Here is a 57,671-nt window from a genome sequence, read left to right as displayed (position 1 = left end):
GTTTGGTCAACCTGGCTACTTGTTTTAACAGTTATGAATGTAAAGGCCGTCACAGGAAACATAGAAAGACAGATCGCCAGAAAAATATTGGAAAGCCAAAAATTAAACTTCCGTTTATGCGCCGGAACGTTGTTTTTATCTCTGGCAACCAACCAGATGACGATGCCCGAAATAATAACTATACACCCTGTAATTCCCAGAACAAAGTTTACGATTTTAATAAAGTAGCCTCCATAATCACCAAAATGTAATCGATAAATAAGGCTCTTCAATACGCTGATGTAACTCGACCCGTCGTAAGGTGATTTTTGTTGTATTATTTTATTGGTCTGTACATGATAAATTATTTTTCCTATTCCTGAGAAGCTATGCTTATGGTCTGCCTCTGCCTCAATGAGCAGCTGCATGTTTTCGTCCCCATAATTTTTGATGGTAACCCATTTTAAGAATGCATCTGGCCACATTTGATAAGTGCGGTTAATGAGTGCTTGGATGTCGGGTTTGTCAGCTAAGGGTGTATTCGTGAATTCGGCTTCGACCGCATTGGTAGCATATTCCAGGTCTTCAAATATTTTTTCGCTGTTACCGTTGTAGAGCAAATGGCTAAAAGGGGTAATATAAACGGTGTTTACGATGAGTATAATACCTGTTACAGCAAAAACAAATTGAAATGGAAAACCTATTACTCCTAAAACAGTGTGAAGATCTGTCCATACCGTTTTCAATTTAGACCATGGACGGAATAAGAAAAAGTTAGATACCAGCTTATCCCAATGTAATAGAAGGCCGGTTATGAGAGCAAATAAAAATAAAAAGGATACCAAACCCGCAACGATATATCCGAAAGGATATCCTATTGGAAAGGGGAACGCTTGATTCAATTGAGCAAGAAAATGTAAACGATAAAGAAACTCGCCAAGATCGTATGCTTGATTATAGGTTTTTTCTTCTTTATTGACAAAATCGTAGCTAAAATTAGCACGTTCTTGGGCCCGCTGGTTGTTAACAGTATCTTTTGAGTCTGTTACCGTTATATAACTTTTTGTGGTATTTTGATAATGAAATAAGGTGATATCTCTACCTGAAAGGTCGTATTTTTTGTCTAAAGAATCCAGTAGAAGATGATAAGGAAATGTATGTTCGTTATGTTTTACATAGGATGTGTTACTTTGCCAGGCACTGATCTCGTCTTTAAAAAAAGAGAATGAACCAGCAAAAAATATAACGTATAATAATGCACAAATGATAATACCACTTATCGTGTGTGTGTGAAAATAGATATTATAATTTCTGTTGTTCATAACGGCTAACGATTAAGGAGATGTGGTAATGAGAAAAGTAAAATGAGCACGATGTATATTGCCCAAATCTTCCAACCTGATTTTGAAAGGAAAGCCACGAGCAATAACACGGCCCACAAGATATATCCCATAATTACTCCTGTCATCAATACATTTTTTTTGTCGAAAATGTAGGTCAAGAAAAGGAAAAAGGATATCATTACGCCATAACCTCCGAAGAATCCTGCAGTTATCTTTAAACATCGCTGTAATATGGAAGTCGTTAGGTATTTTTTGTTAGCAGGCATGACTTAATAAATAAAGGTTTCGAGAACAATGAACAAAAAATAGATGCCCAATATATGACTTAACTTAAGGTAACGGAAGGGCACTAGGGTAACCACTAAGCAGCCGGCACTCATTAATATCACAAAAAAACTGAATATACCTGAACCTATACCCAACTGCTGGATAAGTAAGATGCATGCGGATAACATAAAAGTTAAGCTAAGTGCTCGCGACAGCGGTTTGCGACGTTGTAGGTAGATCAAATAAGTTTTTGCACGGGGCATTTTTACCCGCTTGGAAATGTTGTACAAAAGATAAAACGAAGCAACTAAGAAAAGAAATGTTGTACTGTACATAAATAACCTAAAATAACTGTGTAACGGGCAGTCTTTTAATTTTTGTTTAGACTTATTACAAACAAAGGCAAAAGTATCAAAAAATCTCAAATTAACGAATTGGAGATAAAAAATACGATCGCTGAAAAAAAGAGCTAGGAATTGTTATAGGATGCAGAGTACCTTGTTTGAGCGGTAGATACTATTGGACAGAGGAAAGAAGATTACTTTATTATAGATTAAGGTGCAAAAGAATTTATATCAATTAGATCCGAAGCCTTATACAATAAACCATCTTTCAATGATTTTTTTCAATAGAAGAATGCTGATTTTCGAAATGACTGATAGGCCAGATGCTATAGTCGTGTAATTATACGTGGTTAAATATAGCCTTATTTAAGGCTATATTTATAACTCCTGCCATGCTTTGTTGCTTGTATGAAATCATTTTTCAAGAGATATGATAAACGTACAGCAACCGCTTTTTCAACTTTATAAGGATCCGCCTCGGGCTGGGCTTTATTTAATACTTCTAAAATGTCATCTTTATATCCTGTTCCTATTTGTGTAAGGGCATAGCTTATTTTTTGATCCAGTTTACTGTTAGGGTTAAAAGATTCTTGAGGAACAAGAGATTTTACATTCTTTTTTTTAGGTTTTAAACTAACAGAACCGTCTATATCCATTTGAAACCGGTCGTTGGAACTGGCCGATTTCGTTTGCGCAATCGCATTAATAGTTACCTCGATACTTTTAAGCTCATCGAGGAGCTGCTGCTGCCGCTGTTTTAAAAAACTAACTACTTGCTTTTCCGTTATATTTTCTGCTTTCATTATATTATATTTTTATTACTGATCCTTTAACAAAAATATAACTTAATTTTAATATTTAAAAATGTTTAAATTGTTATGTGCCAGCGAGTAACGGATGCATTTTGTTGACAGATAGATGTATTGTCTTTTTTATCTGTTTATAAAGGATTTTTATATGAGTTATAATAAAAATGGTTGGGAAGAATGTTTTTTCGCTTTGAACAAAAAACGTGTCTTTACTTGAGTTATATTTAATGCGCGTAGTTTTCTTAGTGTACTAATTCAGCAGTAGTTCTTTCTTAGTATTAAGAAATAGATCGTCGTTTTTTTGATTATTCAGTTGAATAGCGATGATCGCAAATTCCAATCTTCGAATTTCATTTTTAATATATTCTCTTTTCTTTATCAAAAAATCGAGATCGTGGTTGTTTGGCGATTCTGGCATACTACGTATATGAACATGTGTGCTACCATAAGTGATATATGGTCAAATTATCCTTAGTAAATAGCCAAGCTAACAAAAGCCATATTAAGTGACAAGAAATTTACACAGACAGTTGTTTTCTCGTGACGAATAGCTGATTTTCTTACACGAATTTTTTTTGATATTTTATTTTATACAAACTGATGGTGACTCCCGTGGTAAATTGGATACTTTGAAAAAAGTAATGGCAGATACTAATCAGCTTCCTTTATTTAGGAATTAGAATAAGATTAGCAATTTGCTTTTTATAATCAACGCTTACATTATTTGCTGAATTGACTGTGTAATCTCGATGGAAAACCTTTACAGAAATCCAATTTAACTTAATTAACTTAGATATCATCATATGGTGATATAAATATATAAAATCCACTGATGCTAAACGTGCACCATACAAGTAATATTAAATTAGAAAAGGGGGATATCTTAATTCAGGGGCAGACCGTAACCTACACTTAAGGTGAAGATTCGATTTTTACCTTCCGGACCTATTACCGTTGTACCAGGGACACCGGTTTCGTTTATGTTTTGAATCTCCCTTGATTTATATAATGTTTTGAAACCCCAAGCAAAGCGGGCATCAACAACTATGAAACCGTCGTTAAACGGAAACTCTACACCTCCACCAATAACTGCAGCCCAATTGATGCGGTTAAAACGATTATCAAAATCTGCTGATCGGTTATAACTTTCGATATTGGGAAGGGTACTTTCCAGTTTTTCTTTACCTCCAACCGCATAAGCAAAGGACGGACCTAGATTAAAATAGTAGCGCGTGTTTATGCCGAAGTCAAAACGCGCCAATACTGGAATTTCTAAGTAATGCAGCATACTTTTCTCTCTTAAGCTTCCTGCGCTAGCGGAAGGATTCTGAGAAGATGGGTCGACAAGAATATGATCAATAAGGCTATTGCGCATACTATAGTTAATTTCTGGCTGTATAATAAAGGTCCTTAACTCGTCAAGCGCAATGTTAAAACCTACACCAGCCGATAGTCCGGGCCTTAAGGTTTGGTTGCTGGAACTTGAATGAGTTTCTCGAAAATCATACGTGTTTATATTGAAGCCAACTTGAGGAATCACATAAACTTCTTGCGCGTGGGCGGAAATACTAATCAGTAAGAGTAGAGATAAAAGTAACTTGTTGAATATCGTCATATATGTGCTTTAATTTAGTTAACAATGTAATAATTTTTTTGTTTTTCTATCTATACTGAATAAATTTGCTTGCCTCTTTTAAAAATTACGTATCTTGCGCCGTCTATGCAATTCGGTCTAATAGGAAAATTGAAAATAGTTTTTTTGTTGATAATAAGTTGTTTGGTTACTTTTCTTTCCTGTTCTGACTCTTCAGAGAAAAATACGGAAGAGAAGGAATTCAACAGTAATCGTCCGTCTTTTACCCCCATTACCGGAATAGACTTTTTTGAAGTCAGAAGATCTTTTGACAACGGTTTGGCTTTTGATACGTTAGGCTTTGAACAAGAGCCAATTTGGCATGTGAATTTTATTAGTAATGACTCTGTGAAGATATTCAGTCCTGATAGCAACAAAATGCTTCACTATTCTATTTATCACGACCGTGATTCATTCTTTCATTTTGGAAGAGAATGGTTTAGGGTAAGAAGTCTCGCAAAAGATAGTTTGTTGTTACAGCGTTTGACAGTTGTAAATAAGCATGTTAAAGAAGCGCGATCAAATGTTTACATGAAACTCTATTCTGCAAGTTACCTTAGAGACAGTTTGCGGACATCTATTGATGAGTTACGTAAGCCACGTCCTAACGATACAGCCTTTATTAAATGGCGTGCAGGTGTAGCGAATGCAAACCCAACGGTAATAGACAGCGCATTTGCTGCCAGAAAACCTGTTGAATTGGTGCCGAAAAATCCAAATATAAAAGTGAAACGGAGGACGTTCAGTGAATCGGAACGGTTGGAACAGAGTGCAGCATACGAATATATGTATCCAGAATACGATATTGTTATTAACAAAGCGTATAAAGATTTTTATTATCCATTTTCCGTGCTCGTCGATGGAAATGGAGATGTGCATTTAGGTAAATTTGTGACCAGCGAAGAGTTTGTAGAATCAAGACAGCGGGTGTTGAACGGCATTATTGATGTCTACCTGAAAAAGCTGCTTACAATAAAGCCGGGCACTACATTGGGTATTCCTCATACGAGCTTGATCATGCTCAGAGTAAGAGGGGTAGAGTAAAACAACTAATATGCGTTTTTTCCGTTTTGCTATCACTCCACTAGAATGGTTATATGTGGTTAAATGTATTGTAGGTGTACTTATCTGTTATGGTTTTTACATTTCATTCCCCGCTTACCCATTTCATTGGAGTATAATATCATCTGTGCTTGTTTTCACACCTGATAACGATCAGTCTTTGGCGTTTGATAGAATTAAGGCTAATTTTTTGGGGTCCTCTGTCGGTTTACTAGTCTATTTTATCCCATTAATGGGTATATTTTTATTTTGCATAGGTGTGGTTTTGACTATTTTGCTAGGACTTATCCTGCGTTTGGAAAATACAATCCGGCCTGCTTTGGCCGCTGTGATTATTGTATTGGTGCAAGAAAACGAGCATAAAGAGTGGATAGTGGCGCTCGAAAGAGGTGGCTGTGTGTTACTGGGATGTTTTGTTTCCCTATGCGTCACCTTGGTTTTTACCAAGGTGGCATGGGCTAAATTCTACTATAAATTGGATAGGTGGTTCAGGAGGAAATAAGATCGACAAAATCAGACACACCGGTATTTGAAAGTTGATCTATATCCATTGAGACTGCTAGTATAGTTTGCTGTTCATCTTTAGAAAATATTCTTGCTAGATTTTTCTTGTATTTCTCGAGCAATAGAGGGATACCATCCTTCCTCCGCCTTTTATGGCCGATTGGATATTCAACGACAATTTCATCAAGCGAGGAGCCGTCAGTAAAAGTTACGGTTAACGCGTTGGCTATCGACCTCTTGCTCGGATCGTGGTAATCTTCAGTGAATTGCGGGTCTTCTATTGTGCTCATTTTATCCCGAAGAATGTCTATCCGTACGTCGGTGGCAATATTATCTTCGTAATCTGCAGCAGTTAGTCTCCCAAACAGCACAGGTACAGCAACCATGTATTGGATACAATGATCTCTGTCTGCAGGGTTATGTAGGGGACCCTTTTTGTCAATAATTCGGATTGCGGCTTCGTGTGTCCGTATTTTGATATGTTGAATTTGGTCGGCCGTTTTTCCGAGTTCTTTCAATTTTTGGTGAACTTGTATGGCGCCCTCAACAGCTGTTTGCGCATGAAACTCAGCAGGATAAGATATTTTAAAAAGTATATTTTCCATTACATATGTGCCGTAGTCGCGTTGAAATTTGAAGTCTTTACCTTTAAATAATACGTCGTAAAAGCCCCAGGTTTTTGCAGTGAGCACCGAAGGATAACCCATTTCACCCGATTTTGCGATAAGCGCTAAACGTACAGCTCTTGAGGTAGCATCGCCCGCGGCCCAAGATTTACGGCTACCCGTGTTCGGGGCATGTCTATAGGTGCGTAGGGGGTGTCCATCAACAAAAGCTAAAGATAACGCGTTCGCTAATTCATTTTTTGAAAGCCCGATGAGCTGTCCCACTACTGCTGTTGAAGCAAGTTTTACTAATAATACATGATCTAGGCCGACTTGGTTGAATGAGTTCTCAAGGGCTATTACCCCTTGAATTTCATGCGCTTTTATCATGCTGTAAAGAACATCTCGAATTTTTAAGGATGATTTCCCATTGGCGATTGCACGCCTGCTTAACCAATCGGCCGTAGCTAGTATCCCGCCTAAGTTATCAGAAGGGTGCCCCCACTCGGCCGCTAACCAAGTATCATTAAAATCCAACCAGCGAATGATGGTGCCAATGTTAAATGCGGCCTGTACTGGATCTAATTGATAAGATGTACCAGGAACTTTTGCGCCGTTTGGCACTACGGTACCTTCAACGATCGGACCTAAAAGCTTTGTACAGGCAGGATAGGTTAGGGCTTCAAACCCACAGCCTAGGGTGTCGAGAAAGCAATAGTGGGCCGTCTCAATGGCCAGCTCGCTGTTAATCTCATAATCACATACGTAATTTACAATATCTGTGATGACTTGGTCAACAGATGGCCTTTTGTTTGAAATATAAGATGACATGTTTGTTTAAAAGAATAAATGAAATTTGTCGATAAATAGCAAAGAAGTTATGTACAAAATTAGCGTTCGCTTAACGGTACAAACACCCTGTTTTCCGGTCCAACATAGTTGGCACTTGGACGTATGATCTTACCATCTTGGCGTTGTTCAATAATATGTGCACTCCACCCACTTACCCTAGATATAACGAATAAAGGGGTGAAAAATAGTGTAGGAATTCCCATGATATGATACGACACGGCCGAAAACCAGTCGAGATTTGGAAACATTTTTTTTCTATCCAACAGCAAACTTTCAATTCTTTCGGCGATACTATAAAGCTTTAAATCACCGACTTCTTCCGATAAATCTTTCGCCACTTTCTTTATCACGATGTTTCTTGGATCTGAAATGGTGTATACTGGATGCCCAAAACCTATAATCACTTCTTTTTTTTCCAGCCGCTGTTGGATATCAGCAGCGGCCTCATCAGGATTGGCATAGCGGCTTTGGATGTCATAAGCTACCTCATTAGCCCCACCATGTTTCTGCCCACGTAAGGCACCAATGCTGCCGGTGATGGCAGAATAAATATCAGAACCGGTGCCGGTGATCACTCTCCCTGTAAAGGTGGAAGCATTAAACTCGTGCTCAGCATAAAGATTTAACGATATTTGCATCGCTCTTATCCAAGAATTTTCCGGTTTTCTACCGTGTAGCAGGTGTAAAAAATGGGCACCAATACTATCATCATCTGTTTCCACCTCAATGCGCTTACCATTATGCGAATAATGATACCAATAGAGCAAGGCAGAAGAGTAGGATGCCATTAACTTATCCGCAATGTCGCGCGCCCCAGCTGTGTTATGGTCGTTCTTTTCTGGCGAAATTGTGCCTAGCAACGAAGTATAGGTTCTTAAAATATCCATCGGATGGGCAGCAGCGGGGATTTGTTCCAGCACATTCTTAGCAATGATGGGAAGCCCACGTAACGTGCTTAACTTTATCTTATAAGCCTTTAGCTCCGCAACATTTGGAAGTTTTTCATGTATCAGCAAATAGGCAACTTCTTCAAATGATGCTCCCTCGGCCAGATCCAAAATATCATACCCCCTATAGTGTAAATCATTGCCACTTGTTCCTACAGTACATAAAGCGGTGTTTCCTGCCAATACTCCAGATAATGCCACTGATTTTTTTGGTTTAAAATTTACCTGCTGTTTTTCGGTATTCATAATTGTTGGTTTTTGTATATAAAATGATAAACCTATGTTTTAGCGACGCTGATAAAGCGTATCTAATTTTTCTTCATAAGCATAATAACCTATACTTTGATAAAGTTCTTCACGTGTTTGCATATTACCTACAACCGCTTGCTGAGAGCCGTCTTTCAATAAATGTTGGTATACATTCAAAGCAGCTTTGTTTGCTGCTCTGAAAGCAGATAGGGGATATAATACTAGGCTGACATCAACGCTGGCGAGCTCTTCTATATTCCATAATGGGGTCAATCCAAATTCTGTAATGTTGGCAAGAATAGGACAGTCGATATGCGCCGCGAAAACCTTATACGTCTGTAGGTCCTGTACAGCTTCTACGAAGATAAAGTCAGCTCCGGCATCCTGATAAGCCCGTGCTCTATCCAATGTTTGCTCCAGGCTTTCTACCGCTAAAGCATCCGTTCTAGCACCTATTACGAAGTACTGATCTTGACGGGCATCTACTGCAGCCTTGATACGATCAGTCATCTCTTGGCTACCTACCACTTCTTTTCCTGGTCGATGTCCACATCTTTTTGCTCCAACCTGATCTTCTAGATGTAGCGCTGCAGCCCCGGCTTTTATCAGTGACTTGACTGTGCGGGCGACGTTGAAAGCCGAGGGGCCAAAACCTGTATCGATATCAACAAGCAATGGTGTATCAGTCACGTTTGTAATTCGATCAACATCAATTAACACGTCGTTTAGATTTGTAATGCCCAGATCCGGAATACCCAAAGAACCTGCAGCAACTCCGCCTCCCGATAAATATATTGCCTGAAAGCCTGCTTGGCTTGCCAACAAGGCATGGTTGGCATTAATAGCGCCTGCTATTTGCAGTGGTTTGTTGCGTTGCATGGCTTCTCTGAAACGCGCTCCTGCTGAAATATTTGTATCAATCATGGTTTTATTTTTAACCAAACGAGCCACAATATCTCCATAGATAATGTGGCTCGAAATAGCATCAGATAAATGCTGTTAAATGGCGTAATCCAATGTTTTTATAATTGTTTAATTTTTATATTTCGATACGCTACCACATCTCCATGGTCTTGCAGGGCTATCTTACCTTTGTCGTATTTTGCAAAACCTTCCCAGTCATGGAACTTGCTGTTAGCAATGAGCTGGTTCCACTCTTCGCTGCCCTTTTTTACCTCAGCAGTTTTCACACCATTTAACCATAAGGTAATTTGGCCACCGCTGTAAAGAATACGCGCTTGGTTCCATTCGCCTACAGCTTTCGGTTTGGATACCTCTGCACTGCCGATCAGATCATACAAAGAGCCTGCTAGGTGATTAGGTGTATGTCTGTCATCAGCATTGATATTATCCAGTACCTGCATCTCTATTCCTGTTTCATAGGTAGCACCATATTGCGCATCTTCTTTCACGCCGAAGATAACTCCACTATTACCGCCATCACTGATTTTCCATTCATAGGTGAGATCGTAATTTTCATATTCTTTGTCGGTCACGAGATCTCCTCTTTCTGATTTATCAGCGGCGGGGTTAAATACTAGTGCGCCGTCTTGTACAGACCAAGCGTTGGATGCCTTGTCTGTATGATATGTATGCCATCCATCTGTAGACTTGCCGTCAAATAAAAGCTCCCAGCCGTCTTTTTTCTCTTTAGATGTTAATGTGTTCAACTTTTGCGCAAATGCCACAGTTGTTAATAAAATACAACTGCAAATGCTTAAAGAAATAGTTTTCATTGTTTTGTGATTGTGATATTGTTAGTTAATGTTATTATAGCTGCTATCTATCAGTGCAGCGGTGAATAATAAAATGTTAGTTGGCACAATATAGAAATTTATAATGTAATTATTGGGTATTTTCTTCCAATTTAAGGTAATATTAATAGTACATTTTTGCTATGTCTCAGGCAATGACAACCATATACATGCCAACCAGTTCAGAAAGTGGAAATTGGATTTTTTTGCAGTTTTATGGCATTAGTGTCATTATTAACTAAACAAAAATATCTAAGTTTGAAAGCAGTATTACAATCAGCTATATTTTACTTTGAAACCAACTTTTTTTTTATGTATGGCTATTTGTGTTGCCACTTTCTTCAGAAGTGAGGCTCAGGGGGTATATGTAAGGGAAATTAGTGTGCATAGTGATAATGATGCCTATTTGTTTCTAAATCAGGATCAATATTATACAAACGGGGTGGCTTTTAACTATCGCAGACTAAAGGAAGATATTTCCTTGCCTTCACGCCAAAAAAAACAAATTTGGGAAGTTTCTCTTGGACATAAATTATTTAACGCCTATAATGGTTTTAGTGAGTTGGAGTATATGGATCGTCCATTTACGGCATTTCTATACTTACGGGGGCAGCATACTTGGTTTTATAGCACAGAATCTATTTTTAGTGTCTCAAGTGAAATGGGTTTTTTTGGTAAAGCCGCTAAGGGCGAGGAAATACAAAAGGCATTTCATAATCTTTTTGGTTTTTACGATATTAATGGGTGGGACTATCAATTGAGGAGTAATTTTACCGTCGATATTAGGGCCAGCTACAGTGCTAAGTTGTGGCGGAATACGGCAAAAACCGTTGACGTACAGGCTGGTTCGAAAATATCAATTGGCTTAAATCAAAGCCATATCGGGGTAGGACCAACATTACGAATCGGTAACATGAATGCATTATACGAATCAGCGCTTACGGGTAGCCGTTTGGGACTGTCAAATCGTCGGGTAAATAAAGAACGTTACTTTTATTATCGACCGATTCTCTATTATCGGTTTTACGATGCGAGCATCCAGGGAGGAATGTTTTTACAAGATAAAGGTCCCGTAACTTTTGGTATCCAATCATGGGTACTTAGTCAACAGATTGGGTTTATTTATGCTAAAAATCACTTGTCATTAGATGCCCGTTTTCAATTTAATACAAAAGAGGTTAAGAGTAGGGCTAGCCCCCACCAGTATGGGTCTATTACGCTGGGTTATGCTTTTTAGCTAAAAGTAATTTAGCTAAGTTTAGTTATAGATTGTGGAGTCTATTTGTTAAAATTGTAAACTGTAAGGGTAAAATTTTCTTTGCAAGATGCTATTTTAATAACATACCAAGCAATTCAACCATTTTGAGATCTTTCGTTTTATTTATATTATTTACCTTTTGTTTCAGTCATTTTGTTTTCAGTCAACAGGTAACCGTAAGGGGCACGATAAGGGATGCTTCAAGCGGCGAAACGTTAATCGGCGCCAACGTAAAGATAAAAGAGCTGGTAAATGTAGGGGTGAGTGCTAATAGCTACGGCTTTTATTCACTTGCTATTCCAAAAGGAAAATATACCATTGAGGTGTCATCCGTTGGTTACGCTTCCCAGTCGAAGGAAATCAATTTTAGCACCGATTTACGTATGGATTTTAAGCTGGAGGTGGCCAATCAGTTAGATGTGGTAGAGATTAATGCCAGTTCTTCACGGGAAAATATTAACAACCCCCAAATGGGGGTAAGTAAATTAGATATTAAAGAAATTAACAACATACCCGTACTGTTCGGCGAACGCGACGTATTAAAAACTATTCAATTATTACCGGGGGTGTTGGCCGCTGGAGAAGGAAACAGTGGTTTTTTTGTGAGAGGAGGTTCGGTGGATCAAAACTTAGTGCTCTTAGATGAAGCTATGGTTTATAATGCATCTCATCTGCTCGGTTTCTTTTCGACCTTTAATTCTGACGCTATAAAAGATGTAAACCTATATAAAGGGGGGATGCCCGCACAATATGGTGGACGCTTGGCTTCCGTATTGGATGTAAATATGTTGGATGGAAATAATCAAGAATTTGGTGTAGACGGTGGGGTTGGGCTGATCGCATCTAGACTAAAACTAGAAGGACCGATAGAAAAAGATAAGGGCTCATTTATGCTCAGTGGAAGACGCACTTATGCCGATATGTTCTTAAAAATTTCTTCAGACAGTACGGTCAATAAAAGTGTACTTTACTTTTATGATCTCAACCTAAAAGCGAATTACCAGATTAACGATAATAACACATTATATCTCTCCGGTTATTTTGGTAAGGATGTTTTAGGCTACGCAGATAACTTCGGTTTTGACTGGGGTAACGCAACGGGTACTTTTCGTTGGAATCACGTATTCAATAGTAAACTTTTCTCCAATACGTCACTCATATATAGCGATTTTAAGTATAACGTTGACGTTTTTAATGATAATAATGACTTTAAAATTGCCTCAAGGATACAAAATGTAAATGTGAAACAGGATTTTCATTACTTTGCAAGTAATCAAAGCAATTTTCGGTTTGGCCTTAACATACTGAGACAGGAAATATCACCGGCAGGTATTGACGCCTCAGAAGATTCGGATATCAATTCAATGAACATAGAAAATCGGCAAGGGGTGGAATTAGCTGCATATATTTCCCACGAGTGGAAGCCCCATAATAGGTGGAACTTTCTATATGGACTTCGATTGAATACGTTTTTATCATTAGGTCCTGGTGAGTTTAGAACCTACGATGAAATAGGCGATGTTATAGATGCCAAAGTATATGGTAGGGGACAGGTTGCAAAAGGTTACTTCAACGCTGAGCCTCGTGTATCAATCAATTATTTAATGAATGAAAATAGTAGTTTTAAAGCATCATATAATCGAAACACACAAAACTTGCATCAGTTAACTAATTCAACCTCTACATTGCCTACAGATGCTTGGGTATTGAGCAGTAACAACATTAGACCCCAGGTTGCCGATCAGGGGGCTATTGGCTACTATCGAAATTTTAGTGACGACAAATACGAGTTTTCTGCCGAAGCGTACTATAAAGACATGCAAAACCAAATTGATTACAAAAATGCGGCAGATTTACAAGCCAACGAAAATGTGGAGTCGGAATTGGTTTATGGAAGAGGGAAAGCATACGGAATAGAGCTTTACTTAAAAAAAAGAACTGGACGGTTGAACGGGTGGGTAAGTTATACCTTATCCCGTAGCAAAAGAAAATTTGAAGAGATAAACAATGGCAACTGGTTTGCTGCCAGGCAAGATCGCATACATGATATTGCTATTGTTGGTATGTACCAGTTCTCAGAAAGGTGGAGCTTCTCGGGTACGTTTGTATATAATACGGGTAATGCCGTAACTTTTCCTAGTGGAAAATATAACATAGGAGGTAAATCTACCTGGTATTATACCGAACGTAATGGATACCGGATGCCAGATTATCACCGACTTGACCTAGGTGCGACCTTAGCATCAAAACCGGATAAAAAATTCAAATCGAGCTGGACTTTTGGTATTTATAATGCTTACAACAGAAAAAACGCATATATTATTGATTTTAGGGAAAATGAAAACGATCCTAATGTCACAGAGGCATATCAGGTAGCGTTATTTGGAATTATCCCGTCTATAACTTGGAATTTTAAGTTTTAAGGCCGTATGAAACACACTAAAGTAAACAATGCGAGGATTATGAGCTGCCTTTTGCTATTGGTTTGTATGGTAGTGCTGCTGAGTTGTGAGAAGGTGGTTGACATTAATCTCAATGACGCGGATCCAGCATTGGTAATAGAGGGCAATATTTCAGATCTTTCTACAACGCATTATGTTAGCATATCGAAAACGGTACCATTTTCTGCAAATAGTACCGACAATCCTGTGACCGGGGCTGTTGTGCAGGTGTTGGAAGAAGCAACAAACGATTCAAGTACGGGCTTTAACGCACCTGCAAAAGGTGTTCGTTCGTTTACAGAGGTTTCGCCAGGATTATATAGCATCAGAAACTATCGGGCTTATCCAGGAATGAAATATACATTGACAGTTGTGGTTGAAGAAGAAACTTACCTTGCAGAAGCTATAATGCCCCGACCGATTGCAATTGATTCTATAGGAACGGTAACAGATAATATATTTGGGGAAGAGGAGAAGATGGTAGGTGTTGTTTATCAAGATCCTCCCAATGAACAAAATTATTATCGATATATCCTAACTATAAATGGTGCGGTATCATCTAGCATTTTTGTATATAACGATAAGTTTAACGATGGGAAGAAAGTACAGCGAAACTTATATGATGAAGATTTAGAGGTTTTTACCAGGGATTCGGTTATGGTAGAACAGCAAAGCATCACGCAAGCGGTGTATACTTACTTTAATGGCATTCGCTCTAATAATCCGGGATCGGCGGCGCCTGCAAATCCACAATCAAACTTTAGTAATGGTGCTTTGGGTTATTTCAGCGCACATGGTGTGCGTCAAGCATCCACTATTATTGAATAACACACTTGTTTCACGTGTCTGATTTTCCTTCCAGCACCTTAAAGCTGTACCCTTGCCTTTGCCAGTATTCAATCGCTTTCGGTAGTGCATATAACAGTCTAGGTACTGCTTTTAGATTGTCATGGAAAACTACTATAGAACCATTTCTACTGTATTTGATAGCGTTTGTATAGCAATCGTCTGGAGAGAGCCCGGTATCAAAATCATAGGTAATCACGTCCCACATAATAATCTCATACTTCTTTTTTAGTTGCTTTATTTGTGCAAGTGTACATCGGCCATAAGGTGGTCTGAATAGGTTTGTTTGGGTGTATGATTGGCATTTTTCGATATTTTTTAAGTATATAGATATTGGCGTTTTCCACCCTTTTAGATGGTTATAGGTATGATTGCCAATCTGGTGTCCATCTTGCTTTACTTGGTTAAAAATTTCCGGGTGTTTAATAATGTTCTCACCAACGCAAAAAAAGGTTGCTTTAATACCATACTTTTTTAAGATATTTAACACTTTTGGTGTAACATCAGGTATAGGTCCGTCGTCAAAGGTCAAGTAAATAACTTTTTCCTTTCGGCTACCGTGCCAGGTAAGTTGGGGTAGCAGGATGCGTAACCATAAAGGAGATTTAACAATATTCATATGTGGCCAAGATCATTTTTAAGACGCAAGGCCTAAATATAGAAAATATAGCAAATTAAATAGTTATAAATTTTAATAGATGGTAAAACATAGCCTCCTTATGAAATATTCTTGTTTAACACTATCGTTCGCTTTTATGGTGTTTTCTTCCGCCGCACAGCAGGCGATCACCTTAAAAGATGCAGTAGAATGGGCGTTAAAAAACAATCTCCAGGTAAAACAGGCAGCATTTCAATCGTCATTATCCGAACAAGATGTTAAGCAAGCAAAAATGAACCTCTATCCTTCTTTAGAGGGAAATGTAGGCGGCAATGTTAGACGAGGCCTTTTCTTTGACCAGACTGCGGGTACACTCCTTCTCCGCCAAAACGTGACCACGGCCGATGCCGGCGTTACGGCTAATACGATACTCTTTGGTGGGTTTCAGCGCATCAATCAGATCAAAGCCAATAAAATGCAATTAGAGGCCGATAGGAGTAATTTAGATAAAGTAAAGAACGATTTGGTGCTCGATGTGGTAACGAAATATCTAGAAGCGTTAACAAATTTGGATATTGCCACAGCAAGTCAACAGCAGTTAAAGTTGTCGCAAGAGCAATTAGAGGTGGAAGATGCAAACTTTAATGTGGGAAATAAAACATTAGCAGATATTGCGCAGGCGAAAAGTCAAGTGGCAACAGATGAGTTAAATGCCACGACGGCCGAAAATGCTTATCAATTATCTATTCTCGACTTAAAACAATTGATGGAGATGAATCCGGAAACAAACATTGTACTGGAAAAGCCCGTGCTTCCTGATGTGGAAAAATTAGTGGCTGAGCAAGGAGCAAGTGAGGTATACAAAGAAGCTGTAAAAACTTACCCAGATATCAAACAAGCCGAATTCAGAACTGCCTTAGCCCGTAAAAATATTGATATCGCTAAGGGAGGGTATTATCCAGAACTGAGTTTGATAGCCGCCGCGAATACCAGTTATTCTTCTGCTGCTAGAGATTTCACTGGCCAGCTTATATCCTTCTCTGATCAATTAGATCGTAACTCGATGCAGTTTGTTGGGGCGTCGTTGAGAATACCCATTTTCACTAATTTGACCACTCGAATTGGTGTTAAAAAGGCACAAATATCTTATCAGAATAGTTTAAATGATGAAATGTTGGCCAAGAACAATCTGAATAAAATTATCCATCAGGCTGTACTCGACTTGAAGGCTGCCGAGCGTAAGTATTATTCTACAGGTTCTGCATTTGAGTCCAGCAAAGAGGCTTTTGAAGTGATCAGGCAGCGTTATGAAGTTGGCTTAGCCAATGCTGTGGAACAAAGTACCTCCCAAACGAATATGAACAAAGCCGAATTTGATTACATACAGGCCAGATATGATCTCATTTTCAGAAGTAAGGTCATTGATTTTTACTTGGGTAGATCGATTGTATTTAACTAAACTGAACAACCACCATTTTACATTAATAAACCATGGCTAAGAAGAAAAAAAATACATTTAAATATATAATTATAGGAGCAGTTGTTTTGCTTGTGTTGGTGGTGATCGCCAACAAGATGGGGTGGATAGGTGGCCCAAATGCCTTACAGGTAGCTGCCGATAAGGTGGAGAAAAGAACCGTACAGGAAATGGTTTCGGCGAGTGGTAAAGTACAGCCAGAGAAAGAGGTGAAGTTAAGCTCGGAAGTTTCCGGGGAAATCGTTGAACTGAATGTAAAGGAAGGTGAGGTTGTTAAAAAGGGACAGGTACTCTGTAGAATAAAGCCAGATATCTTGCAGTCCGGTTATGATCAGGCAGTAGCTTCCCTAAATGCCCAACGTGCGGCTTTAGCATCTGCTGAGCAGCAATTAAAGCAAGCTGAAGCTTCTTTAAATATTATGGAAGCTACTTTTAAGCGTACAGAAGAACTATATAATAGAAAGGTTATTTCTGCTTCCGAATACGATAAAGCGAGAACAGACTTTGAAGGAGCAAAGGCAAATGTAGAAGCACAACGGCAGAATGCGTTGGGATCCAAGTACGGCATTGAGCAATCGCAGGCAGCCGTTAAAGAAGCAGGAGATAATTTGGCCAGAACAACCATTTATGCACCTGTAGATGGTGTAGTTTCTATGTTAAAAGTTGAAGAAGGCGAGCGTGTGGTAGGTACTGCACAAATGGAGGGAACGGAGATTATGCGTATAGCCAACTTAATTTCCATGGAAGTAAATGTCGATGTGAATGAAAGCGATATCAATCGAGTTAGTTTAAACAATGGGGCGGATATTGAAATTGATGCCTTCCGCGGCCGTAAATTTAAGGGTGTGGTTACAGAAATTGCCAGTTCATCTTCGGCGAATAGTACAGCGGCATCAGGCACCACAAATGCATCATCCAATACAGATCAGGTAACCAATTTTACAGTTAAGGTACGTATCTTACCAGAATCGTACGACGATTTACTTAAGCCGGATCAACCCAACCCATCACCTTTCCGGCCAGGTCTCTCCGCAACAGTAGATATACATACCGAGAAAGACACTGGGCTAGCGGTGCCTATACAGGCCGTGACTACCCGTGAGGATCTGTCTAAAAGTGATTCTTTACAAGTTAAGGAAGAAGGGGAGGAAGGAGATAGTACGCAGAAAGCAAATGTTAAAGAATATGTGTTTGTCTTAGAAACAGATAAAGTAAAACAGGTCGAAGTAACAACAGGTATTCAGGATGATTCTTACATCCGTATATTGAGCGGATTGGAAGAAGGACAGGAAGTCGTAACACGTCCGTTTAACGCTATTAGTAGAACGCTTAAAGATGGCGATTTGGTAGAAAAGGTGGCTAAGGATAAGGTATATTAAGAAAGAAAATTTTTATCGTAGCGTTATGGATGGTAGCTTAAAACGTTCTAAATACATATAAATTTAAACGGGCTCTCAGGTTCAATGCACTGTTTAGCGGTAATTAATAATTGGTGCATTGACTCTATAAATTCTAGCTTAACGTATGCGTAAGCCTAGCGCTGCGCGCTGCATACATGATAAGGCCCGCAATTTTCTCTCCAGTAAAATAGCTGTAAACCGGCGTAAAAAATACTGACTTTCAGGGATTGTATAGCATTCGGGTAATACCTAAGTTTATCCCAAAAAATGATCATGAAATGTTATCTTTTTCTCGTTAGCCTTATTTTTGCAGGCTATGTTTCTGCTCAAGAACCGACTTTTTCGGCTGGGAGTAAAGTTTTTGTGGAAAACACCTCAAAAAATGAAAATGTTATAAATACTGTGCAAGAACTACTTAAAAGGCTGAATGAGTGGGATCATTGGCAGGTTGTTCCAACAGCAGAGGAGGCTGATTTTAAGATCAGTATTGATGTAACAGCTTCGAAAGGTATTACCTTAACCTCTTGGGGCGGTACTTCTTATGTAATGGTTGCGAAACTCATAGATAAAAAAAACGAAGTATTATGGGAATCAAACGCCTATAAGTCGAGCCCTAATGGCACTAATGGTTTCAATTCTGGTAGGGCAGTGGTAAAAAAATTGATGCGCGATCTAAAGCGAAAATTTACGTAAAATATTCTCCGACTAAATGTGTCGATCCTTAGCTGAACTAATGTGGCTGAGGATCGACACATTTTAACTACCTAATACACACCTAATTTTTTACTCAACCATCCATAGACTATCTTGGAACCATTTATTCTGGTCTAGGAATTGATTGGTTTCTTTAAAACCGCTTTGCTTTGCTAAACGCAATATTTCTTCAGGGCTGTATTTTTGAGAGATTTCCATAAAAATAGCTTCATGGGCGTCAAGCAATATGGTAAAATCTATTTCCTTTAGTATTACCTCTTGCCTGACTTTGCTAATAAGATAACTTTTGCAGCTTCCCGTTTGAGGGTTGTATATCGGATAGTGCTCAAAATTATTGATTTGAAAGTTAGCATTCAGCTCATGATTTATTCTTTGAAGCAAGTTTAAATTAAACGCCTTCGTATAACCCTTACTATCATTATAGGCGTTTAGAATAATATGAGGATCTTTTCTTAGATCAAATCCAATAAGTAGTAGATCTCCTTTCCGCAGGTTTTTTTTCAGATTTCTACAAAATGCTAATGCCTCCTCAACGGTTGAATTGCCTATATTAGCGCCAAGAAATAAGATGACTTTCGGCCTATCATTTGATAATGTCGGATTGTCAAGCATAGTTGCATACTCGCCGTGTAAGCCGTGCATTTTTATATTAGGTAATAGTGAGGGCAGCTTTTCTTCCAGATGAGCAATAACATTATGAGATATATCAATTGGATAATAAGTATAGTCTGCCCCCTGTTGAAGTAGCTCGCTTAGTAAGTGAATTGATTTTGTGGCATCTCCAGCCCCCAATTCTATCAGATCAAATGATTGAAAATGTGCTAATATAGCAGTAACGATCTGTTCCTTCTTGTTAGCTAATATTTCCATTTCACAATCGGTAAGATAATATTCATTACACTGCATTATTTTTTGAAATAATGCATCTCCTTTCGTGTCGTAAAAATATTTAGCATCAAGATATTTGTGCGTTGCCGAAAGACCTTTTATAATATCCTGCGCAAATGAACTATGTTTGATTTCCTTTGGTTGTAACGGTTTGTCTAGAGCACCAGTAGTTTGAAACATAAATATGAATGATTAATTGGTCAGCCTTATTCCAGTAAATTGCCACCTCAAGTAGGGGTGGAAGAAATTTCGGTAGGTTTTTCTACTATGCCCCGGGCTCGTTGCAATAGAGCTACCCCTCAATACCATTTGATTAACCATAAATTTTCCATTGTACTCACCTATGGCGCCTGGTAGCTTTTTAAAATTGGGATAGGGGAGATAAGCGCTTTCTGTCCATTCCCATCGTTTTCCCCAGTTAATTTTATCAGCGGCCGTTTCCCATTCGAATTCTGTAGGTAAGCGCTTTCCTTTCCACGAAGCATAAGCGGCAGCTTCATAATAACTGACATGACAAACAGGTTCGCTGTCATTAATATCTTGCAAACCTCCAAAGGTATAATGTTGCCATACATTGTCTATTTTATGCCAGTATAAAGGCGCTTCAATTTGATTGTTCTTTACCCAATCCCAGCCCTCAGCATGCCAAAAACGAAAGTTCTGGTAGCCTCCATCTAGTATGAACTCTAGATATTCTTTGTTCGTAACCAGTTGTTTGTGAATGCTGTATGAAGGTATATATACCTGATGTACAGATAATTCGTTATCAAAGCAAAAGCCTTGACCGTTGTGACCAATTTGATACAGTCCCTCATCAATACTAACGCTACGCTCCGTCGTTAGCTTATCTGAGGTCTGTACATAAGCAAGTACTCCGTTACTTCTATTTTGATAGTATGGCGGGAACAATGGATTGTGACCTAAGATGTACTTAATATCCGTGAGCAGGAGTTCCTGATGTTGTTCTTCGTGGTTTAGTCCGAGAGTTGCCAGTTCTTTTATCTCTTGCGGTAATTGATCCGCATGATGTAACAGGCTTCGCATTGCTTCATCCACGTGAGTACGGTACCCCATTACTTCATCTACGGATGGTCTAGTTAAGTTGCCTCGATTAGTGCGGATAACACGCGCGCCAACAGTTTCATAATAACTGTTAAAAACAAAGTTATAATTAGCGTCGAATTCCTGATAGCCTTTTTGATAAGGTTTTAGAATAAACTGTTCGAAAAACCAGGATGAATGTCCCAAATGCCATTTTGGAGGGCTTACATCCACTATTGGCTGTACTACATAATCTTCTGTTTTCAATGGCGCACAGATACGCTCTGAGCGTTGCCGAACGTCAATATAGCTCTCAAGTAACACAAATAAATGATTTTACAATTATCTCTTCTTCATATACGTGACAAGGTCACTAATGGAATAAACCTTTAACTCCTCGGATTGTTTGCGTCTCATGATCAAGGCATAGCTATTGTTAAACCCGATTGGCTCGAGCCACTTTAGTTGGTGTTGTTCGTCAAAATAACGGGCAGTATAATCGAAAGCGCCTTGTGCATTAGCGGAGAGTGAATCGATAGTTTGCTGAGGAAGTTGTAAAATGACATGCATGCCTGTTCCAATGTATTCAGGGTATAGGTCAATCTGACCGCTCTTTAAGGCATCAAAGCAGAGTTTTGTTCCTCCTAAGCCTGTTTTTAATTCTACCGCTAAGGAGGTAAAGCCCTCAACAAGCATTTTGTACATGTGTGCAAGCAAATATTGTTCATCGAAAATTTTACTGCCAATTCTCAAAACACCACTTTTGCTTCCTTGAGGTTCACGGTAAAGGCCCTGCTCTTCCAAGAAATCTTTTGCAACTTGAGACGGACTTTTGGCCTCGTAGTCTATCTGATAGTTAAGAGCTACTATTGTTGAGTCATTTATTTTTCCCGCTAGCTTATTGAGTATTGGTTCCAGCTCAGGGTATTGTTCAAGTGTATGTTGGTGAATAAGAGGAGCAGCCCAATAAGGAGGAAAAAGTTTTTTGTCGTCTGCTAATATCCTCAAATCAAAAGCTTTTATTCTTCCATCAGTACTGTAACCGGCAATTATATCCAATTCTTTTTCTTGTGTAGCCTTATACATTAGGGCGTCACTAAGTACGACTGTGCGTATGTTGAGTCCATAGCGCGTTTTCAGTCCTTCATAACCATCATTGCGCCCCATGAACTCTGGAGGAAAACCAGCCAAAAGGGAGCCCCGATAAGCGGATGGAAGGAAATAAAACGACGCAAATAAAAGTATGGACAGCAATAGAAGCCAAGCTGTTCTGATGAGTTTGTCGAATTTTACATATTGCGCTAGGGAAATAATCCAATCCAATAAAATAGCAAGTAACGCTGCTGGTATTGCTCCTGCCAATATCATGTGGGTATTGTTGAGTGCTATGCCGGAGAAAATAAATTCACCTAGACCACCTGCGGCGATGTAAGCTGCCAGTGTAGCTACCCCCACGTTTATCACCGTAGCCGTACGAATACCAGCTAAAATGACCGGAAATGCCAGCGGTAATTCCACTTTAAATAATAACTGAGCGGAGGTCATCCCCATACCCTTGGCTGCATCTTTTACCGCTGCATCCACCGTCTTGATACCGGTATATGTATTGCGTACAATAGGTAGTAAGGCATATAAAAAAAGCGTGATAATGGCAGGCTTTGCCCCAATACCTACAAAAGGTATTAAAAAACCCAATAGCGCTATGCTGGGAATCGTTTGTAAAATACCGCTGAAGCCCAGTACACTCCTCGAAAGTTGTGTTTTTTTTGCAATGAGAATTCCTAAAGGTAAGGCAACAATAATGGCCAGACAAAGTGAAGTGAAAGTAAGGCCAATATGAACAAAAGTCTGGTCTAATAGTGTGGCGGATTGTTGTTTGAGAAAATAAAAAAAACTAGCTTGTTCGTTCATTACTGTACTGTTCTTTATATTTCTTAAAAGCATTGGTTAGTTCGTTCACATTACGTATACGACGATTTTTACCTTCATTTCTAACAATCACCTGGCGCTCGGTATCTTTTTTTTCAACCAGACACGTGAAAGCTTCCCATAAAGTGCTTTTTATTGGTAGCAGAGAGGTATTGTTTGCATTTATCGTCTTTGGTTGAATTTCATCAGAGAAGTAGTTCCAAAGCGAAGTTAAGCGGACAGTTTTTAGCTCAAGCTCGAATCTGTTATGAGTAAAAAACTGGTAAGTAAAATCGTTGGCAGGCTTTAATAACAGTTCGCTGGCGCTGCCTATCTGCTGTACACAACCCTGATCGAGTAGACATATCCGGTCTGCAAAAGCGATTGCTTCTTCCGTATCGTGGGTAACTAGCACAACAGTTTTATCCTTTAGTTCGTCTGTCCGAAGAAGCTCGTTCCTTACACTTATTCGCGTGATCGGATCGAGGGCACCAAAAGGTTCATCCATTAAAAGTATCGGTGGTGCGGCTGCTAGCGCACGAGCTAATCCCACTCGTTGTTTTTGGCCGCCACTCAGTTCAGATGGGTAAGCATTTCTTAGTGTCTGGTCAGAAATGTGGAATTTTTCCATAAGCACTTCTATTCGTCGTGATATACGTTCTTTAGTCCAGCCTAGGAGCTTTGGTACCACCGCTATATTTTCTGCAACTGTATAATGGGGGAATAATCCGTGTTGTTGGATAACATAACCTAATTGACGACGTAACAATGCGGGTTTTTGTTGAGTTATTGGAATATCATTGATCCAAATTTGACCAGAAGTTGGTTCAATTAGGCGGTTTATCATTCTTAGTATGGTTGTTTTTCCACTCCCGCTCGTACCTAGTAGTACTATCCTTTCCCCTTTTTTTATTTCAAGGCTAATGTCTCGAATGGCTGTTTTATCAGTTCCATAAACTTTCGTAACATGCTTCAAGCGGATCATGGCGCTAATTTTTGAAATTCATAAATAAATTCATTAGCGATTCCGCATAAGTAGGATGGGCAAATACGCCATAACGGATTGTTTCAGTAGAGATCTTTCCCATCATGGCCATCTGTAATACAGACATAATTTCTCCTCCTTCCGCGCCAATAATAGCTGCGCCCAATATCCTGTTATTTTTTGCGTCCACTATGGCTTTCATCATTCCCCGGGTTTCACCCACTTCAATTCCTCTGGCTACGTTTTCCATAGGGAGTACAGCTATTTTATAATTTAGTTTTTTATCCTTTGCCTCTTTTTCTGTGATACCTATCCTTGCCAATTGTGGATCGGTAAATACAACGTAAGGAACCATTCTGTTCCGAATGCTTAAATTTTTGTTTGCTAATAGATTTCTGCTAACCACTACAAAATCATTATAAGAGATGTGCGTAAAAGCCGGACCTCCCTTAACATCACCCAGTGCATATATTCCTTTTACATTGGTTTCTAATTTGGTGTTTACTTTGACGAATCCGTTATTAGCTGTTTTTACACCTGTGGCGGATAGATTGAGTTGTTCTGTTTGTGCTTTTCTTCCGGCAGCAATAAGTATATGACTGCCACGGAGCTCTTTGTGTTGTTTAGATTGCCGATAGCTAACAGTTATTTTCTTGTTTTTTGTTTGACTTACCTGATTGATTTTGGCATTTAACTCAATAGTTAATCCTTCTTCTGTTAAAATATCGTATAGACTTTGGGCGATGTCTCGATCTTCCTTTGGAAGAAAAACATCTCCATTTTCCAGTAGTGTTACCTTAGCACCCATTCTACTGTAAAGTTGTCCTAGCTCAAGGGCGATGTATCCGGCACCTACAATAATTAATTCTTTAGGTATTTCGACTAAATCAAGGATTTGTGTAGACGTGAGGTATGGACAGTCTTTCAATCCGTCAATTGCAGGTATTTGGGGAATTGTACCGGTATTTATGAAAATCAAATCGGCATGTGCTTGTGTTTTTTTTCCATCATCGGTCAAAATCTCTATTTTTTTTTTGTCAACAAAGTGGGCAGTTCCCATTAAAAGTTCCACATTGGGCGTATCTTTCAAACCCTTGATATTGCCTTTTCGGAAAGAAGCTACAATCACGTCCTTTCTGTTTTTGATCGCCTTTAAGTTACTGGTAACTTTGCCTGTGTGAACACCCCAATCGTTGCTCTTCGAAGCAAGCCAAGCAATTCTGCCCGAACCGATCATGGCCTTAGTAGGAGTACAGCCATCATTTACACAAGTACCTCCTACCAATCTTTTTTCTATCAATAACGTTTTTTTACCTGCCTGACCCATTGCCATTGCCAGGGGGTTGCCCGCTTGACCGGAGCCTATGATAATAACATCGTATTTTTTCATGTTAAGCAATTTATAAGATATTTATGTCGAAGGATTATAATACCTAACAATTGATAGGAAGTTTTGATTGTTGGATACGTATATAATTAGATTTTCGTTATTTTCCATGTAGCATTTGTATTTTTAGCCATGGTATTATTTGAAGCAGAAATACTGAAATTCAGTAACAAAGGTGAAAAAACCGGGTGGTCGTACATCGAAATTCCCGCGAAACTTGCAGCACAAATAAAACCCGATTACCGTAGAAGTTTTCGTGTAAAGGGATGTTTGGATGATGTTGAGGTAGCCGGTTTGGCACTTACACCAATGGGTGACGGGGATTTTATTTTAGCTTTAAAGGCCACGTTGCGTAAACAGCTGAAAAAAGCGGAAGGTGATTACTTACGTATTCAATTAGAGGAGGATACAACGTTTAAAATCGACCTACCTGATGATTTGGAAATTTGTTTGTGCGAAGAAGAACTTTGGCTGGAACGTTTTATGTCGTTGGCAAAATCTCATCGCAACTATTTCATTAATTGGATCAACGAGGCTAAAACAGAACCTACACGAACAAAGCGCATTGCTCTTACGGTAGAAGCTATGGAAAAACAATTAGACTTTGGAGCTATGATTAGGATGGATAAAGCAAGGCGAAATAGTTGAGACTGTTTTTACTTCGATAATGTTGTATCTTTGCTTTCATGTCGATGCAAGCAGAAAAAACAGACACTATCGTAGCTTTGGCAACACCAATAGGTAGTGGTGCAATAGCCGTAATTCGCTTATCAGGCGCTGATGCCATTACTATTGTGGACAGCGTGTTTAACGGAAAAAATTTAAGTAAACAAAAGAGCCATACGATACATTTCGGTACAATACGTGATGACCATAAGATGTTGGATGAAGTACTCGTATCGCTATTCGTAGCACCGCAATCTTATACTAAAGAGAACGTGGTAGAAGTGTCTACACATGGATCAAAATATATTATCGAAAGCATCATAAAGCTTTTTATTAAGAAGGGAGCTCGTGCCGCTAAAGCTGGTGAATTTACATTGAGGGCATTTTTGAATGGAGGTATGGATCTTTCTCAAGCCGAAGCGGTGGCGGATCTTATTGCATCTAATTCGGCCGCCTCTCATCAGATTGCCCTGCAACAGATGCGCGGCGGGTTTTCCAATGAGCTGAAACAGTTAAGAGAACAGCTGATACATTTTGCTTCTATGATTGAATTGGAACTCGATTTTTCGGAAGAAGACGTGGAGTTTGCCAATCGCGATCAATTAAAAGATCTTATTTTACAGCTAACTAAAGTGCTGCATCGGCTTATATCGTCTTTTGAACAAGGGAATGTGTTAAAGAACGGTGTGCCGGTAGTTATTGCCGGTAAGCCAAATGTTGGCAAATCTACGCTGCTGAATGCTTTATTGAATGAAGAGCGTGCTATTGTGTCAGAAATTGCCGGAACCACACGCGACACGATTGAAGATGAAATCAATATTGAAGGCGTAACTTTCCGTTTTATAGATACGGCAGGTATCAGGGATACCATCGATATTATTGAGGCGAAAGGTGTAGCGCGAACCCGTGAAAAGATGAAACAGGCCCGGCTGATTATTTATTTGGTAGACCCAATACAGGACGCTTTTGATGAGGTAACTATCCAAGTAGCTGATATCATCACATTGCAGATACCTTTTGTTCTGGTAATTAATAAAAAAGATTTATTGTCCGCGGAGCAGTCGGCATTATATGAACCTTTAAACCCTGTTTTTATTTCCGCCAAAACCGGTGACGGGGTAGAAGCTTTAAAAACGGAGTTATTACAGCAGGTAAACCTACGAAATATTAATGTAGATGATGTGATGGTAACAAATATACGTCATGTGGAGGCTTTGCAGAAAACACAGGAATCGCTCGAAAAAGTGTTGTACGGTATTGATAATCCCATAACTTCTGATTTTCTAGCCATGGATATTCGGCAGGCTCTGCATCATTTGGGGGAGATTACGGGGCAGGTGAGCACTGATGACCTGTTAGCTAACATCTTTTCAAAATTCTGCATCGGGAAATAAAAGTAGTTTCTGATAGTTTTTGTTGTTTTCTTTTTGTTGACTATCAGTATTTTATGATTAATTTTTCTTTCTGTTTAATTCCTTTATTACTATATTAGTCACACCTTTTGTACATCTTTATTTTTAAAAGGTGTACAAATGTACATCTAAAGTTGTGATTATGCGGATAACCTTGAAAGAGAAAAAACTAAAGAACGGTACCATTAGCCTATACATTGAATATTACAAAGGCTCTAATACCGATAGCGATGGCAGACGCGTTCACCTACGTGATTTTGAATATTTAAAGCTTTATCTGTCTGAGAATCCAAAAACTGCTGTCGAAAAGAAAAAAAATAGGGAAAACCTCAAACTTGCAGAAGATATTTTGGCTATTCGTAAAAGCGAATATTTGCAAGGAAAATACAATATTAAAAACAAAAGTAAAGCAAAGCGGCCATTTCTGGATTATTTTATTGAAAAGACAAATGAGAAAGCAGGTTCTGAAAAGAATTATGGCGTATGGACATCCGCTCTTCATCATTTAAAGATATGTATAAGCCCAAATTTACTTTTCGATGAAGTGAATGATGAATTTGTAAAGCGTATACGGCGGTATTTTGACAAGCAGGCAAAAACCAAAAGCGATCTACCCATTTCTGCTAATTCTAAATATTCCTATTTTAATAAATTTAAAGCCTGTTTGCGCAGCGCGTATGATGAAGGGTACACCGCAATAAACTTCGCTACAAAAGTTAAAGCCTTTGAAATATCAGAAACGCAAAGAGAATACCTGACCTTCGATGAACTTCAAAAACTGTCCGGCACACCGTGCAAATATTCGATCTTAAAAAATGCCTTCATATTTTCCTGTTTATCTGGTCTTCGTTGGTCGGATTGCAATACATTGATTTGGTCGGAAGTTAGAGACGAAGGTGAAAATCTTTACAGAGTTAATTTTAGGCAAGAGAAAACGGATGGTGTAGAGTATCTATATATATCCAAACAAGCACGGGAATTACTCGGAGAACGGCGATCTCCTAGTGAGCGTGTCTTTCTAGGTCTCAAATACGGAGCTGTGTATAATAATGAGATTGTGCGTTGGTGTAATCGTGCAGGGGTACAAAAACATATTACTTTCCATTCTGCCCGTCATACCAATGCGGTGCTATTACTGGAAAACGGGGCGGATCTTTATACTGTCCAGAAAAGACTCGGTCATAAGGAAATTAAAACCACAGCCATTTATGCTAAAATTGTTGATCAAAAGATGCGGGAGTCGGCACACATTATTCCAGAGTTAATCTTAAGCGGTACAAAAAATGACTAAATCAAATCTGTCATTAGTGAAAATACTTATATGCCTCATTGCTATTGGCCTATACACCTGTTTATTCATTAAATACGATTTTTCCATCTTTAAAAAAGTTGCTACAATTGCAGCAGTATTGGGGCTGGCTGGTTATTCTTCCTATAAATTTTTCAGACGATATGCGATGATATACGCTGAATATATGGCAAACAAAAAGACAGTACTTTTTGATAAAAAAGTAGATAAACCGAGAATCTTTATTCATTCTGTTGCTTGGCCTTTGATGGTGCTTTTTATAGGTGTTTTTTATTATGCCAATGCGAGCGGCATTTTCTGGATGGATGTTTTATTATTTTATTCGTTTCAAGTAATAATTATCCTAACTTTCTCTCTACTAAACTTTACTTGGAGCACTTCTTTTGAAAACAGATATAAGCAGAAACCAGTTACCGAAAACAATCTTGGAAATGATCGTGAGTTTAAGACAGCATTGTCAGTGGTGGATCTGACAACAGTTTTTGACGGATTAACCAAATATGGTTTCATAAGCTATGAGGATCACGATGAGTTGATCAATGCGCGTAAAGAATTCATAGCTATTTTTCGCTCCGGCGTACCACCCAACCAGCCACGATTTAAACTGGAATTTAAAAATCCCGATACCGCCTATTTTCTTGAAAAACTACAACTAAATACAAGCAGCCTCACTTCTGTTAGATTTGTAAAAATATTTACAAATCTTAATGGCATTATTAAACCAGAATCTTTATCCTCTTCCTCAAGTCAGGCAAAGAAACGTAGTCACGGTTCTAGGAATATGTTAAAGCTCGATCTTATTTTTGAGCAAATAGATTAACATTTTAGAGAAATACGTTAAGTATGCTTATGTCCATCTTCGGTTTCTATTATCGGGTGCTTTCCTTTGCTGGAGTAAAAACAAAAAAGGAAAGCAAATGGAAAATGAACTAATCTTACACAAGCTTAATCGCATAGAGAGATTTATATGCGGTCTCAAAGACATATTCAATGTCGAAGAACTATCCGAGTACACCGGCTTTAAAAAATCCTATATCTATAAGCTAGTGCATGAAGGCAAAATTCCCTATTCAAAACCTAATGGAAAGATACTTTTTTTTGACAGGAAGAAAATAGACCTATGGTTATTGCAAAATAATCATAAATCGGAAAGCGAAATTAGAATGGAGGCCTTTCAGCGTGTTGCTCGTAAGAAGTGAGCATAGCTATTATTCTTTCACTTTAATTCTACACTTATGGCAACAGCACAGCATCGGTATCTACGTATCGGAACATCCTTCTACAAGAAAGTAAAGAAACCATTACTTTCCAAGGATGTATTGGAATCGCTGATCCCTTGGACTATAGAGGCGATAAAGCAAGATCATCCCAATGAATGGCGTATTCTTCTGAAGGAAATGCCCAAATATGATGGGTTTTGTACTATTCCGGAACATTTGGACTATCATCGTGATTATCAAGGTTTCTATAATCTTTATGAGCCGATAATACATGTTCCCAAAAAGAGTGAATGCGAGACAATATTGCAATTTATTGAACACATTTTTGGAGAACAATACGAATTGGGACTTGATTATTTGCAGCTTTTATATACCCATCCTAGGCAACGCTTACCGGTTCTGTGTTTGGTTAGCAGCGAAGGAAACACTGGAAAAACCACCTTCCTAAATTTATTGAAAGCAGTATTCGGCAATAATATGACGTTTAATACCAATGCGGATTTCCGAAGCAATTTCAATGCAGATTGGGTGTCTAAATTGATAATAGCGATAGATGAGGTGCTATTAGATCGACGAGAGGACAGTGAAAAAATTAAAAATTTAAGTACTGCAAAATCATACAAAGCAGAGGCGAAAGGTAAGGATCGTTTTGAAGTTGAGTTCTTTGGGAAAATTATTCTGTGTTCTAACAATGAGGATAATTTTATGGTAATTGGCGTTCACGAAACTCGGTATTGGGTACGAAAGGTCTGCCAATTCGAACAACTTGATCCCGATTTTCTCTGGAAGATTGAAAGCGAGATACCTGCTTTCCTGCATTATTTGTTGAGTCGCAATTTATCTACAAAGAATAATTCACGAATGTGGTTCACGCCAGAACAAATTGCTACGTCAGCTTTGCGTAAAGTTAAATCGCACTATGTGAATAAGGTTGAACTGGAGCTGTATGAGATCATTCGGGAGATTATGGAAGCTAAAGGGTTGAATGACTATTGCTTAACCAATACACACACCAAGCTATTATTGGAACGGTCGGGCATAAAAATAACAAGATCACAGGTACGTAATATATTGGAAGGTCAGTGGAAATTGAAGCAACATCCTAACGCGTCTACATTCAGCACATTTTTGTACGACCATAATGGGTTTTTATTGGAATTCGATGGTAAAGGAAGGTACTACCGAATTACGCAACACGATTTAGACCGTATTTATGAAGAAATGTTGACTTTTTAGTGTAAGTGACTGTTTAGTAGTGTTTTGTTAAGTCAACATTCAGTCAACAATTGGTCAACATTCAAATTAAAAGTTGACTATAGGTCAACAAACGATTTCAAATGTTGACAAGAAAGTTGATTAAAAGTTGACCTATTAAGTATCTTTAATACAATGATTTATAGCAAAAAGTCAACAAGTCAACAATTTTTGGGGGATTTAAGGCCGTTTTTTATAGGGGTGGCTATTTTTCCTTTTTGCTAGCAAAAGAAAAGACACAAGGTTTTAGCAATAGAGATGCATAAAGCTGCTGGTATGAATTGTTATGCTATAATGTATGTAATAATGTAAGCATGAATTTGCATAAATACATGAATATGCAATGATGTATTTGCGTGATTATGTAAATATGTGTTTATGGAAAAATTTTTTAGTCTATGCAAGTTGTGCTTTTGTACTGACAAACCGCTTCCAGCTGGCTTGCAGACAAAGCAAATGCCAGTCAAATCTACTTCATTTCATTGCGTTAATTTTTCTGGAATTTAAGAAAAGCTCGCAACTTGCTTTTCAAATGATTTATAGGCTGTCGAATATGTTGCGATTTTTGAAGGTCGCATTTTTTAAGAAATCTTTGCATTCAAAAAAAGCTTGGAAATATTTTTCAGTATTTCCATCATCAAAATGAAGTAGGAAATCTAACGAGTTTCTCCTTAAATCTTCGATGGTATCAATATGATGCAATATGAGGAGCGATTTTGTAAAGTCGCTCATGGTTTTGATTGAGAGAATGTTCCTGTTGTTCAGTTGATTGATAAATTCCTTTTCAGCTGAGCTAATGCCATAACGGGCATTTTCGGTCGGCATATTTAGAATTTCTTCACCTAACTTGTATTCCGTCGCTTGTTTACTGTTAGCCATAGCTTTCTTTTAATCAAAATAAATCTAATGGATCTCAATCAATAAATCAACAAAATTAGGAGAAGGCGAAAACTTTGTACAGGCAAATAATGCTGAGTAAAGGGAGGAAAGTATTAAATATGGGAAATCAGGGCAATAACCTAAAGCAGTGGCGTGGCGGTTATTTGGCAATGTATTCATTAGGGAATTTTTCACCCGCCCATAAAACCGGCTTACTAAGGGCAAGTTTCATCTTGTCAAGATAATCGGATATATCACTTAGTTCTTCAAAAACAACGGCAACTGCATTTTCAGTATACGAAACAGGGATGTCTTTCTCATAGTATATTTCGTGGATGGCAAAATAGGCATCTTCACTGTTCGAATGGTGGTGAGCCATGATGCGGCAGTTCCAATAGGAATTTTTGTTCTTCATATTTATGATTTTTAGCTTTTTAACGAAAAACACTGTTGGCGCTATATTGAAATAGCGATGACAAACGTACGAGTTTCGTTGAAATTTCGCATCAAAGATGGTAAAGATGTCTCAAATAAGGGTGGTTTTTTTGTCAAACATACTATGTTCGATTCAAAAAAGTAGAAAGTATTAACGGTTATTAGCAGTATAATAATCCCAGGTTGCTTTCGCGATAGCAGCGATCATCTCCTCTGCGACTACATATTTTTCCGTTGTGTTATATACAAACACTGCTATTGCAAAATGTTTTCCGTTGGGTAATTGTACGATTCCTACATCATTGATCGCAGCGGTTAACCCTTCATCATTGGTAAAAGAGCTCCCTGGTCTATGAGCAACTTCTTGGTTTTCGGGCAGTTTACCTTTTATCCGGTTCAGTCCAACAACAGTTTCTACCATAGTTTCATAAAGGAATTTAGTTGTTGGTTTAGTTAAAATCTTTCCTTCGTAAAACTGTTTTAGCTGCTGCGTTGAAAAATTTGGTGTTATTGTATTTACATATTGGGCATCCCAATTTCGATGCATTCCTTCTTCGTCATTTCTAGCAATGAAGTTAGGGCTATCAATGAACCTCTCGATAGCTTGAATACCTCCAACAAGTCTTATTAAAATGTCGCAAATATTATTATCACTTTGGGAAATCATCCACTGTAGTGATTCTTTTAATGTGATATAGATATTTCCCCCTGGATATTTTTCCCTGAATGGGCTCCAAGTTTTTTCCAGCAATTCGGATTTTTTTATAAAGAGTTTTTGGTTTAATGATAGTTCTCCATTATCAACTTTGCTTAACACCGTCAGCGCAATTTGAAATTTAAAAACACTTATCATAGGGTAGTGTTTGTCTCCGTTAACACATAAGGTATCATCGTCTTCAATACCAAGAATAGAAACACCAACTTCCGCATTTCGTGCAGCGATAATTTCGTTTATCTGTTGACGGAGTACTTCTTTTGAAGGTTGTGCAAAGGCATGAGAGGAAACAAATACAAAGAGGGCCAATGTCAATATGTGAGCTGGTAAACTATAATTCATAATATATGTAGAAAATGGAACAATAATACTTTTTTATACTTACAATGTTTCATTGTAAGGTCTATTATACAATCTTACAAATTAACGGTGGTTTTCCTAATAATTTATCATGCCTTTAAGACTTTAAAACTCCAGATCGTGGCATAGTATAAATACCGAATAATAAAAAGAATGACAATTAGAAAAACAAAAACTTTGTAGCTTGATCTAACAAGTTCTTGAGTCGTAAAGATATTTTGCTTAAGCTTGTCTCTTTTTGCCTGTAGTTCTTTGTTCCGAGCGCCTAAAGACGCGATTTCCACTTTTTCATCAGCATACATGTTTTTTGAGATATATTCACTGAAAGAGTAGGGGTTAACTATATTTTTTGTCTTAAGAAAGCCTCTTAAGGATTGATCATAAGTAGTCCACTTCAGTTTGATACTGTCTACATGAACGAGATATTCTAGCCTACTCCACATATCATCGGGTGTTTGGGTATAGGCAAGATGAAAATGCCACACATAATCATAGAAAAAAGATCTTCTTTCATTTCTTTTTTGTTCGAAAGCTGTAAGAGATTTCTTTTTTAAGGTATTGTTATTCCGTATTTCTTTATTAACAGCGACTAAATCTGCCCTTTTCAAGTAATTCCATCCTAACATTGCCAGCATCGACAATAACACTAAAACGAGACATAGAAGAAGCAATAAAAACTCTCTGGCTACAATCTTTTTCGTGAAGTTTATCATCAGCAAAAAGGCTTAGGAATTTACATTACACGAATATACAAAAATGTTCGCTTTAACGGCCGTAAAATGGTGGTTTTTTTAAATATCTGTCTACGTTTTGGTTATAGTTTGCTAGCTGCTGCTCTATTTATTCTCGGATCGTTCTATGTTAAAATGATTGCTGTTTAATCTTGTACTTATTCCATACAAATCTTTTCTCATTGCAACAGCAAGGTCGTTCAATGTAATCTTACTTTCCTTGCATACGAATTCTCTCATTTTTAGAATCACATTGTCAGATGCGAACAATGACATGTTTATAAATTCAGCTTCGACTTCATTCCGAAGTCTATCTAATGAATTGATATCGGGGCGATTGATAACTAACATAGACTTTTCCCTATCATAATGAACCAGTGCATAGCATAAGAGAATTATCGCTTTATACCTTATCTCTTTGAAGGAATGTTTAGCATCTTGCTTAGCTTTTTTTGTAGCAATCAAGTAATCGAAGCCACTTTTAATAAGCCCACCAAGTCCGACTAAACCGATCGCTGATATTACTTGTTCTGTTGTCATAGTTTTGTATAACTTTTTTAGGTGGTTTTTGAAGAAGACTCCAATTACAATGCATCTTTCTTTTTTGCGTTCTTATTTCTACTTGCGGATGACTTACATCTCTTAAGTATGGCAAACTGTTAACAATCTCCGTGGCTAACCCAAACGAATTGCTACTGCAAAATACATATTTATATGATTGTAACACCTGTAGATGGTTGTAGTGGACAATATTTTTTTTGTCAGTTAAAGGCAAGCATAAATTTTCTTGTGAGTTGAGGCCAAAAAATAATTTTCTGTCAATAAGACATAACATATATTTGGAATTTAACGGGAATCCAATTTCAATACCCTCAGAGCCAAAACCATCCATAGAAAAATTAGGATCGGACATATGTGCATACTTCACAACAGGATTATCAGAAGTATAAAATGGAAGATTTGTTTCATTTCTATAAACAAACCAGATATGCTCATCTAAGCTATTCTTTATGAGATTTATATTTTCATCGCTAAATAACATATTAACATGTGTATTTCGGATTTCAATGCTATTTAGGTTAGAAAGTAGGTTTTCTTCCGCCAACTCATTAACAGTTAAATGATCCAGTAAAGACAATTTAATTTGTGATATGATCTCACGGGTTCGCTTTCCTCGTAATATTTGTACAGCTAAGTATGTTGAAAAACTATTTCTGATATCGTTAGTGATAGGCTTATGTTTATCAATTAAATTGACCAAAAAAGAATCAAATAGAGGCCAAAATTGGCTCTCAATCTGGGCTAATTTCAACTCGAGAGTTTGAAAATTGTTTTTTTCTTCTGTCTCGTAAAAATATCTTTCGCCGCAGACATTACCCAAATCAGTAACACCAAATGAACCCGAAGAAGTTTTGTCAAAAACCCAAAGTTTAGGTTTTTTGTCATTACTAAGAAATCTCTTAAGATAATTTCTTGGCACATAGTGCTGATTTTTTACGATGCTCATTGCTGATTTGATTGAATTGTAAGATACAAAAATTTAAAATGGTAAGTATTTTTAACAATGAAAATGTTTGGACATAGGAATGCTAATTAACCAATTAAACTCATTAATAGCGGTGAAGTTTTAAGCCTTAACGGTAATGGTACAGCCGTTATTTTCCAAAGATGGCTTTTATAATTGCACCTAGATATATTATAGTACCAATAGGTCCAGTTGCTGATATCGCTAGCGTTATTTTGATTTTTTCTGAAAGATAATTTAAATCATTGTGCCACAAATACATAAATCGGCTAAATAATTTGCCGTTTCTCTCTAAAAGGGAATATACAATAGATAAAATTAGGTTTAACAATAAAAAAGTTATTACGTAATATAAATAGAAATTCGATTTTGGTTGAACGTAAAAGTATAACAGAACATAAGCTGCTATAATTCCAATGCAAACGCCGTTTAGCGGATAGGTAGTGTTACCGTATTTATCAGATCTAGTGGTCAGTATAGTAACGAATTTATTCATTGTAGTCAGTTTTAGGTTGTCAGTTCAAAAATAGTGATAACCTTAAAATTTTCCTACTTCCTTTTCACGTTCATTTAAACGTCCGTTTTAAGGTACTGTTTCTTTTCTTCAAGCAAGGAACCTGAAGCCATCATTATTTATCCCAAAAACTTGTTTCATAAATCAACGTTCCATAAATTGCATAAGAAACGTTTTTCTGTATAATATGAAAATAGGATATGCCAGGGTATCAACCCATGATCAGAATTTACAGATGCAGAAGGATGCTTTACTTGCATCCGGTTGCGAAATGATATTTGAAGAGAAGATCTCCGGAAAATCTAAAGATAGGCCGGAGTTGGATAAGCTCTTTAAAACGTTACGAAAAGGTGATATTCTGATAGTTTGGAAGCTTGATCGATTAGGCCGGTCACTGAAAGACCTGATCGAGCTTATGGCCAAACTGAAAGATATGGAAGTGACATTTAAAAGCTTGAACGACAGTATTGACACAAGTACGGCAACAGGCAGGTTCACATTTAATATTTTTGCTTCACTTGCAGAGTTTGAGAGAGAAATGATACGCGAACGAACGTTATCAGGATTGAGTGCCGCGCGGGCTAGGGGTAGACTTGGCGGAAGACCGAAAGGTTTATCAAAGAAGAATCTTAATATAGCCAAATCAATTAAGATACTCTACGACAAAGAAGAGAAATCAATGGAAGAAATAGCACAGATTTTTGGCAAAAGTAGGACTACATGTTATAGATATCTAGATATAGCAAGTAGATTATAGATTGTTTGAATATGCATGAAAATGTAAATTAATGGAGCAAATAATTCAGGACATTCTTAGAAGGGCGAAGCTGGCAAACGGTAGCCATACTAAAAATAACCATTATATACCCTGTTTCTGGAGTTCTTGCTGGAACGCAGAGGTATTGCACAAACATCGTTCAAACATTCTGCCGAAAAAGGGTGAATCTAGGAAAGCAAAAGTATCGGCATTCAAGATTGGGGAAAAAATTTTTCGAGAAAAGGATAAAGTTGAGAGTTGTTTTTACTTGAAAGACATTTATAATGTACATTATTACGATGAACGTCGAATAGCAAAGAGTGATTTTGACACCAAGGCTTTGGCACAAAAAGGAATCGCTTTCATATTGGATATAGAGAATCTATTTACTGAAATCGAAGGGTTGTATATCAGCGATTTGCTTACGACAATAAAAACTGGTGAGATAAGAAATTTAACTAGTAAAACTATGCTTTCCTTTTTCATCCATATCCAACTAATGAGAACACCCATGGTTTGGCAAAAGCTCATCGACGACTATGATAAAGAAAATACCCATAAAAATCCGTTCGTCGAAATGCAAAATAAGATACGTCTGTTTAGCGACGTGAGACAAGGTCTAGAATCAAAAGATCGATTATTTAACGCTGCTTATCAATATTTAAAATACAATTGGAAGGTTTATAAATTAAGAGAATATAAATTTCCACTTGCCGATAACTTTTTAACCGTGGCCGGACAAAGATTATTTATCGCTCTCGCACCAGATATTTTATTAGAAATCGATACTACGCGAGTACTTTTGCACGATGATGAAAAAATTTGTGAATACTATTCAGGTATTGACCATGATACTTATTTACACTTCATACAAGGAATCTTTTCACAAGCAAAGTTTGAGATCATTCACATTGATTTAGAGCAGTTAAAAGCCCTTATTCAACTGTATAGCCCATAAATGTTCTATTTAGTTCAAGATGTCACTGCAGGATAAATTTGATCCAAAAAACGATCAATTACCGAAAAAAAGGAAAAGCATTATCTTTACCGCAATTATAGATAATAATAAGACAATGCCCGAGACCAATCGTAAAGAATACAAACGAGAACTCAATACCGATGTGGATATTGAAAAGGAAGTGATTGCCTTTTTGAATTACTATGAAGGGGGTATGATTTATATCGGTATTGATAATACAGGGAATGTTGTAGGTGTGTCCGATGCGGACGGTGATTCCCTCAAAATCAAAGACCGTATCAAAAACAATATTTCGCCTTCGGCCATGGGTTTATTTGACGTAGTGGTAGAGGAGCGAGAGGGCAAGGAAATCATTAAAGTAACCATAGCCAGTGGCAGCGAAAAACCGTACTTCAAAAAGAAATACGGGATGACTGAGAAAGGATGTTTCATTCGTATTGGTACTGCAGCAGAGCCGATGCCGCAGATGATGATTGATAAATTATTCTCCACCAGGACACGCAATTCTATTGGCAAAATCCGGTCGCATCGTCAGGACTTGACATTTGAGCAGCTTCGTATTTATTACGAGGAAAAGCGGAAGCCGCTAAGCCATCAATTTAAAAAGAGCTTGGAGTTACTCACCGAAGATGGTTTGCTTAACTATGCAGCATATTTATTGGCTGACGAAAATGGTGTTTCCATCAAGGTGGCAAAGTACAGCGGAACGAATAGGGTAGACCTCATCGAAAATAATGAATACGGTTATTGTTCACTTATCAAGGCAACCAAGAGCGTATTGGATAAAATTGAATTGGAAAACCGAACGGCATCCCAGATTACTTCCAAAGAGCGGATAGACAAGAGACTCTGGAATCCTGTGGCCATCCGAGAGGCCGTGATAAACTCCATTGTGCATAATGACTTTACCCGTGAGGTGCCACCCAAGTTTGAGCTATTTGCCGATCGTATTGAAATCACTTCAGCAGGTACCTTGCCGGAGGGTCTTAATGAAGATGATTTTTTTGATGGTGTTTCCATTCCAAGGAATCGGGAATTGATGCGTGTATATCGGGATTTGGAATTGGTGGAACAGCTTGGCTCGGGCGTGCCAAGAATTTTGGAAAGTTACGGTAGAGAATGTTTTCGGTTTATGGGAAACTTTGTACGGATGACATTTCCAATTTCGGAAGAAATTATACCAAAAGTTACCGAACAAGTTACCGAACAAGTTACCGAACAAGTTACCGAACAAGTTTCGAGTATATTGAATGTGGCAGACCAAACTGGTCGTAGCGGTGCAGAATTGATGGCATTAGTTGGAATCAAGCATCGTCCTACTTTTTTATACAATTACCTGCAACCAGCGCTTGACAGGGGATTAATGGAAATGACCATACCTGATAAGCCAAAAAGCAGTAAACAACGTTATATATTGACCGCATTAGGAAAGCGGATGATAGACGAGATGAATAAGGATTAAAACGGTATGAGTACAGAAAAACCACTTACTTCGATGATCGAAGTTCAATTAAGGAGCTTTGTTGAGTCGTTACGGCCATCAGACGAAGAAATCCGTAAACAGTTGGATGTTGGTTATTCTTGGGATAGGCAAACCGCTTTATTGTTTGAGATTAGGCCACAATGGAATGATCCAACGAAAATCTTAGAGGTACCATTTGCCAAGCTTCGTTTTGTTAAATCTTCCAAATTATGGAAATTGTATTGGATGCGGGGATCTGGAAAATGGGAATCCTACGAGCCGCTGCCGGATAGTACTAATCTGCGTGAATTGTTGACAGAAATTCAAAACGACGGGTATAGTTGCTTTTTTGGATAATGGTGACGGTGAATAATTGTACACCTTATGTACTTCTTTTACTATGTAACTTGTTGTTTTTCAGTTTATAAATACATTCTGCATCGGAAAATAGAATGCCGAAACAACCGTAAATATCCGTATAAAAATGTGTTAAAAAAGCCTGTGAACGAACGTTTACGGGCTTTTCTCTTTACGGCACCACCTTGTTTGTTTACGGTTTTTTCCGTTAGATTTGTTACTCATTTGTTACTCAAAATTAAAGTTTCAACGGGATTTGAAAGTTGGGGAAATAACCCGCCTTATTTAACCTTATTGAACTTTATCTGACCTTGTTTAACGTTATGGTATAAAAGGATAGTAGTTATGTCATCAAATATCTTAATCGAGAGGGTGGTTGTGAAGTTTTTGATTATAGCTTAAAGTCATTTGACCGGTTACGATTCCGATTTTATAAAATCACGTCGTTGATGACGGACAGGTAATACCTCAGACCGGGTAAGTTGATGTGTCCGAAATTCTTATCAAGGTTGAATCCCAAATTCCTTACTTCTTCCTTGTATATCATTGCTAAAAAATGGCAATATAAATTAAGACCTACGGCATGTATGTGTCTACTGTTCTTCAAGCTTTTGCCATGGAACACTGCCAGCTTTTTGCATTTGTTTCATTAGCAAGCGATGCAGTGTAACTCGTTTGGCTTCCTCAGTTTTGATAACATTATTATGCTCCTGAGGGTCTTTTGTTAGGTCGTATAACTCAAATGGAGATGTCGGAGTGTTTTGCAATAGTTTAAAGTTATCATTTACCACTGCATTCGATATTTTTCCGCCATAAGTGCTGCCCTCACGCCGAATAAAAAATATAGGACGTGGAGCTATTTTTGAGCCACTATTTTTAAGTATCGAAGCAAAACTTACCCCATCAATTTTGTGGTCCACGGACAATCCCGCGAGTTCTGCTAACGTTGGATAAATATCCATCAATAACAACTTTTCTGTTGACTGTGTGCCAGGCTTTATATGCCCAGGCCAACTGATACATGCCGGAATCCGGATGCCGCCCTCATACATGGTTCCTTTACCATCGCGCACATTTCCGTTATTAGCGCCTAAATCAAGTTGGCCTCCGTTATCACTTAAAAACACAATTAAGGTATTTTTAAACTGTCCGTTGGCTTTTAGGGTGCTAATCACTTTGCCGATACCATCATCCATTTGTTCAATAAGAGCTACCAGTTTAGCTCTTTTGTCCGTAATGTTAGGCTCGCGGGCTTTTACTTTAGCAAGAAAGTCTGCACCGGGTTGTATGGGCGCATGGGGAGCGGTGTAGGCAAGATAAAGGAAAAAAGGGTTTTCATTGCCATGCTGAGTATCAAGATAGTCAACGGCCCAACTCGTAAATAAATCAGTAGCGTGTCCTTCCGGAATAATTGGCTTACCATTTTCACGCATAAAATTGATGCCGTTTCGGGTGTGTTTCCAATAATCATCCAGCATATCGTCTAACCAGCCATGAAAATAATCAAAGCCTTTTTGGTTAGGTAAATTGGGCGTATCCAAACCCAGGTTCCATTTACCCACAATCGCGGTTTTATAACCTGCTTGTTTCATTAACGCTGGCAATAATTGTGCACCCGGTGTCAAATACCCAAAATTATCTGTTACTTGATTACGGATTAGACCCGGCACCCCAACCATTTCCGGGTACCTGCCTGTTAGCAAAGAGGCACGGCTGGGAGAACATACAGGCGAGTTCGCATAAAAGTTATCAAAACGAATGCCCTGTCTGGCTATTTCATCAATATTTGGGGTGCGGATATCAGGTGTGTTATAATAAGAAACATCGTGATAACCTAGATCGTCTGCTAAGATAATCAATACATTAGGATAAGGCTTTTCTTGAGCTGATGAAAGTACAGGAAAGAGCAGAAATAATAAAATTAAATAGCTTGGTTGTCTTTTCATTGTAATAGCGTATTTCCGGAGGAAAAAGGTAAACATTTTTTTATCTTTTGGTTCAGTTCTGTTACCGCTTTTTTTGATATTTTACGGCTTTTCAGCCGTGCCTCCTCTTTTTTCCTTAATTATTTTTCAGCGTTTTGGATTTGGAGTTATAACTATTCTTGACAGAATACAGAATAATTAGCGCTTGGCGCGTTTATATGAATCTGCTTTTCAATGTCATAAAGCTTCCTGAATTTCCTCCAATGATTTTCCTTTTGTTTCGGGCATGAATTTCCAGATAAAAAAGAAAGATAGAGCCATCATAACGCTATAAAAAATAAACGAATAGTAACCGCCTTTGGAACTGCCCTCTACAATTATAGGAAATAGCCAAGAGATAGCTGCCGCCATGATCCAGTGGGTAAAGCTTCCTAATGAAGTGCCCTGAGAGCGCACACTATTAGGGAATATTTCTGATATGAATACCCAGATAACCGCTCCCTGAGAAAAGGCGAAAAAGGCAATGAAACCGATAAGGTATAACAGTACCGAAGACGCGCCTGCCACGCCTTGACTAAAAGCATTTGCCACTAAGGCCAGGAATATGAACATGCCGAGACTACCAATTAACAATAACCGCTTACGGCCGAATTTGTCTATAATGCTCATTGCTAAGCCGGTAAATAGTAAATTGGCACCGCCGATAAATACAGGCTGTAAATAGGCCAATTCTTTGTCATAACCGGCAAGCTCAAAAATACGTGGAGCATAATATAGAATAGCATTTATACCACTTAACTGATTAAACATGGCCAACAACACGGCATAAAATATGGGTTTCAAATATTTTCGCTGAAATAAGCGGTCTTGGGACGTTACAGAATAGGAATTGGTTTTTAAAATTGTATCTACTGCATCTTGCTCTCCTAGTTTTAAAAAGATAGCACGGGCCTGATCAGCAGCGCCTGTGATGGCTAACCAACGGGGGCTCTCTGGTACAATTTGTAGTAAAAAGAAAAACAATACCGCGGGAATGGCCATAATGCCAAGCATCCATCGCCAGGCTTCATCGCCCATGCCAACAAACAGGAAATTGGTGAGGTAGGCTATGAAAATGCCCGATACAATCATCAGCTGAAAGGATCCGGCTAAGCGGCCCCGGATTTTGGCTGGTGCGATTTCGGAAATATAAATAGGCCCCACAACGGAGGATATGCCTACGGCGAGACCACCAATAAAGCGAAATAAAACAAACAGCAGCCAACTATAGGATAAAGCGCAGCCTAAAGCAGAACATAGATAGGCTACGGCCACCAGCAACAACACTTTTTTGCGGCCATATTTTTGTGCCGGCATGCTTGCTACGAGGGCGCCGACAACCGTTCCTATCAAACTGGCCGATACGGTGAATCCTTGCCAGAACGAATTGAGCGACCAAAGTTCTTGAATGTTCTTTTCTGCTCCGGAAATGACCGCAGTTTCAAAACCGAATAAAAAGCCTCCTAAAGAGGCAATAAGTGAGCATCTAATGGCAAAGCCATGTCTTGATTGAGAAGCCATTTAATTGCTGTTTGTTAATTGATCAATAAGTGAAGCGGCACCTAAAATGGCAGCCTGTTCTCCCATCCGCGCCACTTTTAGTGGGATTGAAATATGATGTTTAGAAATTATGTGCCTAACTTGAGGTAAAAACAGCATATGTGCTTTGCTGATATTCCCGCCAATAATCACTTGATCTGGTTTTAAGTCGGACAGGTGCTGGAGAAGAAAATCAGCCAACCACTGGGCCAACTGTCCGATCGCTTTTGCTGCTTCGGAATCGTTATCCATACGCTGTACCAGTGTTTTTACATCCGGTATTTCATTTCCTCCCAGCCAGCGATAGTGCGCCAATATGCCTCTGGTAGAAATGTAATCTTCGGCTATGCCTTCCAAAAAAGGGGATGAGCCGAGATTCAGATCTTTTACTTTGCCTTGTTCAAATAAGGCAGAACCCAGTCCTGTACCCAACGTAAGGCCTAACACGCGCGCTGAAGTATCTTCACTATTGCCAAATATTTCTCCCCGTAGAAAGGCCTCAGCATCGTTCAAAAAGTGTATAGCTTTAGCTGGGAGATCCATTTGGCCAGCAAATAATTGTTTGATGTCCTGACCGTAAAGGGCCTCATATTTATGCATGCCTGTAATGAACGATATACCCTTCTGGTAATCGAATGGGCCTGGCATAGATACGGCCAAATGCGTGCATTTATAACCGAAGGCTTCTTCTGCTGCTTTTAAAGTAGCCGTCCAGACGCCAATAATTTCTGCTGCCGAAGCATGGGGGTCTGTTTTTTTTCTTACTAAACTATGTTTAAGCACAGACCGCTCCAGGGTATCGACGATGGCAGCTGTTATATGTGAGCCACCAACATCGACACCAAGAACCGTTTTTTCTATATAGTTATCGTGTTTATTCTTCACTTGATTGAGGTAATGGATCAGCTTGGGAAGGATTCGCAGGATCAAAAATGGCCACGCCAACTTTAGAGTCAGCACAACCATAATACAGGAACCACTTGTTCTTAAAATATACTAAGCCTTCAATAAATACAGTACCATCCACATACTGGCCACTTTTTTCAAACGGTTCCATGGGCCGTAAGAAGGGTGCATCCAAGCGGCCTATAACCTTTGTAGGGTCATGTTTATCAAATAATACCTGACCAGCACTGTAAGTGCCTCTATTGAAACGGCTGTCTCCTTTTGTTGGGTTGTTTTTGCCATTATATAGGAGCAAAATACCGTGCTCCGTCAAAATAGCAGGCGGGCCGCATTCTGTTAAATCACTATCAAAAAAGCCTTCTCTAGGTGATATAAATGCTTTAACCTCCTGGTTCTCGTCTACAACAGGCTCCCAATCAATAAGATTATCAGAGGTTGCTCCATAAACACCACGTTCGCCCCAATACATCCAATACTTGCCGTTCACTTTTGCGATGACTTGCTTACCATTTTTTACCTCGGTGACGATGGAAGCGGATTTATGGAATTTATCCAAAACTAGATCGGCATTTTTTGCCTTTCGGAAAATCTGGCCGTGCTTTTCCCAATGAATCAGATCTTTTGATGTGGCTACGCCCAAACGGGCGATATCTCGGTTCCATTGCGTATAAAAGAGCACATATAGGCCGTCTTCTGTTACAGCAACACGCGGATCTTCTGTGCCCCCCGGCCATTCGAAATCTTTCTGGTTGTCATCTCCGGGATAGAAAACCGGTTTCTTTTTTCGTTGAAAAGATATACCATCTTCACTTTCTGCGTAGCCGAGGCGTGAGGTACGGTGGCCAATCTTTACGCCCAACTTATCCTCTGCTCGATATAATACGATGATTTTCCCATCTTTAACCGTAGCGGCGGGGTTGAAGGTGTCATTGGATTCCCATGCTATTTTTTTTCCACTCATTGGATCCAGAAACAATGTTTTTTCTTGAGGGGAAATAACCGGATTGACACCTTGTGGCCGGACAAAGCCTCCCATTGCCCAATCGGGCAGCTTGTTGACAACGTCCTGGCCCTGTACGTAGCTGGTTTGGGCAATGAACAAACCAACTACGAATAACTGTTTCAATAATTTGTGATGCATATTCAATTCTTTTTTTTCTAATGAAACTTAATATCCTTCGTTCTGTGTAAGCGTTCCGCCAGAGAGGTCAATCTCCCGTTGCGGCACGGGATAAAGGTAATGATAGGCATTAAAATTTTTGCCCATCGCACTCAAAACCTGAGCGGCCGTACGCCATCTACGTAAGTCACTGAAACGATGACTCTCAAAACCGAGCTCGCTACGTCTTTCTTGCATGAGCCATGTTTTGATTAAGGTAGGGTCAGTAGCTTGTACATTACGGTCGGATAATGTTCCTGCAGGGGCGCTATCGCCGCTTACGGTGACAGTATTCCGTGCCCGTTGACGGATCAGGTTGATGAGCTGAATAGCCTGTGGGTAGTCACCCGTCTCCAGGCAAGCTTCCGCCCTCCACAGCAACACATCTGCCCAGCGTATCAATATTTTGTTGGTTGGAGAATCGCCATTTCCACGGTTCGCGGCATTTAACTCGCCCATGAGTTTGTACACCAATCGGTTGCTAACGTCTACCGTGTAATCCAAACGGGGGTCGTTCGCTTCAAACGAAGCAACGAAATCATCCGTCGGCGCAAGGAAACCCCAGCCCAAAAGGGAACCGATTCCGTTACCGTTTCTGGGCAAGGTACCCTGGGTGTGGTTATAGGCAAAGATTACTTCCTGATCTTGGAATTTTTTGCTATTACTGAAACTGTCAAAGTAATTGCTGTTGAGATTAAAATAATTTTTTTGCTGCAAACTTTGAGTTTTCGCCAGCACGGTTTGCCAATCTTCCCTAAACAAGGCTACTTTAGCCTCTAATGCCAAGACGGCACCGATAGAAACACGCCAAGGCTCATCTGCTGCGCTGTATTTAGCGTCAGGTAGGAGCGATGCTGCTTGTTGTAGATCTGTGTTAATCTGCTGCCAGATCTGTTCTTGCGGAACTCTCACGGCAACTTCATAGGCTTCCGAAAAATCGGTAAGGGGTTTGGTAAGCAATGGTACATCACCATAATTGTTAACCAGCTCAAAATAATAATACGCACGTAAAAACAAAACCTCGCCTAATAGGCGATTGGCCAAGTCTGCCGCTACGCCGGATTGCTGTACAAATTCTGGATTGCTCAGCTTATCGATTGCTAGGTTAACCCGCGAGACGCCTTCATAAGAAAAGGTCCATATGCCATTGAAGGCGGGGTTCTCTGAGGTAAAAGAGAAACGGCCAACCTCGTCCATCCAGGCCTGATCCCCATCAGAAACCCACTTCTTATTCATATCGCCACCGGCAATATCTTCAATCACAAAATCTGGGCGGATATTGGTACCTCTATCCCAACTGGCGTCTGCCATGAAGCCCATGGTGTTGCGCAAGGGCTCATAGGCACTCATAACGGCCGATCGGAAGGTGGCCTCCGAAGGGCTTTCACTAACTTGATCCGGTGTAAGTAGGCCTATCGGATCTTTTTCCATATTACAGGAAGCTGCTAACAGGCAGAGGCCTAAAAAACTGCTATATCTTGATAAGTTCATCTGTTTAAAAGGTTACGTTTATACCAAATAAAAATGTTCTGGAGGATGGGTAAGTACCCATATCAATCAGATCTGTAGACTCGGGGTCCAGGCCTTTGTAATCCGTAATGGTGAGCAGGTTTTGTCCCGAAGCATAAATGCGCATATTTTTCAGCACTTTGGAATCTTTGATGAATGAGCCAAATGAATAACCAAGCTCTACGTTTTTCAAACGCGCATAGGATGCGTCTTCAAGTATGATGGTAGAAACCCTACTGCTGCCATTATCGTTAAATGTTAAACGTGGAATGGTGTTGCTGCTGCCTTCTCCGTTCCAGGCACCTAATACGTCTGTTGTATAGTTAAATGGCCGGGTGTCAAAATCCAGAATCTTCCGCCCGTCGTTGTAACGGTCAACCCCGTTTACACCTTGGATCAATACGGCGAGATCAAATCCTTTATAGGCAGCTGAGAGGTTCAGTCCATAGGTTAGTTTAGGGATGGGGTTGCCCATAAAATCCCGATCTTGATCGTTAATAATACCATCTCCATTTAAATCTCTAAAACGGATGTCGCCCGGCCGCTGTGTTGGGTTTGCGATACCATGTAAATGCGTACTAACTTCTTCCTGATTTTGATAGATACCTTCAACGAGGTAGCCATAGTAGGCATTCAATGGATGTCCTACCTGGGTTCTGGAGGTGGTACTGCTGATGTAGGGCACATTGGGATGCAAGCGTACTACCTCATTAGATAAGGTAGCTATATTGGCATTTATCCCATAGCGGAAACCGCTTTCGGTAGCGTTGCGATAGCCTAGGGAAAACTCAAAGCCTCGATTCTTAACTTGGCCCGCGTTAACAATGGTGGGTTGTACGTTTCCTACCAAGCTGGGCAGGGAAATGGGCAATAGGATATCCCGGGTATCTTTGATAAAATAATCAGCCGTAAAGGTGACGTGGTTCTGAAATAAGGTAAGGTCTAATCCTACGTTATGTTGGATAGTTGTTTCCCATTTCAGATCAGGGTTTCCGTAACGGTCAACCAAGTAATTTTCACCCACTCTCCGCATCAAGGTAAGATAGGCGTAATTGTCAATTTCCTGATTTCCTAAGGTACCGGTGCTAGCGCGCAGACGTAAGTCATTTATCCACTTAATATCCTGCATGAATGCTTCTTTACTGATAGTCCAACCAGCGGAAACAGAAGGGAAATAACCCCAACGGTAGTTTTGACCAAAGCGGGAAGATTCATCGGCACGTAAATTTGCAGTGACCAGGTATTTGCCATCATACTCATAAGTTGCCGAGCCAAACAAACTGAATAGGGAGTATTCTGACCCCGAACCGCCATTCCATACGTCTAATAAGGTGCTGCCATAATCCAGGTAACGGAAGGTAGGTAACATATAATCATAGCGTCTACGGGAGGCATTCATGGCAGAAGCATTGTTTTTAATGAACTCCGTACCAGCCAGTGCACTGATGTGATGGGCACCAAAGGTTTTTTCGTAAGATAACACGTTGTTCCAGGTTAGCGTGAAATCTGTTCCGCGATCTTCATTGAGTCCATCAGGCCTGTTGAGACGCCCTTTTCCCAAATCATTGGGGCCGGCACTGCCATCATCATCGCCATAGTTTTCCATAAAGGCCTTGGTGTGATTTACGTTGAGGTCAATGCCTACGTTTGTCCGGAATTTGAGCGACTTGTCTGAAAGGAAAGCATATTCGCTAAATACGTTACCGAAAGTTTTAATACGCGAAAAGACATTATCAGTAAAATAAGCGGCAGCTACGGGGTTGCGCGTATATTCGTATTTATTGCTTTCGTATCCGGTATTGACCTGGTTGTTCCGATAAAAAGGTAGGTCAGTAAAAGGATCCTCGGCAGACCATGTGGGGTCTGAAGGGTCTTTGTAAACGCCTAATACCGGTGGTCTAAGGAGTGCGTGGCGAATAATGCCCGGGGCATCGCCTTTTGCAGATATCTGATCGCGCTTAGAATAGGTTATCTGCACATTGGTACCCACCTTAAGCCGTTCTGTTAGTGCGCTATTCAGATTTACGCGGAAATTGAGCCTTTCAAATTTATCATTATCAAATCGCACAATACCGTCTTGCCGATAATAGCCTCCTGATAGCAAATATTGCGTTTTTTCATTACCGCCGCTTGCGGAAAGTTCGATATTGTGTGTTTTGCCCGTTTCAAATAACTCATCTAACCAATCCGTGTTGGCCAGGTCTGTACGCGACTTATCTAGGGTATAGGGGTTATCACCAGAAATCCCAGAATTGTTCCAAGCCTGCTCTGCCACGTCAAGGTATTGCTGTGTATTCAGTAGCTTGGGTAAATTGTTTGCCTGTTGCAAACCTCCAAAGTAATTGATATTGATGGCGCTTTGACCAGACTTCCCCTGTTTTGTGGTAATGACCACCACACCGGCCGATGCCCTGGAACCATAAATAGCGGCGGCGGAGGCATCTTTTAGTACAGACATAGATGCAATATCGGTAGGATTTAGAAAACTGATGTCTCTAGAGGGCACTCCGTCTACAACGTACAGCGGATTGTTATTGCCAATAGTGCCTTCCCCGCGTATACGCACGTTAATGCCATCGCCAGGGGCACCGCTACTTTGCGTAATCTGCACACCGGCTACCTGCCCCTGTAGCGCCTGTGTCACACTGGGAACCCGACGTGATTCTACATCGGACATGTTAACCGAAGCTACCGCTCCGGTTACAGAAGACCTTCGTTGGGCAGAATAACCCACCACAACGACTTCGTCTAAGGCGGCGGCATCTTCTTCCAACGTAATGATTAACTCGGTGGCTGCTTTGGTTGCAACGTCTTTGGTAAGATACCCGGTAAAGGAAACCTGTAAAATCTGTCCATTTTGAGCAGGTATCGTAAACTGCCCATTTACATCTGTGGATGTTACGCTTGTTCCTTCTTTCACCCGAATCGTTGCTCCGGGTAAGGGCTGCCCCGCGACATCCAATACTTGCCCTTTAACAGTTGTTTGTTGCACTGTCTGTCTGATAGGTTTCGAATGCGCTTTTGCCGCTGCAGGGAAATCAGAGAGCAAGAAGGATGGGAAGACGAGCAAACATAGTTTTAATCCTAAAATTCTACTGTTCATCATTTTTAATTTAGAGGTTAGTCATATTGTAGTTTATGTATAAGGTTAAAAAAACCGGTTTTTCTATTAAAACATAGTTGCTCAGCATTACTGAAATATCAATTTGTTAAAAGAGAAAAACCGGTTTTTCAAAAAGATTTAAACAATGGTATTCATCTTCTTACAAAAAATAAAGCAATCAGGGAAACTGGTCTCAATAAAAGGTTAGTTCCGTTTAGCGTTTCAAAACTAAAAAAAGAAAACCAGTTTAGCAAGGGTGTTTTCAAATATTCTTGCGTAAACTGGATTCGCGTACCACTAAATTAGAAGGTAAGATATGTTGCTGAAATGCCTGTTTGGTTTGCCTGCCTGCAATTCGGCTCAGTAAGGTATCGATAATTTTGGTACTTAATTGTTCTAAGGGCTGGACAATGGAAGTGATGGCTGGTGTAAATAGCCGAAACAGATCATGTTCATCAAATACAATGACGCCAACGTCATCCGGTATACTTTTCCCGAGTGTACGAAGGGCTTCCAGGCCACTGATACAAAGATAATTTGTTGCGAAGAAAATCGCGTCCACTTCGGGGTGATGCTGTAAAAAATCTATAATTTCCTGTTTTCGGTTATTACGTTCTTCGCTATAGGCCATCTGGAGGATAATGGGCGCGCGGTGATGGCTTTGCATGCAGCTGAGATAACCGTCTAGGCGCTCCTGCATTTGGCTTTGTGAGGAGTCTAAGGTGACAAAAGCAATCTCTTTAAAGCCTTGTTCCAGAAAATGTTCACACGCTTTCTCGGCCATCTCCCGGTTATTGGTACCCACATAATCCGTTTCAACACCGTCTAACGTTCTATCAAATATAATAACCGGTACACCTTCATTGATCACTTGCTGCACGGCTTCTTCCATATGTAAAGGAGGAGCGATAATAAACCCGTCTACCTTGGTGTCTCTGAATAACTGCAGCACAGAGAGCGCGGCTTGTGTGTCACCTAAAGTACTGCTATAGATGATGCGATAACCACTTTTTTTCGCTTGTTCTTCAATCATTAAAGCAATCGGTCCGAAAAATGAATCGCCTATGTTCTCAACGATCAAGCCGATACTATTTGATTTTCCGGTTGCGAGACTTTGCGCCATATAATGCGGCTTGAACCCGATCTCTTTTACGTATTGGAGCACCCTTTGCTCTTGTTCTTTACTGATTCTATGGGCTTCTGCCTTACCGTTAATGATAAAGGATACGGTTGATTTGGCAACGTTAAGATGTTTGGCTATATCATTGATGGAAAGTTTTTTCTCGGCCATATTATATGTTAGACTTTCATTAAGAAAGGTTTGAACGAATCTCTCAATTTTTAAAGAAATATGCAAGCATAATATGATTCATTTTGCTTCCAGCTGGGTAAATACTCATTCCAAAGCTTCATTTCATTTTCAGCATAAAATAATTGCTGGTTTCCAGTATGGGTGCAATTCAATTGTCGCACTGTTTACAATTTACAAGGTATCGGGTTGATCAGCTACAATCTGTTTAATTCACATTTGTTGAAAAAGATGGCTACTGAATTTGTTAGTTCCTGCGAACTTAGAGTTATGTTAACAATAAGGATTTATCATGGTGAGCAAAGAAGATTTTCTTCGGATCGTGGAATCGTGTCACGAAGCAATCAATGCACTGGACGACAATCCGTGGAGAAACCAAGACCAAAAAAATTAAGGAGGATAAATAACTGTCCATAGGCTATTAGTAGTTGTCATTATAATGTCATTTAATCAAGACATAAGAGGATTATGTTATTTACTATTGACGACTTAATGTTTACGAATGATTACGAAATTCTTGTTGCCTATTTGTTACTCGTAAAAATTTGTATTAACTTAACTTGTTTATTATTAGATTGTTAAGATATAATTCAAAATTCTGTATAGGGAAATAAGTGAAGATTCAGTAGGAAAAGGAGCGCTCTTCGGAAGGCGCGTGCGAAGACTTTCTCCTGATTGTGCCGTAACACATGGAAGTGACGGTTTTTTAGGATTAATAAAATGAGCCGAATATAGTTTGTGTTCGGCTCACGTTGTTTTGTATAAGAAGGCCCATTTCCATAAAACTCGGCCTATATTATTAAATGGGATTGGTCTGTTACTCTAGTGCCTTTACTTGCTCGAGACTCAGGTCATCGTCGACGACCTCGCCGTCGGGTTTAACCAATACCAATCGAGGAAGTTCAGAAAGGTATAAGGTGTCTACCAATGGCTGTTTTGCTTCATTTCGCATCTTATAATTATACTTGAAATCCAGCTCTTTGGCTGCCTCTTGCCATTTTGAAAATTGGTCATCTACAGCGATCAGCAACACATCAATTCCCTTAGGCTCCAGTTCAGATGCAGCTCCCTTCAATTCTTTCGCGGCTTGAGCAGAGGGTCCGTCCGAGCTGTTCCAGAACGACAACAGTAGATATTTACGATCCTTAAAAGAGTCCCAGGGAATTTCCGAGAGGCGAGTGTCCGTAGCTACAACCTGTTTTTCAAGATCCAATTGCTCTACTTTTGCCCCAAGCTGATCCAGATGTTTAGCGAGTATCAGTCCATATTTACTTTTTTGTGCCTGTTCTGAAGCGTTATCCAAAAGATTTTGGTAGTCCTCGGCGTGCTGACGATGTTTTCCCAAGCGAGAAATTAAGTAAAATGAGCTGATCAGAGGCTTTTGTTGATCAACAAATTCCTGGGTAATGGATGCCTGAGATTTGGATGACGCTTTTTTGTCGGCAACCTTTGTGGCACCCGATCCGCCAATGGCATAATGCTCCATTTGCCCTTCCTCTTCTGCTTGTAGTTCCACAAGTGAAGCATGCCAGTCGTTTAGCAATTCTTGTTCATCCCCACCTCCATCAATGGAAAATTTCACTTTGCTGATAGAACCTACATCGTTGAAGGCTTGCTGAACAAGCTCCAGCTCTTTGGAAGTAGTGGACAGAACGGGAACTAGCTCATCCCATTTTAAACCACTCGTTCCCTGTTTCGTGGATGTGCCCGTGAGTTTTAAGAAATAGACCTCATTGGCCGTGATGTCATCCACCTCGAGCTTAAATTTCCCTTCTTCGGGCTTGACCGATGTCACCGAGTCTTTCTCGTTATCCCTGAATAGCACCACGCGCTCCAGCTCAGGGTTGTCGGTCTCGCTGACAATCGTTAAACGACCTTTTTCGGGTTGATAAGTATAGTCTTGTTCTTTGCCTTCTTTAGCGCTTTGCTTTTCCCGGTTTTGGCAGGCCGACGTTAGCAGCAAACAAAGGAGCAAAGCTAGGAATTGATTCGTTTTAGGATTTTTCATACTATATTAGTATACGATCTTGAAAACATTTTGTTTGCAATTTTTTAAATTATTGACTTGTAGTTCTTCCTGCATTTGATGCATCTCAAACTCTTCTTTAGTATAATGTGCTATTTGGGCTGTCTGTCCCCCTTAAAAACGGATACAGTAGAAGCTGGTAACTACCTGGTTCTCGAACCAAAGATTGGTCGTGTAAGGCATGCCACGATGAAAGATGATGATGAACGATCGGTTATAAAAGCAATTATATTGCTATAATTTTATTCTTTTACACTTTAGATACTTGTAAGTATTGTTTTTTTATTATTAATGGTTTTTTTGTCATTTAATAGGCTATTTATATTTTCAGGGAAAAACGATTTAGTTGTATATTTAAATACATAATGTTGCATTTGTTGATATAACTTCTTTTATTTGCAACTCAGTTGCTATTTAAAAATGATGTATAATAGACTTTCAGCTTATGCCACTAGTAAAACGCTATTTTGCCGGTATCTACTTCTTTTGATGTTATGGATTTACTTTTCCTGTGAGGTTATTGCCCAACAGGCGGCGGAAACTACGTTTTCCGGAGTTTTGTCCGACTCCACCGGCAAGGCCATAGTAGGAGCTACCATTATGGTTACAGGTCGCGGAGCTGTAACCAGTAGCGATGCCCGGGGCTGCTTTTCTCTTCCGGCAGCCTATGCGCAATCATTTACTGCTCGACATGTGAATTATTTGCCATTGGAAGTGACGATAACATTGCCCATTGTTTCCGACTCGCTTTACCGATGGACGATGCAGGGCAAGCCGAATATGCTGGATCAGATCTCTGTTACCGCTTCTCCAATGCCAATTGAACTAAGGAAGATTGCCTCAAGCGTTTCCATTATACAAAAAACGGATCCTGAGCTTCGGCAGATACAAACCTTAGATGAAGCTCTGGCTTACATACCGGGGGTATCGGTTGATCGTGGTCGGGGATTAACCACAACGGGTACACATACGAACGTTATCATGCGTGGAACGGGTTCTGCCAATAGGACGCTGATCTTGAAGGATGGCGTGCCCATTAACGACTCTTATACCGGGGGAGTATCCGAATGGAACAGCCTCGCAGGGAACAGTATCGAACGCATTGAGGTTGTCCGGGGGCCGGGATCATCTATATATGGTTCAAATTCCATGGGAGGAACGATTAATCTGGTTACGCAAAACCCAACGGCACAACCGGTATTAGGTGCTGATTTTCGTTATGGTTCCATGGATACTTATCAGGCAAATATGAAGGTCGGTAAGCAATTGACCGACCGCTGGGGCGCTATCGTCTTTGCCGAATATAAGAAAACAGGGGGATATACCTATATGGCTGATAGTCTGTGGAATAATTATTTCCAACGACCGAGCATGACATTGTTTAATGTAAATACCAAGCTGTCATACAATTTTCCAGGTGCTGGTACACTGACCGCCATTGCAGACTATAACGGTCAGCAACCCTTATCTGGAACAAATACGATTTATGATGATCATACGATGACAGGTAATTATCAGCTACGCTATACCAATCCGGAAGCGACTTATGCACCCGATATTCTCGCCTACTATAATGTCCAGAACCGGCAGTCGGAAGCCATACGTTGGGATGCATCAGCAAATGCTTTTAGCGACCGGTATTACGATTCGCGTGTGCCTTTAGATACCTATGGCCTGATCGCAAAAGTGCATCGGACATGGGCTAAACATGCGGTAACCTGGGGGACGGATCTCCGGTTCACCGAGATTGTATCCCGCAAAGACTATTTTGATCAAGGGATTCAGGATTTTACCGGTCGACAGGATTTTATTTCCTTTTTTATTAACGACGATTTCAGTTTGACAGATCGGCTTCACGCTAATTTGGGTTTACGCTATGATTACTGGGCTAACCGGAATGGCAGGTTTTTCGACAACATGTCCGGAGAAGATATAGCTATCAATTACGATGACGCATCAAAACATATTGTTAACCCTAAAATCGGATTAACTTATGATTTAACTAATAACTGGAGACTGCGGACCGTTTACGCCACAGGCTTTCGGGCACCCAGCAGCTTCTATATGTATAATGCTGCACCGCTGGGATCTTCTTTTCGATTAGGAAATCCCGATTTAAAGCCTGAACGTATGAACTATTCTTTTGACCTTGGAGCTGATTATCAGCTGTCGGACGTCTTAGAATTATCGACTACCATTTATCGTTCCCAATATAGCGACTTCCTCACCGCTGTACTGATTGATGCCGATGAAGTGCCAAGTTATTTTGATGTTCAAGGACTTCCTGTAAGGCAATATATCAATATCGGAGAGGTAAACCTATGGGGAGCCGAAGCCTTCGCACGTTACCGTATTTCCAGAGATCTGTCGGTTCAGCTCAGCTATTTCTACAATACCTCCAAAATCACCCGCTATGAAACTAATCCCGAGTATGAAGGGAATAGTATGAACGACAATCCCAGGAATAATTTTTCTGAGGCCGTGGTATTTGATCGGCCGGGATTATTTCACCTGAGTGTCTGGGGACGGCATACGGGTTCTTTCTATGGCGACCTTGAAAATACCACTGATAGGGAGATGGCTGCTGTTACGGTGTTTGACCTGAAATTTGGGAAAACATTGGGGCCGGTAAGCCTGAATATTAATATGATGAACATATTCGATAAACAATACTACGGTAGTTATACTTCACCCAGCAGCTATTATTACGCCCCCGGGCGGAGTATTTTTGCCGGAATCACTTATCAGATTAACCATTAAAAACGCTTTAAACAATGATTGAATTCATCGATAACTTACTCTTCCAACTGGCGGAACTTCTTCACTTACCTATTCTTATTGCACTTTTCGCCATGGTTATATGGACTTTTGTTAGTATTGGCACTTTTTTGCGGGCGAGTTTCGGACACCATCGATCGAGGCATAAACTGGTAAACACTTTTTTTACCTCGAATGCCGATAAGATAACCACTATTTTAAGCGATAACCGTGATGCCGATATCCGCCTGACCGAGTTGATTAGAGATTGGGAGAAAAAACAAAATCATCAATTGGACTATATACGTTTTCTCATCAAGACCGGTCCATCGCTCGGTTTAATCGGTACGCTGATTCCTATGGGGAAAGCGTTATCCTCTCTTTCGGACGGCGATATGGGGGCTATGTCTGGAAATATGCTGACAGCCTTTACCTCTACAATCATCGGTTTGCTTTGTGGTACCGTTGCCTATCTCATCAGCCTTCAACGGGAGAAATGGTTGCAGGCTGATTTTCTTCGCTGTGAGGCGCAGGCTGAAATTTTACTGCGTGACGCTATGGAAGCAGAAAAAGTAAGAGGTAAATCCATCCCTGTATAGTTAGCCGAATAGAAAATGAAGTTATTGAATAAACATAATACTGGAAATCATGAAGCACCACTTGAAGATCCGATAAGTGGTGTAGCGAATCTTTTCGACATCAGTATTGTCCTCATTGTAGCAATGATGATTGCATTGATGACAGCATTGAATGTGCTGGAGCTCTTTGATCCGAATACCGACGTAACGCTCACCAAGAAAAATGCAAAAGGCGAGATGGAAATTATCTCTAAAAAGGGAAAGGAAATAAAAGTCAAAAAAATATCGCCGGATGAGGCTGCCGGACAAGGAGAGCGCCTGGGAACTGCCTATCAACTGGAAGACGGACAAATTATTTATGTACCTGAAAGTGAATGAAACGTATTAATATACTTTATGCTCTGCTGCTCGCTGGCCTTTATTTGTTGATGCCCCTGCTGGGCTTAGCGGAGTCCGTAAAGCCCCGTAAAATCGTTTTTTTGGTATCGGAAAACTATAGTAAGCCGCTCGCGCAAGCCATTCAAGGGCTGGAAGAGCTGCCTGAATTTGCCGAGCGCTATCAAATTCTTACCGCTAATGATTCTTCGCTCGACTTTGCTGAGATTGACCTCGCGGTTTGCTACCTGCATACCCCGGCAATGATGCAACGTTTCGGCCCTGGAATAAAACAGATGCTCGCGAAAGAGACCGCTGTTTATGCTGTAGGTGAAACGCCCGAGGCTGGCAATTATCAAAAGCAGGGGATACAGTTCGATGCTGAGGTTGCGGCATATTTTGATCACCCCAGCCCATCTAACCTGACCAACCTTATCCTGCTATTGACCAAGAGGCATTTCGATTCAAATTACCCCGTGCAGCCCCTTGTTCCGTTTCCCGAAAGCGGAATAGTCGCAATGGATGGTACCGTTTATCGCAGTTTTTCTGAATATAGCGAAAAAATGTTTAACGGTCGAGG

At 39.6% G+C, this 57,671-nt stretch carries 49 protein-coding genes (2 of these 49 running past the window's edge); 22 read left to right on the top strand and 27 right to left on the bottom strand.

All coding sequences use genetic code 11. The features are described from left to right. The 3 genes from H8S90_RS23695 to H8S90_RS23685 all read right to left on the bottom strand — a co-directional run. Positions 1 to 1,301, bottom strand: partial view of a PepSY domain-containing protein gene (locus tag H8S90_RS23695; protein ID WP_187340248.1) — the 5' portion only. It extends 280 nt beyond the left edge of the window; the window shows 1,301 of its 1,581 coding nt (coding positions 1-1,301); the start codon lies at positions 1,299 to 1,301; its stop codon lies beyond the left edge, outside the window. 994 nt (positions 1,302 to 2,295) lie between these two features. Next, on the bottom strand, positions 2,296 to 2,736 hold the full coding sequence (locus H8S90_RS23690; protein WP_187340247.1) for a soluble adenylyl cyclase-like protein: 441 nt from the start codon (positions 2,734 to 2,736) through the stop codon (positions 2,296 to 2,298). Between the two features lie 889 nt (positions 2,737 to 3,625). Continuing rightward, positions 3,626 to 4,357 (bottom strand): porin family protein, encoded by a 732-nt coding sequence (locus H8S90_RS23685; protein ID WP_187340246.1) that lies wholly within the window; start codon positions 4,355 to 4,357, stop codon positions 3,626 to 3,628. 147 nt (positions 4,358 to 4,504) lie between these two features. On the opposite strand from H8S90_RS23685, the gene H8S90_RS23680 reads away from it, so the two are divergent. Then, positions 4,505 to 5,419 (top strand): hypothetical protein, encoded by a 915-nt coding sequence (locus H8S90_RS23680; protein ID WP_187340245.1) that lies wholly within the window; start codon positions 4,505 to 4,507, stop codon positions 5,417 to 5,419. 10 nt (positions 5,420 to 5,429) lie between these two features. Then, positions 5,430 to 5,939 carry an aromatic acid exporter family protein gene (locus H8S90_RS23675; protein ID WP_187340244.1) on the top strand — a complete coding sequence of 170 codons (510 nt, stop codon included), beginning with the start codon at positions 5,430 to 5,432 and terminating at the stop codon, positions 5,937 to 5,939. On the opposite strand, the gene H8S90_RS23670 is transcribed toward H8S90_RS23675, so the two are convergent. From H8S90_RS23670 to H8S90_RS23655, 4 genes are all read right to left on the bottom strand, one after another. Beyond that, positions 5,926 to 7,377, bottom strand: coding sequence for a bifunctional 2-methylcitrate dehydratase/aconitate hydratase (locus tag H8S90_RS23670; protein ID WP_187340243.1), 1,452 nt, complete (start codon positions 7,375 to 7,377; stop codon positions 5,926 to 5,928). The two genes, H8S90_RS23675 and H8S90_RS23670, sit on opposite strands and share 14 nt — an antisense overlap. A gap of 59 nt (positions 7,378 to 7,436) precedes the next feature. Beyond that, positions 7,437 to 8,591: a 2-methylcitrate synthase gene (gene prpC / locus H8S90_RS23665; RefSeq protein WP_187340242.1), complete on the bottom strand. Its 1,155-nt coding sequence runs from the start codon at positions 8,589 to 8,591 to the stop codon at positions 7,437 to 7,439. Between the two features lie 39 nt (positions 8,592 to 8,630). After that, positions 8,631 to 9,518: a methylisocitrate lyase gene (gene prpB / locus H8S90_RS23660; protein WP_187340241.1), complete on the bottom strand. Its 888-nt coding sequence runs from the start codon at positions 9,516 to 9,518 to the stop codon at positions 8,631 to 8,633. A gap of 98 nt (positions 9,519 to 9,616) precedes the next feature. Beyond that, complete coding sequence (locus H8S90_RS23655; RefSeq protein WP_187340240.1) at positions 9,617 to 10,330, bottom strand: DUF1080 domain-containing protein; 714 nt, start codon at positions 10,328 to 10,330, stop codon at positions 9,617 to 9,619. 334 nt (positions 10,331 to 10,664) lie between these two features. Here H8S90_RS23655 and H8S90_RS23650 point away from each other — a divergent pair, with 334 nt between their 5' ends. The 3 genes from H8S90_RS23650 to H8S90_RS23640 all read left to right on the top strand — a co-directional run bounded on the left by H8S90_RS23650 (position 10,665) and on the right by H8S90_RS23640 (position 14,875). Beyond that, a complete protein-coding gene (locus H8S90_RS23650) occupies positions 10,665 to 11,585 on the top strand; it encodes a lipid A deacylase LpxR family protein (RefSeq protein ID WP_187340239.1) in 921 nt (306 codons plus the stop codon). 125 nt (positions 11,586 to 11,710) lie between these two features. Continuing rightward, complete coding sequence (locus tag H8S90_RS23645; RefSeq protein ID WP_187340238.1) at positions 11,711 to 14,029, top strand: TonB-dependent receptor; 2,319 nt, start codon at positions 11,711 to 11,713, stop codon at positions 14,027 to 14,029. 6 nt (positions 14,030 to 14,035) lie between these two features. Beyond that, a complete protein-coding gene (locus H8S90_RS23640; protein ID WP_187340237.1) occupies positions 14,036 to 14,875 on the top strand; it encodes a DUF4249 domain-containing protein in 840 nt (279 codons plus the stop codon). A gap of 10 nt (positions 14,876 to 14,885) precedes the next feature. On the opposite strand, the gene H8S90_RS23635 is transcribed toward H8S90_RS23640, so the two are convergent. Then, positions 14,886 to 15,512, bottom strand: coding sequence for a polysaccharide deacetylase family protein (locus tag H8S90_RS23635; RefSeq protein WP_187340236.1), 627 nt, complete (start codon positions 15,510 to 15,512; stop codon positions 14,886 to 14,888). A gap of 100 nt (positions 15,513 to 15,612) precedes the next feature. Here H8S90_RS23635 and H8S90_RS23630 point away from each other — a divergent pair, with 100 nt between their 5' ends. From H8S90_RS23630 to H8S90_RS23620, 3 genes are all read left to right on the top strand, one after another. Then, positions 15,613 to 16,950: a TolC family protein gene (locus H8S90_RS23630; RefSeq protein ID WP_187340235.1), complete on the top strand. Its 1,338-nt coding sequence runs from the start codon at positions 15,613 to 15,615 to the stop codon at positions 16,948 to 16,950. A gap of 32 nt (positions 16,951 to 16,982) precedes the next feature. After that, entirely contained in the window at positions 16,983 to 18,347 is a 1,365-nt protein-coding gene (locus H8S90_RS23625) for an efflux RND transporter periplasmic adaptor subunit (protein ID WP_187340234.1), read from the top strand. 294 nt (positions 18,348 to 18,641) lie between these two features. Beyond that, positions 18,642 to 19,061 (top strand): hypothetical protein, encoded by a 420-nt coding sequence (locus H8S90_RS23620; protein WP_187340233.1) that lies wholly within the window; start codon positions 18,642 to 18,644, stop codon positions 19,059 to 19,061. A 90-nt stretch (positions 19,062 to 19,151) separates the two neighbouring features. Here the strand turns inward: H8S90_RS23620 and H8S90_RS23615 are convergent, their stop codons facing one another. Genes H8S90_RS23615 through H8S90_RS23595 form a run of 5 tightly spaced genes read right to left on the bottom strand, consistent with a single transcriptional unit; the run spans position 19,152 to position 25,294 of the window. Further along, positions 19,152 to 20,150: an L-histidine N(alpha)-methyltransferase gene (locus H8S90_RS23615; RefSeq protein ID WP_187340232.1), complete on the bottom strand. Its 999-nt coding sequence runs from the start codon at positions 20,148 to 20,150 to the stop codon at positions 19,152 to 19,154. Between the two features lie 12 nt (positions 20,151 to 20,162). Further along, positions 20,163 to 21,335, bottom strand: coding sequence for an ergothioneine biosynthesis protein EgtB (gene egtB / locus H8S90_RS23610; protein WP_187340231.1), 1,173 nt, complete (start codon positions 21,333 to 21,335; stop codon positions 20,163 to 20,165). An 18-nt stretch (positions 21,336 to 21,353) separates the two neighbouring features. After that, positions 21,354 to 22,922 carry an ABC transporter permease/substrate-binding protein gene (locus H8S90_RS23605; RefSeq protein WP_187340230.1) on the bottom strand — a complete coding sequence of 523 codons (1,569 nt, stop codon included), beginning with the start codon at positions 22,920 to 22,922 and terminating at the stop codon, positions 21,354 to 21,356. Continuing rightward, a complete protein-coding gene (locus H8S90_RS23600; protein WP_187340229.1) occupies positions 22,906 to 23,904 on the bottom strand; it encodes an ATP-binding cassette domain-containing protein in 999 nt (332 codons plus the stop codon). Before H8S90_RS23600 ends, H8S90_RS23605 begins: the two co-directional genes overlap by 17 nt. A 4-nt stretch (positions 23,905 to 23,908) precedes the next feature. Next, positions 23,909 to 25,294 (bottom strand): mercuric reductase, encoded by a 1,386-nt coding sequence (locus H8S90_RS23595; protein WP_187340228.1) that lies wholly within the window; start codon positions 25,292 to 25,294, stop codon positions 23,909 to 23,911. Positions 25,295 to 25,423: 129 nt separating this feature from the next. On the opposite strand from H8S90_RS23595, the gene H8S90_RS23590 reads away from it, so the two are divergent. From H8S90_RS23590 to H8S90_RS23565, 6 genes are all read left to right on the top strand, one after another. After that, the gene (locus H8S90_RS23590) at positions 25,424 to 25,939 is read left to right on the top strand and encodes a YdeI/OmpD-associated family protein (protein WP_187340227.1); all 516 of its coding nucleotides are present in this window, start codon (positions 25,424 to 25,426) and stop codon (positions 25,937 to 25,939) included. 44 nt (positions 25,940 to 25,983) lie between these two features. Then, positions 25,984 to 27,351, top strand: coding sequence for a tRNA uridine-5-carboxymethylaminomethyl(34) synthesis GTPase MnmE (mnmE, locus tag H8S90_RS23585; RefSeq protein ID WP_187340226.1), 1,368 nt, complete (start codon positions 25,984 to 25,986; stop codon positions 27,349 to 27,351). A 160-nt stretch (positions 27,352 to 27,511) separates the two neighbouring features. Continuing rightward, entirely contained in the window at positions 27,512 to 28,660 is a 1,149-nt protein-coding gene (locus H8S90_RS23580) for a site-specific integrase (protein WP_187340225.1), read from the top strand. Beyond that, positions 28,653 to 29,498 carry a hypothetical protein gene (locus H8S90_RS23575; RefSeq protein ID WP_187340224.1) on the top strand — a complete coding sequence of 282 codons (846 nt, stop codon included), beginning with the start codon at positions 28,653 to 28,655 and terminating at the stop codon, positions 29,496 to 29,498. Before H8S90_RS23580 ends, H8S90_RS23575 begins: the two co-directional genes overlap by 8 nt. A gap of 97 nt (positions 29,499 to 29,595) precedes the next feature. Beyond that, positions 29,596 to 29,877 (top strand): AlpA family transcriptional regulator, encoded by a 282-nt coding sequence (locus H8S90_RS23570; RefSeq protein WP_187340223.1) that lies wholly within the window; start codon positions 29,596 to 29,598, stop codon positions 29,875 to 29,877. 36 nt (positions 29,878 to 29,913) lie between these two features. After that, on the top strand, positions 29,914 to 31,134 hold the full coding sequence (locus H8S90_RS23565) for a primase-helicase family protein (RefSeq protein ID WP_187340222.1): 1,221 nt from the start codon (positions 29,914 to 29,916) through the stop codon (positions 31,132 to 31,134). A gap of 555 nt (positions 31,135 to 31,689) precedes the next feature. Here H8S90_RS23565 and H8S90_RS23560 read toward each other — a convergent pair. The 6 genes from H8S90_RS23560 to H8S90_RS23535 form a co-directional block, all read right to left on the bottom strand. Next, positions 31,690 to 32,031, bottom strand: coding sequence for a hypothetical protein (locus H8S90_RS23560; protein ID WP_187340221.1), 342 nt, complete (start codon positions 32,029 to 32,031; stop codon positions 31,690 to 31,692). Positions 32,032 to 32,191: 160 nt separating this feature from the next. After that, positions 32,192 to 32,446 carry a hypothetical protein gene (locus tag H8S90_RS23555; RefSeq protein WP_187340220.1) on the bottom strand — a complete coding sequence of 85 codons (255 nt, stop codon included), beginning with the start codon at positions 32,444 to 32,446 and terminating at the stop codon, positions 32,192 to 32,194. A gap of 171 nt (positions 32,447 to 32,617) precedes the next feature. Continuing rightward, entirely contained in the window at positions 32,618 to 33,523 is a 906-nt protein-coding gene (bla, locus tag H8S90_RS23550) for a class A beta-lactamase, subclass A2 (protein WP_187340219.1), read from the bottom strand. A 107-nt stretch (positions 33,524 to 33,630) separates the two neighbouring features. After that, positions 33,631 to 34,254, bottom strand: coding sequence for a hypothetical protein (locus tag H8S90_RS23545; RefSeq protein WP_187340218.1), 624 nt, complete (start codon positions 34,252 to 34,254; stop codon positions 33,631 to 33,633). 123 nt (positions 34,255 to 34,377) lie between these two features. Beyond that, positions 34,378 to 34,812, bottom strand: coding sequence for a hypothetical protein (locus H8S90_RS23540; protein ID WP_187340217.1), 435 nt, complete (start codon positions 34,810 to 34,812; stop codon positions 34,378 to 34,380). Beyond that, positions 34,754 to 35,779, bottom strand: a complete 1,026-nt coding sequence (locus tag H8S90_RS23535) for a DUF4238 domain-containing protein (RefSeq protein ID WP_187340216.1) — start codon at positions 35,777 to 35,779, stop codon at positions 34,754 to 34,756. The genes H8S90_RS23540 and H8S90_RS23535 overlap by 59 nt, the downstream gene beginning before the upstream one ends. Positions 35,780 to 36,498: 719 nt before the next feature. Between H8S90_RS23535 and H8S90_RS23530 the strand changes: the two genes are divergently transcribed. Genes H8S90_RS23530 through H8S90_RS23515 form a run of 4 tightly spaced genes read left to right on the top strand, consistent with a single transcriptional unit; the run spans position 36,499 to position 39,866 of the window. Next, positions 36,499 to 37,068, top strand: a complete 570-nt coding sequence (locus H8S90_RS23530) for a recombinase family protein (protein WP_187340215.1) — start codon at positions 36,499 to 36,501, stop codon at positions 37,066 to 37,068. A gap of 31 nt (positions 37,069 to 37,099) precedes the next feature. Further along, a complete protein-coding gene (locus tag H8S90_RS23525) occupies positions 37,100 to 38,026 on the top strand; it encodes a DUF4238 domain-containing protein (protein ID WP_187340214.1) in 927 nt (308 codons plus the stop codon). A 19-nt stretch (positions 38,027 to 38,045) separates the two neighbouring features. Further along, positions 38,046 to 39,509, top strand: coding sequence for a Fic family protein (locus H8S90_RS23520; RefSeq protein WP_222852176.1), 1,464 nt, complete (start codon positions 38,046 to 38,048; stop codon positions 39,507 to 39,509). A gap of 6 nt (positions 39,510 to 39,515) precedes the next feature. Then, positions 39,516 to 39,866 (top strand): DUF3024 domain-containing protein, encoded by a 351-nt coding sequence (locus H8S90_RS23515; RefSeq protein WP_222852175.1) that lies wholly within the window; start codon positions 39,516 to 39,518, stop codon positions 39,864 to 39,866. A gap of 593 nt (positions 39,867 to 40,459) precedes the next feature. Here H8S90_RS23515 and H8S90_RS23510 read toward each other — a convergent pair. From H8S90_RS23510 to H8S90_RS23475, 8 genes are all read right to left on the bottom strand, one after another. Continuing rightward, a complete protein-coding gene (locus H8S90_RS23510) occupies positions 40,460 to 41,812 on the bottom strand; it encodes a sulfatase (protein WP_187340213.1) in 1,353 nt (450 codons plus the stop codon). A 216-nt stretch (positions 41,813 to 42,028) separates the two neighbouring features. Next, positions 42,029 to 43,351 carry a sugar porter family MFS transporter gene (locus tag H8S90_RS23505; RefSeq protein ID WP_187340212.1) on the bottom strand — a complete coding sequence of 441 codons (1,323 nt, stop codon included), beginning with the start codon at positions 43,349 to 43,351 and terminating at the stop codon, positions 42,029 to 42,031. Further along, entirely contained in the window at positions 43,352 to 44,254 is a 903-nt protein-coding gene (locus H8S90_RS23500) for an ROK family protein (protein ID WP_187340211.1), read from the bottom strand. Beyond that, positions 44,244 to 45,416 (bottom strand): glycoside hydrolase family 130 protein, encoded by a 1,173-nt coding sequence (locus H8S90_RS23495; protein WP_187340210.1) that lies wholly within the window; start codon positions 45,414 to 45,416, stop codon positions 44,244 to 44,246. Before H8S90_RS23495 ends, H8S90_RS23500 begins: the two co-directional genes overlap by 11 nt. Positions 45,417 to 45,443: 27 nt before the next feature. Next, on the bottom strand, positions 45,444 to 46,925 hold the full coding sequence (locus H8S90_RS23490; RefSeq protein WP_187340209.1) for a RagB/SusD family nutrient uptake outer membrane protein: 1,482 nt from the start codon (positions 46,923 to 46,925) through the stop codon (positions 45,444 to 45,446). A 4-nt stretch (positions 46,926 to 46,929) separates the two neighbouring features. Further along, positions 46,930 to 50,049, bottom strand: coding sequence for a TonB-dependent receptor (locus tag H8S90_RS23485; RefSeq protein ID WP_255501716.1), 3,120 nt, complete (start codon positions 50,047 to 50,049; stop codon positions 46,930 to 46,932). Between the two features lie 259 nt (positions 50,050 to 50,308). Next, the gene (locus H8S90_RS23480; RefSeq protein WP_187340208.1) at positions 50,309 to 51,337 is read right to left on the bottom strand and encodes a LacI family DNA-binding transcriptional regulator; all 1,029 of its coding nucleotides are present in this window, start codon (positions 51,335 to 51,337) and stop codon (positions 50,309 to 50,311) included. An 835-nt stretch (positions 51,338 to 52,172) separates the two neighbouring features. Continuing rightward, positions 52,173 to 53,363 (bottom strand): thioredoxin family protein, encoded by a 1,191-nt coding sequence (locus H8S90_RS23475; protein WP_187340207.1) that lies wholly within the window; start codon positions 53,361 to 53,363, stop codon positions 52,173 to 52,175. A 438-nt stretch (positions 53,364 to 53,801) separates the two neighbouring features. Between H8S90_RS23475 and H8S90_RS23470 the strand changes: the two genes are divergently transcribed. The 4 genes in view from H8S90_RS23470 to H8S90_RS23455 are tightly spaced (at most 15 nt apart) and all read left to right on the top strand, a layout consistent with a single transcriptional unit that may run on beyond the window. Next, positions 53,802 to 56,141: a TonB-dependent receptor gene (locus H8S90_RS23470; protein ID WP_187340206.1), complete on the top strand. Its 2,340-nt coding sequence runs from the start codon at positions 53,802 to 53,804 to the stop codon at positions 56,139 to 56,141. A gap of 14 nt (positions 56,142 to 56,155) precedes the next feature. Beyond that, positions 56,156 to 56,737: a MotA/TolQ/ExbB proton channel family protein gene (locus H8S90_RS23465; protein ID WP_222852174.1), complete on the top strand. Its 582-nt coding sequence runs from the start codon at positions 56,156 to 56,158 to the stop codon at positions 56,735 to 56,737. A gap of 15 nt (positions 56,738 to 56,752) precedes the next feature. Beyond that, positions 56,753 to 57,094, top strand: coding sequence for a DUF2149 domain-containing protein (locus H8S90_RS23460; RefSeq protein ID WP_187340205.1), 342 nt, complete (start codon positions 56,753 to 56,755; stop codon positions 57,092 to 57,094). Continuing rightward, positions 57,091 to 57,671, top strand: partial view of a cobaltochelatase subunit CobN gene (locus tag H8S90_RS23455; protein WP_187340204.1) — the beginning only. Its footprint extends 3,397 nt past the window's final position; the window shows 581 of its 3,978 coding nt (coding positions 1-581); it begins with the start codon at positions 57,091 to 57,093; its stop codon lies off the right edge, out of view. Before H8S90_RS23460 ends, H8S90_RS23455 begins: the two co-directional genes overlap by 4 nt.

The organism is Olivibacter sp. SDN3, from assembly GCF_014334135.1.
Classification (GTDB): Bacteria; Bacteroidota; Bacteroidia; order Sphingobacteriales; family Sphingobacteriaceae; genus Olivibacter.
Note: the sequence above shows the minus strand (reverse complement) of the source record. Positions and strands in the feature narration are given on the sequence as shown.

Coding starts and splice junctions, on each gene's coding strand:
- H8S90_RS23690 (WP_187340247.1), bottom strand. CDS start 2,736: ATGAAAGCAGAAAATATAACGGAAAAGCAAGTAGTTAGTTTTTTAAAA.
- H8S90_RS23685 (WP_187340246.1), bottom strand. CDS start 4,357: ATGACGATATTCAACAAGTTACTTTTATCTCTACTCTTACTGATTAGT.
- H8S90_RS23675 (WP_187340244.1), top strand. CDS start 5,430: ATGCGTTTTTTCCGTTTTGCTATCACTCCACTAGAATGGTTATATGTG.
- H8S90_RS23670 (WP_187340243.1), bottom strand. CDS start 7,377: ATGTCATCTTATATTTCAAACAAAAGGCCATCTGTTGACCAAGTCATC.
- prpC (WP_187340242.1), bottom strand. CDS start 8,591: ATGAATACCGAAAAACAGCAGGTAAATTTTAAACCAAAAAAATCAGTG.
- prpB (WP_187340241.1), bottom strand. CDS start 9,518: ATGATTGATACAAATATTTCAGCAGGAGCGCGTTTCAGAGAAGCCATG.
- H8S90_RS23655 (WP_187340240.1), bottom strand. CDS start 10,330: ATGAAAACTATTTCTTTAAGCATTTGCAGTTGTATTTTATTAACAACT.
- H8S90_RS23650 (WP_187340239.1), top strand. CDS start 10,665: ATGGCTATTTGTGTTGCCACTTTCTTCAGAAGTGAGGCTCAGGGGGTA.
- H8S90_RS23640 (WP_187340237.1), top strand. CDS start 14,036: ATGAAACACACTAAAGTAAACAATGCGAGGATTATGAGCTGCCTTTTG.
- H8S90_RS23635 (WP_187340236.1), bottom strand. CDS start 15,512: ATGAATATTGTTAAATCTCCTTTATGGTTACGCATCCTGCTACCCCAA.
- H8S90_RS23630 (WP_187340235.1), top strand. CDS start 15,613: ATGAAATATTCTTGTTTAACACTATCGTTCGCTTTTATGGTGTTTTCT.
- H8S90_RS23625 (WP_187340234.1), top strand. CDS start 16,983: ATGGCTAAGAAGAAAAAAAATACATTTAAATATATAATTATAGGAGCA.
- H8S90_RS23620 (WP_187340233.1), top strand. CDS start 18,642: ATGAAATGTTATCTTTTTCTCGTTAGCCTTATTTTTGCAGGCTATGTT.
- H8S90_RS23615 (WP_187340232.1), bottom strand. CDS start 20,150: ATGTTTCAAACTACTGGTGCTCTAGACAAACCGTTACAACCAAAGGAA.
- H8S90_RS23605 (WP_187340230.1), bottom strand. CDS start 22,922: ATGAACGAACAAGCTAGTTTTTTTTATTTTCTCAAACAACAATCCGCC.
- H8S90_RS23600 (WP_187340229.1), bottom strand. CDS start 23,904: ATGATCCGCTTGAAGCATGTTACGAAAGTTTATGGAACTGATAAAACA.
- H8S90_RS23595 (WP_187340228.1), bottom strand. CDS start 25,294: ATGAAAAAATACGATGTTATTATCATAGGCTCCGGTCAAGCGGGCAAC.
- H8S90_RS23590 (WP_187340227.1), top strand. CDS start 25,424: ATGGTATTATTTGAAGCAGAAATACTGAAATTCAGTAACAAAGGTGAA.
- mnmE (WP_187340226.1), top strand. CDS start 25,984: ATGCAAGCAGAAAAAACAGACACTATCGTAGCTTTGGCAACACCAATA.
- H8S90_RS23580 (WP_187340225.1), top strand. CDS start 27,512: ATGCGGATAACCTTGAAAGAGAAAAAACTAAAGAACGGTACCATTAGC.
- H8S90_RS23575 (WP_187340224.1), top strand. CDS start 28,653: ATGACTAAATCAAATCTGTCATTAGTGAAAATACTTATATGCCTCATT.
- H8S90_RS23570 (WP_187340223.1), top strand. CDS start 29,596: ATGGAAAATGAACTAATCTTACACAAGCTTAATCGCATAGAGAGATTT.
- H8S90_RS23565 (WP_187340222.1), top strand. CDS start 29,914: ATGGCAACAGCACAGCATCGGTATCTACGTATCGGAACATCCTTCTAC.
- H8S90_RS23560 (WP_187340221.1), bottom strand. CDS start 32,031: ATGGCTAACAGTAAACAAGCGACGGAATACAAGTTAGGTGAAGAAATT.
- H8S90_RS23555 (WP_187340220.1), bottom strand. CDS start 32,446: ATGAAGAACAAAAATTCCTATTGGAACTGCCGCATCATGGCTCACCAC.
- bla (WP_187340219.1), bottom strand. CDS start 33,523: ATGAATTATAGTTTACCAGCTCACATATTGACATTGGCCCTCTTTGTA.
- H8S90_RS23545 (WP_187340218.1), bottom strand. CDS start 34,254: ATGATAAACTTCACGAAAAAGATTGTAGCCAGAGAGTTTTTATTGCTT.
- H8S90_RS23540 (WP_187340217.1), bottom strand. CDS start 34,812: ATGACAACAGAACAAGTAATATCAGCGATCGGTTTAGTCGGACTTGGT.
- H8S90_RS23535 (WP_187340216.1), bottom strand. CDS start 35,779: ATGAGCATCGTAAAAAATCAGCACTATGTGCCAAGAAATTATCTTAAG.
- H8S90_RS23530 (WP_187340215.1), top strand. CDS start 36,499: ATGAAAATAGGATATGCCAGGGTATCAACCCATGATCAGAATTTACAG.
- H8S90_RS23525 (WP_187340214.1), top strand. CDS start 37,100: ATGGAGCAAATAATTCAGGACATTCTTAGAAGGGCGAAGCTGGCAAAC.
- H8S90_RS23520 (WP_222852176.1), top strand. CDS start 38,046: ATGTCACTGCAGGATAAATTTGATCCAAAAAACGATCAATTACCGAAA.
- H8S90_RS23515 (WP_222852175.1), top strand. CDS start 39,516: ATGAGTACAGAAAAACCACTTACTTCGATGATCGAAGTTCAATTAAGG.
- H8S90_RS23510 (WP_187340213.1), bottom strand. CDS start 41,812: ATGAAAAGACAACCAAGCTATTTAATTTTATTATTTCTGCTCTTTCCT.
- H8S90_RS23505 (WP_187340212.1), bottom strand. CDS start 43,351: ATGGCTTCTCAATCAAGACATGGCTTTGCCATTAGATGCTCACTTATT.
- H8S90_RS23495 (WP_187340210.1), bottom strand. CDS start 45,416: ATGCATCACAAATTATTGAAACAGTTATTCGTAGTTGGTTTGTTCATT.
- H8S90_RS23490 (WP_187340209.1), bottom strand. CDS start 46,925: ATGAACTTATCAAGATATAGCAGTTTTTTAGGCCTCTGCCTGTTAGCA.
- H8S90_RS23485 (WP_255501716.1), bottom strand. CDS start 50,049: ATGATGAACAGTAGAATTTTAGGATTAAAACTATGTTTGCTCGTCTTC.
- H8S90_RS23480 (WP_187340208.1), bottom strand. CDS start 51,337: ATGGCCGAGAAAAAACTTTCCATCAATGATATAGCCAAACATCTTAAC.
- H8S90_RS23475 (WP_187340207.1), bottom strand. CDS start 53,363: ATGAAAAATCCTAAAACGAATCAATTCCTAGCTTTGCTCCTTTGTTTG.
- H8S90_RS23470 (WP_187340206.1), top strand. CDS start 53,802: ATGATGTATAATAGACTTTCAGCTTATGCCACTAGTAAAACGCTATTT.
- H8S90_RS23465 (WP_222852174.1), top strand. CDS start 56,156: ATGATTGAATTCATCGATAACTTACTCTTCCAACTGGCGGAACTTCTT.
- H8S90_RS23460 (WP_187340205.1), top strand. CDS start 56,753: ATGAAGTTATTGAATAAACATAATACTGGAAATCATGAAGCACCACTT.